Below are 57,671 nucleotides of genomic sequence, written 5' to 3' on the forward strand. Positions count from 1 at the left end.
ACTGGATAGACCTGACGCGCGATTGTGTTGCAGATGTCGAAAACTTCGTAATCATATTCGGTCGGGTCAACGCCTAAGGCCTTATGGAACACAGGCCGAGCGTGATCGCGCACGTACATTGTAGCGTAGACCGACAAGAGGAAGAACCGGATCCAAAGCTTGTTGTGGCCTTCAAGCAATTTGGGGTCTGCGCGCATCAGCATGGCAAAGGCTTCACCATGGCGGAATTCATCATTGCACCATTCCTCAAACCAATCGAAGATTGGGTGGAACTTGTTCTCTGGATGCTTTTCGAGGTGTCGGTAAATCGTGATGTAGCGCGCATATCCGATCTTCTCCGACAGATAGACCGCATACCAAATGAACTTCGGTCGGAAGTATGTGTACTTCTTTGTCTTGGTGAGGAAGCCCAGATCAACTCCGATGCCAGCATCTTTGAGGCTTTCATTGATGAAGCCAGCATGCCGGCTTTCATCACGCGCAAGCAGTTTGAAAAGCTGCTTCACGTCCGGGTTTTTGGTGCGCTTGGCAATTTCGGCATAGAGCACACAGCCGGAAAATTCAGAGGTCATCGAACTTACGAGGAAATCAGTGAACTCGGCACGCAACTCCGGCTCGAGCCCTTCAATAATGCCCGCAAAATCGTCCTTGTGACGGAAATGGGTCTTGTTCGGATCGCCGACCATATCGGCGATTAGTTGGTCCCATTCTTCGCGAACAAGGCTCACATCTATGGCATCAAGAGCGTCAAAATCGGTGGTGTAGAAACGCGGGGTCAGCACGGTGTCCTGTGTCGCAAGCGCCATCGCTTCATCGCTGGTCATCATCTTTTGGTTCGGATCTGCTTTGACTTCGGTTTGCGCGTTCATTTGATCCTCCCGGCGTTAAAGCTGACTTCGTAGAGCTCGGCCAAGTCGAAATAGGCGGCGACTTTGGTGAGCACGCGCTTCACCGGCCCTGCACGGGTCACCGTGGCTGTGCGTTCGAACACTTCACGGCTGCCAAAGGGTATGGAGATCGGGTCGCCATGCACACGCACTTTGTCGCCCGGCTCCATCAGAACACTTTCGGGCATTTCCACATGGGCATGGAAATGAAGTGAGCTTTGTTCGACGGTAATGATGCACGGCGCGTCAAACACGCGCGCATCCGGCGGCGTAAAGCCGTTAATATCAGTCGATCCCGAGACTGCTATTGTCGCCATCAATTGCTCCTGTTTTCCAAGAAGTTGGCGAAGGTGGTGCGATTGCCTTTTCCGAATGAGCCGAGCTCAACGCTTTCGCCCGTCGTAGTGTCACGCAAGGTGAGCATGTTGTTGTCCCATTCGATGAGCTCAAACGGCACCGAGCGGCCAATACCGTTGACCCGCCGTTGATAGACCAGACTGCGGACTGTTGTGCGAACGAAGCCGCCTGTGCCGGGACCAAAGCGCGCGATCTCCTCCCGGCTGGCGGCATCCTCGACCCGCACGGTACCATCGCGCTCATCGAAGAAAAGGAGCGAGCGTGTTGCCGTCGCTGTAGCGCCAGAGGCCGCTCGCGCTTCGCTGGGGATGGCTTGCCGTTCAAAGAAGCCAAAGCTCACAGCCGATGTCAGCGCGAGAGTTATCGCGATGAGCCCGCCCATGAGGAGCAGCGGAAAGCGGTGGACGGTGATCTCGTCCTCTTCATACTCGCGTACAATCACGTAAGCGCTCCTCTCATTTCGGCATCGGTGAGGACGCTATCTGCGACCCCATCCTGCGCTTCATTGATCTGCATCAAATTTTGCTCGACAGGCACGTGCTTGGCGCAGGCCTCCGCCAGAATGCGCGCAACCTTCTCCGCCTCGGGCACAGCGCGCAGCATTGGCTCTGGGCTGGCATAGCGCCAAGGCCGGGCGTGCGGCCAAAGCAGGGCGTAACCGAGCAACCGCTCACCGCCGAGCATCAGAGCAATATCGCCATGGCTCTCGCCGCGTGCTTTCAAGTTCGCCGATTGCACATGTCTTAAAGGCAGATTGACCCGGGTCTCTATCGCCATGCCGATGCGCATGATCAGCCGTGCATCGGTCAAGATATAAAGTGTGGTGCGCGCGCTCAGCCACGCAAGACCATAGAGAATAGCAACTGCCAGAACGCCAAGCACTGCGCACACAATCGCAGTGCCCATATTGCCAAGCGCCATCGAGATCACGACGAGCGCGGCAAAATAGAGCCCGACGGTGCGGGTGTGAAAGGCCGTGCGGGCAAAAACCGGCAAATCGGGCCGCCCCTTCCACAAGACTTTCTCTTCGTGGCTTGGCGTGCCCATGGGATCACCATGGGCGGCCGGGCCTGCCTCTTCGAGCTCTTGTGCTGTCTTAGACAACGTGCGTTCTGGCGTGGTGCTTAGATCCATGGCTCTGATCGCTCCGGCAATGCATGGAGATAGCCACCGCCGTAATAGGCCTGGATCTTGTCTTCCTCGAGACGAGTGATCTGGCCAGCTTTGGCAATGGCAGGAACGCTATCGAACTGGTCGGAGCGGATCGCTTCGATGTCGATGAGCGCGGTTTGATCGTCAACAATCGGCAAGAGTCCACCAAGACCGCCGAGCCATTTGGTGCCTTGCACCGCGGCATAGGCCATCGGCGCGAGCACTTTCTTGCCCGAATTGGTGGTGATTTCGAGATAGCGGATCATGTGCTCGGCCTGATCGACCCAGACATCGCTCACTTCGCCTGCCATCTTTTTATCGGCGCCATAAACGGCAAGTCCGACGGGGTTTTGGTCCTGCTCGGCGATTTCAATCCCGTGCACCGCATCACCAATGGGAACAATACGAGGGTGCCCATCCACGGTGAGATCAGGATAATCCTCGCGCTGAGCGTAGGCGGCGGTGCCAAGACCATCGGCCATCGCGTCGCCCTCTGGAACCCAGGGGGCACCCGTACCGCCCCAAGCTTGCTTGGCGGGAATGTTCTCGACTTTGGAAAGCTCATCACGAGGCGCATCTTCTGGCGTGTAACTTCCGCGGCCGTGCGGCAAATCGAATGTCTTCTTGCCGCCATCAGACAATGGCAATCCGCGATCAATTAGCCCGCTTTGCTCGTGCTCAAGCGGGTAACCTTCGCGTCGACTCTCGCGATTGAGATAGATTACCAGTCCGACAAAGAAGACGAAAAACAAAATGACGCTCAGCTCGGCTACGTCAAAAAGCCCGGCAATGTATACGTTACCCATGGTACTTTCCTTTGGTTTTTGAAGGAGCCTCTGCAGTGGCTCCCCGACGTGTGGACCGCTCTATCCCGAGCAAGCGATCATGTTGGGAACTCGCGTAGGCCGAACGGCTGGTCTGCGCTATTCCGTGATTGGATGGACGATATGCGAGAGTGTCCGACAAGCGGACCAATCGCGGCGAGGCCTGCGATAAGTAGCAGAATTTCAATGACGTAGACGGAGGTGTAACCGCTCGCACGGGTGGCTATCGTGGCCGTGGCGTCGGCTGCAGCTAACCAGGCGACAAGGTCGCGAACAAGTCCGCCAAGCGCAATACCGCCGCCAGCACAAGTTGCCTGAACCGCGCCCCACGCGCCAAGCGCGAGCCCTGCAGTTTCAGATTTGGCGAGCGCCATGGCTTCGATCAGAGTGCCAACAGAAAAGAGGCCGAGGCCAAGGCCGATCAGCAGTGCGCCAGCATAGAGCATCAAAGCGGATTCAAACGGTCCTGCGAATAGCACGAGCAAAAAAGCATTCACCCCGATCACAAGGCCAAGCCCTGCGAGCCTGAGTGGGTCAGCCCCCATCGACATTCTGCGGCCGGAATAGATGAAACCCAACAATGCGCCCAAGGCCCATGCCCCGGTGAGACCGGTGGTCGCGCCTACCGAAAGGCCAAGGATCTCTCCGCCAAACGGCTCGAGCAGAGCATCCTGCATGGCAAAGCCTGCCGCACCGATTCCAATGGCGGTCAGAAGGCGCGCATTGCGGCCATCGCGCACAAAGGCGTTCCAAAGTTCGCCGAAACTCGGCGCGTCCGGGTCCGCTTTGGTGCGCTCTGGGGCGCGGGCCTCTTGCTTCCACAGCGCAACAAGATTGAGCACCATTGTGAAAACGGCAGCGCCCTGGATAACCTGGACAAGCCGCGTAGGGCTGAAGTCGATGAGCAATCCGCCAATGACGAAAGCCGACAGCATCATGCCGACCAGCAGCATGACATAAAGCAGCGCAACGGCGCGCGGTCGCTTATCTTCAGGGGCGAGATCAGTCGCCAGCGCAAGACCAGCAGTCTGTGTCACATGGAAACCAAGACCTGTCAGCAGGAAGGCGACCGCGGCAGCTACAAGGCCGATTTCAAAGCGCCCTTCAAGCTCCAGCAGCAGCAGGGCGAATGGCATGACTGCTAGCCCTCCAAACTGCATCATCGTCCCAAACCAGATGTAAGGCACACGCCTCCATCCAAGAGCCGAGACGTGTCGGTCAGACTTGTGACCGATCAGAGCGCGGAACGGCGCAACTAGCAGTGGCACGGCGATCAAAGTTGCAATCAGCCATGTCGGCGTGCCCAGCTCCACGACCATCACGCGGTTGAGCGTGCCGCTTAGCAAAACCATCGCCATACCAACGCTCACCTGAAACAGCGACAAGCGTAGGAGCCGCGAGAGTGGCAGCTCTTTGCTTGCCGCATCGGCAAACGGCATCAGATCCGCCATCATACGGGCAAATTGATAGGAAGGGCGCTTGGGCTGGCTCATCCGGTCTTCACCAACTCCAAGGCTTGGCTTTTATAGAAGCCAGATGAAATCCGCTCAGTGCGACCAATGCTCCACCCATCAAGACGTGCGAGCCGCGCGCAAAGATCATCTTCGGCGACTGGCACGATGGCAGGTGAGCGATCACTTTTGGGAAAGACTTTGCCTACTGAATGCATTGCACCCAGAAGGGGCGTGTGCGGGGCAAAGGTGAAGAGGATCGAACCAGTGGTGCGCGTGCTGAGTTCCTCAAGCGCATCGACGAGATTGTCGGGTGAATAGTGAATGAGCGAATCCATCGCCACCACATGCGCAAATCCGCCATGGTCAGGGTCAAGCATATCGCCTGCCTTCCAGCGCACCTTGCCATGACCACAAAAGCCGGTTGCGCGTGACTTAGCCACTTCGACGAGGCCGCCTGCCACATCGACTGCGGTCACATCGGCCCCGAGACAAGCAGCTTCGATTGCAAGGGCTCCTGTCCCGCAACCTGCATCAAGGAGGCGCGTGCGTCGCAGATCCCGAGGAAGCCAGCTCACCAACGTGCGCCGCATTTGCTCGCGTCCTGCGCGAACAGTTGCGCGAATGCCGCTTACCTTGGCGTCGGAGGTGAGGTCGATCCACGCCTGTTTGGCGGTGGAATCGAAATATGTCGCCAGCGCCTCGCGCCGCTCGACGTATCGGGGTGCGGTGTAAGGGGCGTTGAGGCCGGGACGTTCAGGAGCGTGCGTAGCCATCACTCAAACCCTAAGAAGTCGAAGATGTCGCGGTCTTTCATCGGCGCGGCGATCGAGGGCTCCACACCTGCCCACAGCATGGCGGCAAGCCGCATATATTCGTCCTGCGCCTGAATAACCTCGGGGCTATCGGGCATTTCAAACAGGGTGCATTTCTTCAGCCGCGATCTGCGGATTTCATCGACATCGCGGAAGTGCGCAAGGCGTGGCATGCCCACCGCATCGCAGAAGCGGTCGATCTCATCGGTTGCACGGCTGCGATTGGCGACGACGCCTGCAAGACGCACGTCATAGTTCTTTGATTTCGCACCGATGGCCTGAACAATCCGGTTCATCGCGAAAATGCTGTCAAAGTCGTTCGCGGCAACCACAACGGCGCGCTCTGCATGCTGCAAAGGCGCAGCAAACCCGCCGCACACAACGTCGCCAAGCACGTCAAAGATCACCACATCGGTGTCTTCAAGCAGGTGGTGCTGTTTTAAGAGCTTTACCGTCTGCCCCACGACATAACCGCCGCACCCTGTGCCAGCAGGTGGCCCGCCAGCCTCCACGCACATGACGCCGTTGTAGCCTTCGAACATGTAATCTTCGGGCCGGAGCTCTTCGGAGTGGAATTCGACCGTTTCGAGCACATCAATCACCGTCGGCATCAGCTTCTTGGTGAGTGTAAACGTGCTGTCGTGCTTTGGATCACAGCCGATTTGCAGGACTCGGTGACCAAGCTTTGAAAACGCGGCAGACAGGTTCGAAGAGGTCGTGGATTTGCCGATCCCGCCCTTGCCATAAACGGCAAAAACCTTCGCGCCTTTGATCTTGTCGGCGGGGTCCAATTGCACTTGGACCGAGCCTTCTCCGTCAGCGCGGCGGAAGCCTTTATTGGGTGTGTGAAGGTTCATCTGATCTGTGTCCCTATCCCTTAATTTTCCGCCACATAGACACCTTCGAGGCGGTCTTCGAGTTCGTCATTGGCCTCGCGAAGCGCTTCCAGTGTCGCTTCATCGGGCTCCCACAATTGCCGGTCGCATGCTTCCAACAGACGGCCTGCAACGCGCGCGCTCGCCTTTGGATTGAGCTTGGCCAAACGCCGGCGCATTTCTTCATCGAGAACGAAAGTCTCGGAAATTTTCTGGTAGACCCACGGCTGGACCTGACCTGTGGTGGCCGACCAGCCGAAGGTTGAGTTCACATGACCTTCGATCGCGCGCACCCCCTCAAAACCGTGGTCGAGCATGCCTTCAAACCACTTAGGATTGAGCGTGCGTGTGCGGGCTTCGAGGTCGATTTGTTCAGACAGCGTGCGGACTTTGGCTTTGCCGCGTGTTGCATCAAGGATGTAGACCGGCGCGTCTTTGCCCTTGGCCTTGGAAACCGAGCGGCTGACCCCGCCAAGTCCGTCGACATATTGGTCAACATCGTTGATGCCGAGCTCTACGCTCTCTAGGTTCTGATACGTGAAATCGACGCTTGCGAGGTGGCTTTGCAACAGCTCGCGCTTTTGCACCGGCTTGCCGCCGACACCGTAGGCAAAGCCTTTGTTCACTTCGAACGCATTTGCGAGCTCGTCCGGGTCTGCCCAAACGCCGCCTTCGATCATCTGATTGACGTTCGCGCCATATGCGCCCTCGGCATTGGAGAAAACGCGCAAAGCTGCGGTTTCAATGTCGCAGCCGTGGGCGTTTTGTTGGGCAAGGGAGTGCTTGCGAACAAAGTTCTGCTCCAGAGGCTCGTCCGCTTGGCTTGCCAAAAGCGCGGCCTCAGCCAGCATCCGCGTTTGCAGCGGCAGAAGGTCGCGGAAGATGCCCGATAGGGTCATCACAACATCGATGCGCGGCCGGCCTAATTCCTTGAGTGGGATCAACTCGGCACCTGCTAGGCGTCCATAGGAATCACGACGCGGCCGCGCTCCGAGGAGAGTCATTGCTTGTGCAATCTGAACCCCCTCGGTTTTCATATTGTCTGTGCCCCAAAGCACCATCGCGATGCTTTCAGGGAATGGCTCTCCATTCGCGACATGGCGCGCGATGAGTTTTTCCGCCTGATCTTCGCCCTGCATGCAGGCGTAGGCGGATGGGATGCGGAACGGGTCAAAGCCGTGAATGTTGCGGCCTGTAGGTAGGACCTCGGGGTTGGCAACAATATCGCCGCCGGGTGCAGGTTGGACGTAGCCGCCATCAAGCGCGTGGATTAGCGAGCGCAGTTCATCGCATTCGTCTATTTTGGCGTTGAGTGCCGCGCGGTCTGTATCATCACTTGCTTCCATCATGGCATTGAGCATATCCTTGCGCTGCTCGCCTTGCGGGTTGCTTCCGAGCACATGAAGACCATGCGGGATGAGTGTCTGCTCAAGCTCATACAAACGCCCCGAAAGCTCGCCGATTTCACCCATTTCGATGTCGAGCGCATCGCATTGGTCCGCGATGAGTTCGGCGAGGTCGGCGCGTTCCGCTTCGTCTGCGCCCATGCGCCAGCGTTCGACGCTCGCCTTGAGTTCGGTGAGGTCTTTGTAGAGGCCAGCCTGCGACAAAGGCGGCGTCATATAACTGATGAGCGTTGCGGCAGACCGACGCTTGGCCAGCATCCCCTCGGAAGGGTTGTTCGCCGCGTAGAGATAGAAATTGGGCAGATCGCCAATCAGGCGCTCAGGCCAACAATGGCCGCTCATGCCCGCTTGTTTGCCGGGCATAAACTCAAGCGCGCCGTGGGTACCGAAATGAAGCACCGAATGTGCGCCGAAGTCTTCACGGATCCAGCGATAGAAAGCGCTAAAAGCGTGAGTGGGGGCAAATCCGCCTTCGAACAGCAGGCGCATCGGATCGCCTTCATAGCCAAAGGCAGGCTGCACGCCGACAAACACATTGCCGAAATGCGCTCCGTAGATGTGGATGTTTGAACCGTCGCTTTGCGCTTTGCCGGGGGCTGGCCCCCATGCAGCTTCGATTTCGGAGAGATAGGTTTCTTGGCGCACATGCGTGTCGGCTGGTACGCGCGCTGCGACATTGGCGTCGGAGCCGAAGCGGTCCGCATTGCCTTTCAGGATGGCGTCTTGGAGTGCCTCAAGGCTTTCTGGAACGTCAACGGAATAGCCTTCATCCGCGAGCCTCCGCAGTGTCGCATAGAGCGATTGGAACACCGAAAGAAAAGCGGCTGACCCTGTTGCGCCCGCATTGGGCGGGAAATTGAAAAGAACGATTGCAAGCTTACGGCTCACCCGTTCTGCGCGGCGCAGCGCGACCAATTTGACCACGCGGGCCGCCAAAGCTTCGGCGCGTTCGGGGCAGCCTTGCATGGGGCGAACTTGATCGGAGGTGGCGCGTTCACAGTGACGGTCGCAGCCGTTGCAGACGTTTCCTGTTTCGCCAAAGCGTCCGCCAAAGACACTGGGCACCGTCGAACCGTCGAGCTCGGGCAGGGCGACCATCATTGTCTGCTCAAGCGGCAAGAGCCCTTGCTCGCGTTTTTGCCATTCCTCGATGGATTGGAACTCAATTGCGTGCGCTGCGAGATAGGGCACGTCGAGATCGCCCAGAACTTCGCGCGCGGCTTCATTGTCGTTGTAGGCGGGGCCTCCCACGAGGCTGAACCCAGTGAGATTTACGATCGCATCAACTGTCGGTCTGCCGCGCTCAACAAAGAATTTTTCAATCGCAGGGCGCGCATCGAGCCCGCTTGCGAAGACCGGTACGACTTTGAGCCCAGCCGCCTCAAACGCCGCAATCACGCCGTCGTAATGCCCTGCATCGCGGCCAAGGAGATAGGAGCGCAAGAGGACGAGACCTACGGTCCCATTCTTGCCGTCGCGATCCCGCGCGCGGGCCTTTGGCAGGATACGAAGGCTCTCCGAAATCCGCTGCTCAGCGCCGGGGTGATAGACACCCGTTTCGGGGTACTCGACCGGAGCCTCTGCCGCCGTCTCACCGCGGCGATCTTCGCGTTCGCCTGCCGCATAACGGTCGATCAGAGCGCGCACCATCGCGATCACATTCTCATCCGAACCCGACAGCCAATATTGGAGCGTTAGGAAATAGGCGCGCACGTCTTGCGCGGTGCCGGGAATAAATTTGAGAATTTTGGGAAGACGCCGCAACATCTTCATCTGGCCCGCGCCGGAGCTTGCGCCCTTTTTTGGAGAGCCGCGCAGTTTCTTAAGCAGCGCCAACGGCCCTTTTGCGGGCGCGTCCATGCGGTAGCCGCCCATGCGGGTGAGCTTCACAATTTCGCCCGTTGACATAAGGCAGACCATGGCGTCGCACTCTTCGCGGCGCGCTTCGAGCGCTGGCAAGATCGCGCGCATATGGTCATCAAGGAAGATCATCGTCGTGATGACGATGTGCGCTTCGGCAATCGCGTCTTCGCACTTTACAAGCTCAGCCGGGTTCGCGCCCCACTCAGATGCCGCGTGAAGTGTGAGACAGATATTGTCGCGGGCTAGAACTTGATTGGCGCGCTCAACCGCGCCTTTGAGATGATTGTCGAGGGTGACGATCACCACGTTGACCGGAGCCTTCGCCCGGCTTGCAGAGGTGTCCGCCCTACCGTGCATAATGCGCCTTGGCATCGTAGAGCGTGTCGAGATTGATCTCACCCCGCCCAAATTCGGCGGCGAAGGCCTCTGTGTTGCGCTTAGCTTTGCCGCGCACAAAGAAGGGGATTTTCTTAAGTTCCTTCTCTGCCTCGCTCGTCCAAAGCGGGCTGTCGAGCTCGGATACTTCGGGCTCGGGCGGGAGCTCTTCCTCCGGCACAGTCTGAGGTGTCGCCGCCATCTTGGGCGAGTGCGCTGCGTGGTGCGATGCGCCGGCTTCGTCGGAGAATTCAAAGTCCTCACGGAACATGGTGAGAAGATGCTCTTCAAGGCCCATAACCAGCGGGTGGACCCAAGTGTCGAAGATGACATTTGCGCCTTCAAAACCCATTTGGGGCGAGTGGCGTGCTGGGAAGTCCTGAACGTGCACGGGCGATGAAATAACCGCGCATGGCAGACCCAAGCGCTTGGCAATATGCCGCTCCATCTGCGTCCCTAAAACCATTTCGGGCGCCGCCTTGGCGATGGCTTCTTCGACTTCGAGGTGGTCGTCGGTGATAAGCGGTTCGACCCCATGATCCTTTGCCGCTTCGCGCACATCGCGCGCAAATTCGCGGTTATAGCAACCAAGGCCGCAAACCTCGAAGCCAAGTTCGTCGCGCGCAATCCGCGCCGCTGCCACCGCGTGGGTCGCGTCACCGAAGATGAAGACGCGCTTACCCGTGAGGTAAGTCGAGTCCACGCTGCGGCTCCACCAAGGGAGCCGGGAATTGGTGTCGCCGAGGGCAGGCGTGGGATCTGCACCCACCAGCTCGGCGACTTCGGATATGAATGCACGAGTGGCGCTCACACCGAATGGGATTGAGCGAACCCGGGGCTGCTTGAACGTGCGTTCGAGCCAGCGGGCCGCTTCATCTGCTATTTCTGGGTAGAGGACGATGTTGAAGTCGGCATTGCCAATGCGAGCAATGTCCGATGGCCGCGCATTCAACGGCGCGACGAGGTTCACTTCAACGTCCAATTGTTCAAGGATCTTGCGGACCTCGATAAGGTCATCGCGGTGTCGGAAACCCAATGCTGTGGGCCCGAGGATATTCGCGCGCGCTTTGCGATCCTCACGCGGGCCGGGCGTCACTGACGAATCAGCCAGATGCCGCACGATTTGATAAAAGGTCTCTGCCGCGCCCCAGTTCTCTTTGCGCTGATAGCTGGGAAGCTCGAGCGGGATCGCGGGGCAGGGCAGGTCCATTGCCTCAGTCAAGCCGCCGGGATCATCCTGAATAAGCTCAGCGGTGCAAGAAGCGCCGACAATGATGGCTTCGGGATTGAAGCGCTCAATCGCGTCCATTGCTGCGTCTTGGAAAAGCTGTGCTGTATCCTTGCCAAGGTCGCGTGCTTCGAAAGTCGTATACGTTACCGGCGGACGGTGATTGCGGCGCTCAATCATCGTGAAGAGCAGGTCCGCATAGGTGTCCCCTTGCGGCGCATGGAGCACGTAATGCAGCCCCTTCATCGCCGTTGCAACGCGCATGGCCCCCACATGGGGCGGGCCTTCATATGTCCAGACCGAAAGCTGCATCGCTACACCTCCAGCCTGTCGCGCCGGCGCATGGGCCGGGCGAAGAGTTCGGCAAGGTCTCCTGCTTGGTCGAACCCGTGGATGGGGGAGAAAACGAGCTCAATCGCCCATTTGGTTGTGAGCCCTTCGGCCTCTAGCGGGTTGGCAAGCCCAAGGCCGCAAACGGTGAGGTCAGGTTTATCCTGGCGCACGCGGTCCAGCTGATTGTCGACGTGTTGGCCTTCACTAATGCGAGTGATTTCCGGCAGAAGCGCCAGATCACCTGCGCAGTGCGAGCGATGAAGATAGGGCGTGCCCACCTCAATCGGCTCCATGCCAAGCTCTGTGTGGAGGAAACGTGCAAGCGGCACTTCCAATTGCGAGTCCGGCAGGAAGCTGATCCGTTTGCCTTCGAGAGCGGCACGGCTGTGTTCGATCGCGCGCTTGGCACGTTCTCGTCCCGGTGCAATCACCGCTTCGACTTGGGTTGTGTCCACGCCGAATTCGCGGCCGATGGCGCGCAGCCAATCGCTTGTCCCTTCGACGCCAAATGGGAATAGCGCATCAATCCGTGTCGCCCCGCGGTCCTCTAGAGCCATAGCGGTGTCAGAAAGGAATGGCTGAGCCAAAATGTAGCGTGTGTTCGACCCCACAGCCGGCAAATCGCGGGCATTGCGCGCGGGCAAAATGCCTACATTCTCGATGCCCAGCTGGCTGAAGAGCCGCAGGAACTGGTCTTCCACGATGTCGGGAAGGGCACCCACCATCAACAATTGCTTAGGAGCGTTTGCATCTTGCGCGGGCATCTCCGGAACCAGCGCTGCAAGGCAAGCATCCTCGCCCTGGGTAAAGGTGGTCTCAATCCCGCTGCCTGAATAGTTCAGGATCCGGACCTTGGGCATATGTTGCACACCAAGCCGCTCAGCCGCTTTCGCCAAATCGAGCTTGATCACCTCAGAAGGGCACGAGCCCACGAGGAACAGCGTTTTGATATCGGGACGGCGATCAAGGAGCCGCTGAACCACTCGGTCAAGCTCATCCTGCGCATCGACCATGCCTGCAAGGTCGCGCTCTTCCATGATGGCAGTCGCAAAGCGTGGTTCTGCAAAGATCATTACACCCGCTGCTGATTGCAGGAGGTGGGCACAAGTGCGTGAGCCCACCACAAGGAAGAAGGCATCCTGCATCTTGCGGTGAAGCCAGATAATGCCCGTAAGCCCGCAAAAAACCTCGCGCTGCCCGCGTTCGCGCAGAACGGTGCGTGTTGCCGTGTCGGTTTTTGGAGCATCGCAGCCGGTTAGGGTCGTCGCAACATTCATGCCGGCACCGCCTCAGAGGGGGCGCCTTGCAACCGAGCCATCCGTAGCTTCCACAGAAACTGGCCCGCGTTAATCACATAAGCAGCATAAGCTGCCAGAGCCACGCCGAGCCTTTGTTCAACCGTGCCGACTGCGCCGAACAGCATCACCAGATAGGCGGAGTGCAATGCGAGGACGAGCATAGAAAAGACGTCTTCCCAGAAGAAGGCTGGGGCAAACAGCCATTTGTCAAACACGACCTTTTCCCAGATCGATCCGGTCACCATAATCGTGTATAAAATCAACGTTTTGATGATGATCGAAATGTCGGCGGCGAAGGCACCTTCTCCGGTCATAAGCGTCCGAACAACAAGAACGAGACTGACGGCAAAAACGAGAAACTGCAGCGGGGCCAGGACACCTTGGACCAAAGTCCAGACCGATTCGTCCCGCCGCCGCCGTTCCTCTGCGGAGTACAGCGACCCATCGTTCCTTCGGTCATTCCGCCCCTGCGTGCCCTGTCTGAATCTCTCAGGCGGGGCTCCCTGCAGCTGGGGTGATACGGCCGGGGATGCGTGCGTGGTGCGAGTCATCCTCGTATTTTGCCCTCTGTGTCCGATCCGGAGACTAGGCCTATCAATCCACTAGTGTCAAATTATTTGGACGTAAAAATAACTAGACAGTAAGGGTGGTCCAGAGTGGTGCAGTCTGCGATCTCATTGCAAATCGACCCTCGTTCGAGTATTCCCCTGTTGCTGACGGATCATGAGTCGAAATCCATTTGACCTCGTTAGCCTCGACGCGGGTGCGCGCCATTCTCGGAGACTATCAGCCGGGAGCTCGGAGCGTTGGCATGTCTTTTTCGAAGATGCCTAGGAAGGGGAATCCAAAGCGATCAGCTATGCGCGACGCTGCGAATGGTTCTTTGCGCCCTGCAAAACCGTACAATAAGGCTCAAGAGCCTATGCCTATTTCGTCGGCCGAAGCGCGACGATTTGCGCAGCTTCCTTTGAATATGGAGGCAGACGGCCTACTTGCTGAAGTCGATGATTTTTTGATTAAGGGCGTGCCGATCAACACAATCTACCTTGATCTGCTTGCCCCTGCTGCTCGCCGACTGGGTAAGTTGTGGGAAGAGGACCAGTGCGATTTCGTTGACGTCACAATGGGGCTATGGCGTTTGCAGGAAGTTCTTTACGAGATTTCGGCTCGCGCCCCAGCGCCTCCTAAACCTCTCTTTGCCAGTTCAAGGCGTGCCCTATTTTTGCCCATGCCGGGTGACCAACATTTCATGGGGCCACAGGTGCTTGGGGACATCTTCACGCGTGAAGGCTGGGACGTTCTTGTCATGACCAAGCCTCAACGCAAAGAAGTTCTCAATCTTTTATCTCGTGAAAGCTTCGACGTCGTAGGATTGACGCTCTCTCGCGATTGTCCTAGCGCCGCTTTAAGAAACATCATCAGAGCAATGCGCAGCGTTTCACGCAATGAACATCTCTCAATTCTCGTCGGTGGTCGAATGATCAACCAAAATCCAGCAATAGTTGCCGAAGTGGGAGCCGATGGGACCGGCGCCGACGCTCGAGCCGCCTTAAAATTGGCAGAGCGATTGGTCCAGTCCGCCGAGGTGCGTGCACAAACCTTAAGATAGGCAGGCACCCGCATGCTGACGCGCAAGCATTCCATCGAGGGTAAAAACCCCTTCGGCAAGGCTGCAGAATTATTCAATTCACTGGATGCCGATGCGGCGATGAAACTTGCTATGGTAGCAGGCGACATCACTCTGGTGCTGGATGATACGGGTCTGATCGTCGATACAGCGTTCGACCCCAAGGAATTCCCTGGTTTTGAAGGGTGGGAAGGCACCAATTGGCTCGATACCGTAACGGTTGAAAGCCGGCCTAAGGTTATGGAAATGCTGGCCGCGGCACGCCGCGGTGAGGTGCAGCATTGGCGTCAAGTCAACCACCCAACCAGAGATGGCGATGTGCCGATCCGTTATGCGGTTCTGACTGTCAATGGCGGCGAACATCGCATCGCTTTTGGCCGTGATTTGCGCGAAGCCGGGCGAATGCAGCAACGGTTGTTGCAAGTGCAACAATCGCTTGAGCGCGATTATTTGCGGATGCGCCAATTGGACGCGCGTTACCGGATGCTGTTCGAAAATTCGGGCGAGCCGATGCTATTGGTCGAAGCGGCAAGCCTTAAGATTCGCGAAGCCAATACCATGGCGTATGGCTTGCTGGGTGCGCGCGCTGGGAGCTTGCCGGGCAAGAAACTGGCCGCGTTTATGGATAAGCCTTCGCGGGATGCTCTGCAATCGCTTGTCGGTGCGGCCTTGGCCTCGGACTCCGCTTCGCCTGAGCAGATTACTCTCTCCAAGGGGTCTCGAACGGTCGCCGCTTACGCCAATGGCTTTATTCAGGACCGCGCACAGCATTTGGTGATCCGTTTCGCGAGCCTTGAGGATGATTCTGCGGTCGCGATGGCTCCTGTGTTGGAACTGGTTGATGAGATGCCGGATGGTTTCGTCATTACCGATGCCAATCTTGATATAGTCAGCGCGAATACCGCCTTTGTCGAGATGGTGCAGGCGGCCAGTATCGATCCGCTGTTTGGCCGCAATCTGTCCAATTGGATCGGGCGACCGGGGATCGATTTGGAGTTGATCGAAGGTCAGGTCGATCAACATGGCAGCGCGCGCAATGTGAGCACAGTGCTACGCACAAATGATGATCTTGAAGGCGAGCAGATCGAATTGTCAGCGGTGCGCACCGATGGTGACGATGCCCACTATGCTTTTGTAATTCGACAGATTGGCCGCCGGCTTCGCGATTTGCCGCCGGGGCCGCAAGATCTTCCGCGCTCAGTCGAACAGCTGACCGATCTAGTGGGCCGCATGTCCTTGAAAGAGATCGTGCGCGAGAGCACCGATTTGATCGAGCGACTGTGTATTGAGGCGGCTCTGCAATACACGTCGGACAATCGCGCATCCGCCGCGGAGATTCTTGGCCTTTCGCGCCAGAGCCTCTACTCAAAGCTCCACCGACACGGACTTGGTAATCTGACTGGCGACGACGCAGAGTAAGTTGGCCAGGGTCAAGTGCCAGGCGAGATTGATCGCCTCTCCGCAGCTTTAGATTGTCCATTTCAATTGGGCGCAACTATTCGCCTCTTGACGGCATATCTGTTGCGAGGTTGACGCTGTGCAATGGCTTTTTGAGGCATCCCCCCGACTCGTAAAATAGCGATTCAGGCTGAAAATGGTGGCCTAAATTGGGATTCAGGGTTCAAGAGTGTCAAAATTATTTGACGCTTAGGCCTGTCAGGCATAGCCTCGTTCTCTATGGAGAGGTCTGCAGTCTCGACTCGCACATCCCCGCTCCCCACCGGGCGGCCTGAGGTCGAGCGACCAGAAGCCACAATCACGAACAAGACAACTCACCGAACACAGGTTCGCGACGTCGTTGAACTCTTCAAACCCATCACCTGGTTTCCGCCTATGTGGGCTTTCATGTGCGGCGCGGTATCTTCGGGCACGGGGCTTGATGGACGGTGGCTGTTTGTTGCAGGTGGAGTGCTGCTTGCAGGGCCTTTGGTTTGCGGAACCAGCCAGGCGGTGAACGATTGGTTTGACCGCCACGTCGATGCCATCAACGAGCCCGATCGTCCCATTCCATCGGGGCGCATTCCTGGTCGTATGGGGCTTTGGATTGCGCTCATCGCGACCGTGCTTTCGGCGTTTGTAGCTTGGGGGCTGGGGCCGCTGGTTTTTGCCGCTGCTCTCGTCGGCTTGACGCTTGCCTGGGGCTACAGTGCGCCGCCATTTCGTTTCAAAACAAGCGGGTGGACCGGACCGGCTGTGGTGGGGCTGACCTATGAGGGGTTAAGCTGGTTCACTGGTGCAGCGGTTATGCTGGGTGCGATGCCTCGTGCCGAAGTGCTCATTACTCTGGTGCTCTACAGCGTTGGTGCACACGGCATCATGACACTGAATGATTTCAAGGCGGTTGAGGGCGATCGCGCGATGGGCCTAAATTCGCTTCCGGTGACATTGGGTGTTGGCAATGCCGCAGGGCTTGCGTGTGCTGTCATGGCCTTGGCGCAGATTGCCGTGATCACACTGCTTGCGATTTGGGGAAATACAGTTTCAGCTCTTGCAGTGGGGACGGTGCTGATCGCCCAATTCGCGGCGATGCCGCGCCTCCTGAGCAATCCCAAGAAGTTCGCGCCATGGTACAATGGCGTGGGAGTCACCCTTTATGTGCTGGGTATGCTTGCCGCAGCCTTGGGCCTTGGAGGGTACATCTGATGCACGCTCCCACCACTCCTCAAATGACAAAGTCACGCGGTCTGACGTGGTTCGCGATCATCCGGATCGGGCTAGTACAGGCCTCCATAGGCGCAATGGTGATGTTGACCACAACGGTGCTCAACCGCCTTATGGTGGTCGAATATGCGCTTGCTGCCGCAATCCCGGCTGGGCTCGTAGGCTGGCATTACGCGGTGCAACTGTGCCGTCCTTTGTGGGGGCATGGCTCGGATAAAGGCGGAAGCCGTGCGGTCTGGATTATGGGCGGCCTTGCCGTCCTTGCGTTGGGCGCTCTGCTCGCAGTCCAGGTCACCTTGATGACTGCCGTCAGCATGTCGCTCGGCATTGCACTGGGTGTGCTCGCCTATGCGCTCATCGGCGTGGGCGTAGGAGCAAGCGGGACCTCAGCATTAGCTCTGCTTGCCTCAGGCGTTACGCCAGAGCGCCGCGCTGCCGCTGCTGCGGTCACATGGATTATGATGATCGCCGGGATCGTAGTATCCGCCATAACCGTTAGCCAGTTGATCGACCCCTTCTCGCCTCAGCGCCTTTGGTGGGTTGCAAGTGGGCTCTTGGTCGCTTGTCTTTTGGTTGCGGCATTCGCCACATTTCGGCTTGAGCCGCGCGAAGCATTCGACTTCTTGGAAACCGCGAAAGATACTGAGCCCCCGAGTTTCAAGGACGCTTTGTCCGAAATTTTCGCCGAGAAAGCGGCGCGCCGCTTCACCCTGTTTATCTTCGCCTCGATGATGGCGTTCAATATGCAGGACCTGATCCTTGAGCCCTTTGCAGGGCTTGTTTTCGGCATGACTCCCGGCGAGTCCACAGGGCTGGGCGGATTACAATCGGGGGGCGTTCTGATTGGCATGATCGTCGCCGGTATCGGAGGCAGTGCCTTTGCGGGACGCATGCTTGTTGAACTGAGACATTGGATCGTTTTTGGCTGTCTTGGTTCGGCTCTTGCTCTTTGCGGACTGGCGATAGGGGCCGTGGTTGGCTCCGGCTGGCCGATCCATATCAATGTCTTCGCTCTGGGATTTTGCAACGGGCTTTTCGCGGTCGCAGCGATTGGCGCGATGATGGGGCTCGCTGGGTCCGGAGAGCGCACGCGTGAAGGCGTTCGCATGGGCGTGTGGGGCGCGGCGCAGGCGATAGCGTTTGGGCTCGGCGGGCTCGTGGGTGCGCTGGGCGTGGATTTTGCCAGAGCCGCTTATGGCGCGGACGGTCCCGCGTTTCAGCTGATCTTTGCGATCGAGGGGGCGCTGTTCGTTGTCGCAGCATGGTTGGCTCTGCGTGCGACGCAAAAGGGGATTTCACCCAAGAAGGCCGCGAAATCGGCTCTTAACAACGAAGAGAGGCAGGGAGCATTCGCATGAGTGATCAGATTTATGATGCCGTCGTGGTCGGCGGGGGACCTGCCGGAGCAACCGCCGCAACAGAGCTAGCGCTTGAGGGCCATTCTGTTCTGCTGATGGAACGCGGTGGGCGGATTAAACCCTGTGGCGGTGCTGTCCCACCGCGCCTGCTAGAAGATTTTAATGTTCCGCAAAGCCTGCTTGTCGCGAGAGCGCGGTCGGCTCGTATGATCGCGCCATCAGGCCGTGCGGTCGATATGCCCGTTGGAGAGACCGGTTATGTTGGCATGGTGGATCGAGAGGATTTTGACGAATGGCTCCGTGTGCGTGCGGTCGAAAGCGGTGCTGAGCGATTAGCGGCCACCTTTGAAAAGATTGAGCGCGATGATGAAGCACACCCGCTTGTGACCTTCCGGCGCGAGCGTGGCGGGCCGATTGAAAAGGTGCGCACACGCATGATCGTAGGCGCAGACGGTGCGCGTTCGGCGGTTGCCAAACAGGCGCTCCCCAATGCTGAGCGGATCAAATGTGTGTTCGCCTATCACGAGATTATCGCCTCGCCCGAGGAGTTCGGTGATGCCTTCGATGGCGACCGCTGTGATGTGTTTTATCAAGGCAAGCTTTCACCCGATTTCTACGCTTGGGTCTTCCCGCATGGAGACACCGCGAGCGTCGGGGTGGGAAGTGCGAACAAAGGCTTTTCCTTGCGCGGGGCGGTTGCAGAAATGCGCTCCGACCTAGATCTTACCCGTTGCGAGACAATTCGCCGCGAGGGCGCGCCAATTCCACTCAAGCCGCTCAAGCGGTGGGACAACGGTGCAGATGTGATTGTCGCTGGCGATGCCGCGGGAATTGTTGCGCCAGCCTCAGGCGAGGGTATCTATTACGCTATGGTCGGCGGGCGCTACTCCGCTCAGGCTGCGAGCGAGGCATTGAAGTCGGGTGAGACCAAGGCTCTCAAGTTGGCTCGTAAGCACTTTATGAAGGAGCACGGACGCGTGTTCTGGATCCTCGGGATGATGCAATACTTCTGGTATTCAAGCGACAATCGCCGCGAGCGTTTCGTCGATATGTGTGACGACAAGGATGTCCAACAGCTCACGTGGCAGGCGTATATGCACAAGAAGCTGGTGCGTAAAAAGCCGCTGGCGCACTTCAAAATCTTCCTGAAAGACACTGCCCACCTGCTGGGCATGGGGCCTGAAAATTCTGAGGCACGTTCGTAAACTGCAAATGGAGAGGGATCGACATGAGCGCTAGTACACATATGCACATTGGGGTGAGCAAGACTTGGGTTTTGCCTGCTATTGTAGCTGCGGTTGCGGCGGCGGTGGTCGCGGCACTAGGGGCAACAATCACCGATTTGGGACCATGGTATCAGGCGCTTGAGAAACCCGGCTGGAACCCGCCCGATGTGGCCTTCCCCGTGGGTTGGACCATCATTTACGCGCTCAACACCGCTGCGATCGTCTCCGCTTGGAGGGCCGCACCCACGCCTAAGGTATCAGACACGATCGTAGGCCTTTTTGCGTTGAACGCATTTCTGAACATCGGGTGGTCGCTGCTGTTTTTCCGTATGGAGCGGCCGGACTGGGCGTTTGTCGAAGTCCTGTTTCTACTTGGTTCAATCGTCTCGCTGATCGTCTATTGCGGGCGATATTCGAGGAATTCTGCGCTGCTGTTCTTTCCGTATCTGATCTGGGTCAGCTTCGCTGCGGTCTTGAATTGGGCAGTGGTGGACTTGAACGGGCCCTTTGGCTGAGACTTGCCGATTGCACTCCTGTGATTGAGAGCTTTTTTGCAAACGGCCATGCCGCCGATCTGGTGTTGGCTGTGCTGGCGCTGGAGGCTGCATGGCTGAAGGTGCGCGGGTGGAGCATCGCCAAGATTATCGGCCTTGTGGGGCCCGCAGTTTTCATCGTGCTAGCCCTTCGCGCAGCTCTGGTAGGCGCGGGCTGGGAATGGGTTGCGATATTGCTCGCATTGTCCTTTCCGCTCCACCTGTTGGATTTGCGTGAGAGGCTTGCTGATAAAGACTGATCGGCATCGAGCGTGTCCTTCAGCTTTGACAGCACGTCAGCCAAAGTTCTGACGGTCGATAATCGACCCAGAATCAGCCGCTCGCCACATTTCAAATTGACTTACCAATGAGTCTCATTATTGTATACAGTATGCAAATTACATCTGATAATATTAGCGATCAGGCGGCAGATGCGATCCGAGAGATGATCGTTGATGGCACGCTGACTGATGGTGATCGCATCAACGAAGTCCGCCTGGCTGCGACCTTGGGGGTCAGTCGGACACCGCTGCGAGAGGGCCTGGCGCGCTTGGTTGCGCAAGGCGCTGTAACCACAGAACCAAGACGCGGATTCTTTGTGGCACCGCTCACCTTGACCGAATTTGAACAGGTCTATGGCATTCGCCCCATTCTCGATCCAGAAGCCCTGCGGCTCGCCGGCATCCCATCGCAAGAAAGCTTGGCTCGGCTGGAGAAATTGAACCGCAATTTGCTCTCCACCAAAACACCCGCAGCGGCGATCGACATTGATAATGCCTGGCATATGGAACTGCTGGCGGGGTGCCCGAACAAGGTACTTATTGGGCTAATTCAGCAAATGATTGATCGGACACGACGCTACGAGCACGCCCTATTCCGTGAAACCGAAAACCTATGGGTCGCGGGCAACGAGCATGATCTCATTATGACAGCTCTACGAGACAATGATTTGGCGACGGCATGCGCAATGCTGAAGCAGAACATGGAAAGCGGCATAGAGCCAATTGTGGACTGGCTGGCACAGCGTGCGGCCTGAGAGGAAGTTATGATATGAGAGCCCTTGGTGTAAAAGTGTTGTCTGCCTGCTCGGTTGCGGTATGTGGTGTGGCTCAAGGTAATCTGGCGGCTCAGACGGAAAGACAGGCCGAGGCACCAGTTGATTGGGAAGGCATTTGGGTTGCCGAGCGGAGTTTTGGTCCCGACCTGAAAGGGCCTGTGGTCTTGCAGAGCTCAGGAGATGGCTGGGCCGCTCGGATTCAGGGCGAGAGTGTCCCGGTAGAACAAACCACTCAGGAAGATGGCACGCGGCGCTGGGCCTTTTCTGTTCTGGGTCAGGGTTATTTCATCGGCCACCAGTCAGCCGCTGGCGAAGCTATCACGGGACATTGGTATCAGCCACCTGGCAAGGTACAAAACTATCCATTCGCCTCCCCTGTGCGTATAATGCCCGCAGGCAATGACGCGTTCTCGGGCACAATCAGACCATTTCCGCAAACTCTTTCGCTGAACATTCCACTGATGCCAGAGAGCGGCGATTCAGGTGATGACCCAACGCGTTATCGCACCTTTCTGCGCAATCCTGAGCGCAACATTGGGGTCTTCTTTCGCGTCGTGACCGCAACGGTCGACGGTGATGAGATCCAGTTTAAGAATACCGATGGAGATGTGCGGTTCACTGGAAACAGTGTTGTACCAGGACGGCAATTCAGTCTCCGGCTCCGGAGAGGGGGCGATGTATTCGATTTCACACGTCGATCGCGAAGAGGGGCCGTTGGTTTCTATCCGAGACGTTCTCCCGAGGCTCCGCCCGCTTTGTTGCAGCCTGTGCAAACAGATGATGGTTGGCGCACGGCCTCGCCGGCAGAGACTGGGCTTAATGTGGAATTGCTTTCGGATATGGTCAGCGGGCTTGCCACGTTTGAGCCGACAGGGCTCCGAAAACCCTACATCCATGGGCTGTTGATTGCTCACCGCGGAAAGCTGGTCGTGGAAGAGTACTTTCATGGTTTCGATAGAGACACGCCGCACGACTCTCGCTCGGCGGGAAAATCCATAGCGTCCGCCTTACTGGGTGTTGCGCTGGAGCGTGGGCTGGTCTCAAGCATTGACGAGCCAGTGTATTCCTTTTTCGGCGGTGTCGAAGCCTTCGCCAACCCTGATCCGCGCAAGGAACAAATGACCCTTCGCCATCTTGTGACCATGTCGCCAGGGTTTGAATGCGATGACGGTAACTCCGAAACGCGGGGCAATGAGGACACAATGCAAAGCCAGTCCGAGCAACCGGATTGGTATCGCTACACACTTGATTTGCCGATGGTGGCGGAACCGGGAGCCAAAGACGCATACTGTACAGCAGGCATCAATCTGATCGGCGGTGCCCTAAAAGCAAAAACCGGTATGAGCCTTCCGCGCTTCTTTCATGAGAGCTTTGCCGAGCCGCTTGATATTGACCACTATTACATGAATCTTTCGCCGAAGTATGAGGGTTACATGGGCGGCGGCATTCGCCTGCGCCCTCGCGACTTCATGAAGCTTGGACAGCTCTATCTTGACGGGGGTGTATGGAACGGCAAGCGACTTGTGTCGGAAGACTGGGTTAACGCATCCGCTGCGCCGCATTCCTCTTTGAACACAGAAGACGATTACGGCTTTGCTTGGTGGCGACAGGAGTATGAGGTCAATGGGAAGATCATCGATACGTACTTTGCGAGTGGCAATGGAGGACAAATGACATTCGTCGTGCCTGAGCTCGAACTCGTCGTTCAGTTCAACGCAGGTAATTACAGCGATGGACGCACTCGCGGCCGGTGGCGGGATCGGCTGATGGGAGAGTTCATACTGCCTGCAGCTGTCAACTGATCAGGAGTGTCCTAGATACACTCCAAAATAGCCTCTTAACAAGAGATCATTGTCGCCCGAAAAAGATGAGTCTTGCAGCGGTGCAAATCTCAACGTGTCCGACCCCCACCCGCAATTCCGATCATTAACTGATCGATCAGAAGCTCCTAATTGCGGCCGCTCTAACCCGAACAAAAAAGCCCGGCCGCGTTTCTTACGCGGCCGGGCTTTTTTCGACCTACGGGTGGTTGGCCTCGCTTGAGACCAAGGGCTTCGCCTGAAACCCTATTGTGGAGCGTAGTGGTGCTCTTGTGCCCATAGGAACCAATTGTCGACCACGGTGCCTGACAAGAGGATACCAATGCCGCCTGTTAGCGTCGTCAACACGGCGAACCACCATGCCCAGCGGTGGATTGACTCCATTGTGGCGTTAAAGCCCATGGTCCAGCGCCAGAACAGCGCACCGCGCTCAGAGGCTGTGCCTCGGTCAGTGATTTGCTCGATTTCACGCTCACCGCCATAACGGCCAAGCGCCAGGATCGTCGCTCCGTGCATCGCGAACAGAACTGCCGACCCGTAAAGGAAGGCAATCGAGAGCGCGTGGAACGGATTGTAGAACAAGTTCCCGTGAATGAGCGAGAAGTTGTTGGTCCAATCCAGATGGCTGAAGACCCCGTAAGGCACCGCTTCTGCCCAGCTGCCCATTAGCATCGGGCGGATAAAGCCCAGCACCAGGAACAACCAAATGGCCGATGCAAAGGCCCAGGGGATATGCATCCCCATACCCAATGCCTTGGCGCGTTGGTAGGTGCGCGCCCACCAGCACAGGATTGAGATGGTCAGGAACGCACCGGTCATAATGAACCAGCCACCCTCATTGAGAGGCACGAAGGGACTAAAGCCATATTCAGGACCCGGAGGATCAAGCGAGAGCCAGAACAGTTCGCGCATGAAAGTCTGCGGGTCCCATCCAGCCTGTGCCCAGAAATTCAGTCCGATGATCATGAACGCTGCCAGACCAAAGGTCAGCGAGATCATGCCAAGCAGGCCGAGGTAGACAGGGCCAATCTGCGCTTGGCCGATCTTGCCCATCCAATAGGAATAGCCGGTTGCATTGATCCGTGGCTCACTGCCATCGGTCAGAGGAACCCCCATTTCGGGCGCAGCCTTAACCTGGATCTGGGTGAAGATGTTTTGATAGTTAGCCATATCAAGCTGCTCCCTCAGACCAGATCGGGATCACACGCCACCAATCCCACCATTCAACCCAACTGCCCGTCATAAGCGTGCCGGAAATCACGATGCAGATCGCGCTCCAGAACGCTGCGTTCAGCGCCAGGAACAGGCCAACACGGTGAATGCCCAGCGTGCCAACGGAATAGCCGATGAAATCGCGGAAATAGGTGTCCTCATATTCAGGTGAGCGCACTTCATTTCCCTTGCCGACATTGACCGCCGACAAGACCAGACCCCCGTGCAGCGCAAGCGCCAGACAGTTGGTAAAGAAGAAGGTGATCGCCAACATATGCACCGGATTGTAGTGGAAGTTCACATAGTTATATCCGGTGTAGGAAACCCAATCCAAGTGGGTCCAAATGCCATAGGGGAAAGCGTGTCCCCATGCGCCCATCCAAAACGGGCGGATGACATTCAAAGTGACAAAGGCAAAAACAGCGAAACCAAAAGCGATCGGCACATGATAGCTCATGCCCAGCTTTCGGGAGATTTCTGCCTGCCTCAACGCCCAAGACGAAAAGGCTATCACCGCACATAATGTGATGACTTGGTGGTAACCCCCTTCTGCCAGGGGTGCGAATGCAAGCCCTGCTTCAATTGGCGGTGGCTGAATATCGATTAGCCAGGGGTTGAGTGTCGGTCCAGCGGCAGCGGCGGCAAAAATCAGCATCGTGCCAAGGGCCGCGCTGATTGCCACCAATACTCCGAAGAATCCGACATAAAACGGCCCGACCCAAAAGTCGAAAAGGTCGCCGCCGATTAATGTACCACCGCGAACGCGGTATTTCCGCTCGAAACTAAGGAGCGCCATAGGTCCATCCTTCCCGCGGGTTTCGCGGGTGTTATCGTTTCTCGTCGTTCGGTTTGTGGGAGGCAGGCAGGCGAACCTGCCCCCTCACAAGGATTTGCCTGTTCAGCTGTCAAATACAGCCAGCAGGCTCAGTGTTAGCTGAGCCAGCCGTATGTTTCGGTGCTGAGCAGGATGAAGTGGATCGTAAACGCCAACACTGCGAGCCCCACATGGAGCGCGACAAGAGTGCGGCGAATATCGAAATGATGCCAAATCTTGTACATGTTTGTTTCCTTATTCCATTTGCTTGGATTGCCAGCGGTCACCCCGAAACGAGGTGTTCAAAGGCAAGTCAGGCAGATTGGATTATCAGAGGGGGAGCCACGGCTTGTTGACCCACAAAAGGATGTGAGCGACAACCGCGATTCCGACATAGAGCCCAAAGGTACCCATGAACGCGCCATGGATTTCCTTTGCTTCCTCGTCGGTTAGATACGTCCCCACGTTGGGGCGATCACCATCGGCCATTGTAGTATCTCCATTTATTTACATTGGAGCGAGGACGGGATTGTCCTCGACGGTATCCGCGCGTGATCCCCCACGTGGATTGCGGATGCCCGATACGATCAGGCAAAACTTGTGATCCCTCAAAAGTTTCGTTGGTGAGTGAGAAGCAGGTCATACAGCTTCTCCCTCGAGCAATGCCTCTTGGAGGCAATCTTTGGTAACGGTGTCAGCGCCTTTCGCGCGCGCGGCTGCTTCTGCGGCATCGCGAAGGCGCTTGGCGACAGAAATTCGGATGAGAACGGGCTGCTCTTCGACCAGCTCATCGAGGCGGGCTTTCGCCTCGGTATCCCATGTAACTTCGTGCGTGGGCGCGCCGTTGGACCCGCCTTGCATAGGTGTGTCAGCTCCGCGTGCCAAGGTTGCTTGACCTTTGTCCATGTCTGAGCCCAGTGGCAGGATATGGAACAACGCATCGAAGAGCGCATTGCACACTTCCTGCACCAAATAGGTTGCGCCCGAATAGCCCATGAATGGCGTGCCGGTGTGACGGCGGATAGCTGCGCCTGGAAAGCTTGCTGGGATGAATTTCCCGCGCGCACCGACCTCGGCCATATACATGCGCTCATTATACGATCCGAACATCACTAGTGGCGGCGTGCAATGGATTGCTGCGCGCACTTCGTCATTTTTGGGCTTTACGCCAGCTTCGCGTGAATGGGCAAAGGCACAAGGCAGTCCCATATCCTCTTCCAAGAAGTGGCGGATGCCGCGGGCATAAGTGCCATTGGCGACAATGCCGAAATTGGCGGTCGCAAAGAAGTCTTGCGTGACCGAGCGCCACAGGTCCCACAAAGGCTTGATCGTGGTGTGTTTTTCGCGCTCAATAAATGGCTCAGGGTCTAGGCCAAGTTCTGCGCCCAATGCGCGCAAGAATTTTGTCGTGCTTGAAAGGCCTACGGGCGCCTGGAAGTAGGGCCTTTCAAGCGTTTCACAAAGGTTTCGGCCAAACTCGCGATACATACAGACATTGGCGTCCGCTGTCCCGAGTTTGCGAATATCGGCAAGGTGACATCCCAGCGGGAAGACCACACCAACTTCTGCGCCGATCCCTTCGACCAACCGCCGGATTTCAGCGAGGTCTGAGGGCATATTGAACATGCCATAGGATGGACCGATGATATTGACGACCGGCTTCTCGCCCTCTTTTCGCGCCTTCACTTGAGGCATCTTTTTGGGACCAAATTCGGTCCACAGCCAGGTCAGCGCGCGGTCGGCGCTCTGCCATTGATCTTCGTCGATTGTGCGTGGCAAGAAGCGCTTGATATTGGTGCCCTCTGGCGTGACGCCCCCGCCGATCATCTCGGCGATTGAGCCAGTCACAACCACGGCAGGAAGCTCAGGGTCGAGCGTTTGCCAAGCGCGTTTCATAGCGCCTTCGGTGCCGGTTTTGCCCAGCTCTTCCTCGCCCAGCCCCGTCACCACAATCGGCAATTCATGCGGGGGGAGGGCATCGGTGTAGTGGAGCACAGATGTGACCGGCAGGTTTTCGCAGCCGACAGGTCCATCGATGATGACTTGTAGGCCTTTGACCGCCGTAAAGACGTAAGTGGCGCCCCAATATCCGCCGGCCCTGTCGTGATCGAGAACTAAGGTCATACCTTCCCTCCCGTGCGACAAGAGATCGCTACGAATGCAGCAAAGCCGTGGTCCAAAACAAGCGTCATGTGCCCACCGCCTCAGACGCTTTGCGCGCCGCTTCGTTCAAGGCTGCATATTTCTTGCGAAATTTGGGGCGATCCACCGGAGTGTCTTCCCAAACGCCGGTGGCATGTCCATCACCAACACCTTCAAAGAAGTCGCGCATCGTATTGAAGCGCTCTTTATTGCCCATCGCCGCATTGATGACCTGCGCGAGGCTGCCAGCGCCTGCAGGTCCCATCAGTGGGCGGGCGGAAATGAGGTTAGTAAAGTAAAGGGCCGGAATAGCCTTCGCCTTGGCGTGCTGGACCACTGGCGTTGTGCCGATTGCAAGGTCGGGACGGAATTCCTCGACGGCTGCGATGTCGTCCTCAAGACTTGCGCGGAGGTTGATCCGGACGCCCTTGGCCTCAAGCCATTCGCGGTCGGCGTCCGACCACTTGGTCTTGGGACAAGCGCTACCGACATAAGGCACGTCCGCACCGCTTTCGATCAGGAGCCGCGCGACCAAAAGCTCCGAACCCTCATAGCCGGAAACAGTGACGCGGCCTTTGATAGGAGAGCCTGCCAAAGCGCCTTTGCATGCGCCAATCATAGCGTTTTTGACGCCAGCGACTTTGTCAGTGGGAAGCCCCATCACATCGCCAAGGCTGTCGAGCCAGGCAGCGGTGCCGTCTGCGCCCACAGGGGCAGAGCCAATCACAGGACGACCAGCGCTTTCAAATTCGCGAATGCTGGCGGTGTAGAAAGGGTGGATGGCAGCGGCAACCGAGCAATCGAGCGCTGAATAAAGCTCACGCCATTCGCGCGTTGGAACCACCGGCCCCGCCGCCAAGCCCAAGGGCTCAAGCATCTGCCCGATCACCACCGGATCGGCCGGGAACATTTCGCCAAGCAGCGCAACTGTGGGCTTGTCAGAGCGCTTCTCAGGTGTCGCCACCGGGCCTTCCATCGCCTCATTGCGCGCATAAGCGAGCATTGCGCCAGCCAGCACATCCTTCGCCTCTGCGTGCGTTGGAATGCCAAAGCCGGGCACGTCGATGCCGATAATGCGCACACCGTTGATCTGATCAGGCAGCAGTCTCAAAGGCACGCCGCTCGCCGTTGGAACGCACAGATTTGTGACGACAATCGCGTCGTAATTATCAGGGTCGGCCAGATCCTCTACCGCTTCCTTGATGTCCTCAAACAGCTTGCCGGTGACCAGCGTTTCGGAGGAAAACGGCACATAGCCAACCGTGCGCCGCGCACCGTAGAAGTGTGAGGTAAACGTCAGACCGTATACACAGCACGCCGAGCCCGACAGCACGGTCGCGGTGCGCTTCATCCGAAGGCCCACCCGGAGCGACCCGAAGGCTGGGCACATGGATTGTGGTTGATCGTGCGGCCCTTTTGCAGGGTCCACAGGATAGTCGCTGGCGTATTGGTCGAGAATGTCCGACTTGCCCGCCGCGCGTGCCGCATCGCGCATAGTATCCTTGCTCGAACATGCGCCGGCTGACCCATCGCTCATATCGAGCGTGTCTGGGGTGCGTTTCGCATCAGGGATATGGGCGTCGCTCAGATCACACCTCGTCGTAGATCACTTCAAGTGATGGTTTTTCTTCAAATATGCCGCCGCGCATATCGGCCTGGGTGGCTGGGATCAGTTCGACATTTCCGCCTGTTTCTTCAGGCGAAAAGAGATCGAGGAGACCATCCTGGTCCACTGGAGAGGGTTGGCGCGGCGGGGCCTCAGCGACGTTGATTGCGAGCTCTTCAAAGAGACTTGCCCACTCGCCGCCAGGCTTACCGATAATCTGATAGTTGGCGCTTTTGCGCCTGATGTCTTCATCCGCAGGGATGGCGGTGAGAACCGGGATGTCGACCGCATCGGCAAATGCCTGCGCCTCACCCGTTCCATCATCCTTGTTCACGATCATGCCAGCAACACCGACATTGCCGCCCATTTTGCGGAAGTATTCCACCGCATGGCAAACATTGTTGGCGACATAGAGTGATTGGAGGTCGTTTGAGCCGACCACGATCACTTTTTGACACATATCGCGGGCAATCGGCAGGCCAAAGCCGCCGCACACCACGTCGCCAAGAAAATCGAGGAGGACGTAGTCGAAGCCCCACTCGTGGAAGCCCAATTTCTCAAGCAGCTCAAAGCCGTGAATGATTCCGCGGCCGCCACAGCCACGACCCACTTCCGGCCCGCCTAGCTCCATGGCGAAAACGCCATCACGCTGGAAGCAGACGTCTTCGATTGTGACTTCTTCGCCGGAGAGCTTCTTCTTTGAAGAGGTTTCGATGATGGTGGGACAGCTCTTGCCGCCGAACAGCAGGCTGGTCGTATCCGACTTCGGATCGCAGCCGATCAGCAGCACGCGCTTGCCCTGCTGCGCCATCATGTAAGACAAATTGGAAAGCGCGAAGCTCTTGCCCGAGCCGCCTTTCCCATAAATCGCGATGACCTGCGTTTCCTTGGTCACTTCGCCTGTGTGCACGGGATCGGGTTCATGCGAAGCTTCGTCGCGTAAAGCTTGATCTTGGGCTTCCAACATCGTCATTGAACTTCACTCCAATCCAAGACCATTTTGAGGCAATTCGGGTCACTGAACGCCTTCGGATAGGCTTCCTCAGCGCGCTCGGCAGGTGCGCGATCGGTAATCAGCCCGCTGAGGCCGAGTGCCCCTGTTTCGATCAAGCCAATTGTCTGCGTAATGTCTTCCGCTTGCCATTCGGCAGCGACGCGGAAACGCGCTTCCTTCATGAAGGCTGGCGCGAAATTGAAACCGATGCGGTTTTTGTAGAAGCCAGCCAGAGTGATTTCGCCGCCTTTAGCGAGCCGACCGATTAGAGTGTCGACAAGATCAGCATCGCCGCTGGCATCGTAAATCGAGCCATAATCTCGACACTGATCGTCATCCGGGCTGACAACTGGGTATCCCTTAGCACCGTTCTGGCGGTTGGCATTGATTTCCCAAACGGTGGGTGCCTCGCCACCTAGCGCTATTGTCAGGCGGGCCAGTAAGCGACCAAGAACGCCGTGACCAACGATCAGATCGGGAAGGGTGCCTGAATTGATGGCATGAAGCGCCGTCGCTGCAAGCGCGCAGAGCACGCCGCTTTCGCCCAATCCTTCAGGGATCGCCAATACGCGCGCCGATGGCAGTGCCACCCGGCTAGCCGTGCCACCGAATAGGCCAAGCGCGCCATCGTAACAATTCGCGCCAGGCACAAAGACCCACTCGCCGATACGTGCTTTCGCGTCATGTCCCGCATCTACAATCCGCCCGATCGATTCATATCCAGGGACCAGTGGATAGCCCATGCCCGGAAAGTCCGGCATCTGCCCGTTAAATAGAAGTTTCTCGGTGCCGGAGCTAATCCCGCTCCAGGCAATCTCAACGAGGACGTCGCTTGCCCCTACCGGATTTAGCTCAAGCGACTGAAGCGCAACGCGCTCTGGCCTTTCAAGAATCACAGCAAGACTTTGCATAAGCGGACTCGCTTCCCCGGGTTCTCGTTTGCCCCTCCATCCGCTTGGTCGCATCGATGATACGACTCGGCGAATGTCCCAGGAAGGACTACCTCTCCTCAACTTGCTACGCTTTACACATTAAAGTGTCAACCAAAGCAGACAGTTCATGATGAATGAGATGGCTCACGCATAAGCGATAAGGATGCTGGCGTTGACGGGTTGAGCAGTGGGGATGGTCTTCGTGCGGAGAAACCCTGCTTCCTCAGCCATTTGTGCGATTTCTTTGGGGCTTCGCGCACGGCCGGAGCCCATGGCCCACAGATACATTCCAAAAAATGCCTCTCCCATCCCTTCGGCACCTTCGACGCGCGCCATCGGTTCTGCGATGAGCAGCTGTGCTCCAGGTGCTAGGCTGGCGCGGATATTGGTGAGCAATTGAAGGGCGGGGCCATCGTCATGATCATGCAGGATCCGCACCAGCGAGATGACATTGTAGCCTTGCGGGATTGGGTCTGAGAAGAAATTGCCCGGATGGGCGCTTACGCGGGATTTACCGAAGCGCGCGGCCAACTTGGCTGCACCTGCTTCGGCAACTTCGGGCAGGTCGAAAAGGCCGAGATGCAGGTCCTCATCGGCCGCGCCCATATGGCTGAGGAAAGCTCCATGCCCGCCACCAACGTCAAGAAGTCGCGCATTGCTGGGGAAGCGATAGGCACCAAGAACCTGGTCAGCGACGAAGTGCTGCGATGTGGCCATGAGCTCGGAATATTCCCCCGTTGCTGTGCCGCGCTCCGCCGCACCGTGTAGTGCGCCCGCGTAAGACCAGAAGCGTGAGAGATCAGTGGGCTCCTGGCGATCTCTGCGCAAGAGTTCAACTGGATCAGCGAGGTCGCGGTAAAGGATCCGGTGGTGCCGGATCATTGCCTGTGCGCCTTTGTCAGCCGCAAGCACTGCTCCTGCCTCGCCAAGCATCCAGCCGTCGCCCATCGGTTCTTCCGAGAGTTTGAGCGCCCGGCCAGCGCGAAGCAGGGTAAGCGCAGCTTCTTCGCTTAGGTTCAACTCAGAGGCGACATGCTTGTGGCCTATGGGCCCGCTCTCAAGGAGGTCAAACAATCCGGTTTCGACATAGCTGCGCAAGATCTGACTGTAGGTGAAGCCCGCGACCAGATCGAATGCTTCACTCGCGCGCGCTCTGGCGATCCTATTTACCAGCGGTAGCTTGGCGCACCAATATTGAAAGCGGGGGTTGGCGAACACCGCATTGCGCCTTGCCACCCAGCGCACTCTGAGTGGGGGCCTTCGGGATGACGCTTTTGATGATCCCTGCGCCATTAATGCTATTCAACCTGACACATCATTTGTCTAAAAGATTGGACACATGCTACAGTCAGGTCAACCAGAATGTCGCATTGGACCGGTTTGCGAAGCCGGCTGGAGGGGTGTTGGAGACGTCAGTCGTCATCATTGGTGCAGGAATAGGCGGGCTTAGTGCAGCTGCCCGGCTTGCAGCGCGCGGTATGTCAGTCACACTCGTGGAAAAGAGCGATGAGGTGGGCGGAAAGGCTCGCCGGGTGGAAGTCGATGACAAGCTTATCGATGGCGGTCCGACCGTCTTCACCATGCGCGATGTGTTTGACGAGATCTTCGATGAATGCGGATCGCGACTCGAGGATTTCGTAACCGTCAAACAGGCCGAAGTGCTCGCGCGGCATGCCTGGGACGACACCGAAACTCTCGATCTGTTCGCTGATCCAGAGCGCAGTGACGAGGCTATCGGAGACTTTGCCGGCGTTGAGGCTGCGCGCGGTTATCGCCGCTTCTGCCACGAAACGCGGCGCATGTATGATGTCCTCAATAAGCCTATGATGCGCGGCGACAATGTGTCGAGCCCGCTGCCGCTGCTTTGGCGGATTGGTCCAACAAGATTTGGCGATTTTGCCGCGATGCGTCCGCACAAGTCGATGTGGAAGGCATTGCGCGATTTCTTCCCAGATCCGCGGCTCCAGCAATTGTTTGGGCGCTATTCCACCTATTGCGGTTCTTCGCCTTTCAAGGCGCCTGCGACCCTGATGCTGATCGCTCATGTAGAGGCGATGGGCGTGTGGCAGATTGAGGGCGGGATCAACGCGCTTGCTAAAGCCCTGCAGCAATTGGCGGAAAGCAAGGGCGCGCGTTTCCGCATGGGTGAGAACGTTGCCGAGATACTCACCGATGGAAGCGGACGGGCGCGCGGTGTGCGGTTGGCGAGCGGTGAGGAAATCTTGGCCAGCGCGGTGATCTGTAACGGAGATCCCAACGCGATTGCCACCGGCCATTTTAGCGGACGCGTTTCACAGGCGGTCAAGCCGCTAGCGTCGCACAAACGCTCGCTATCGGCTCTGGTTTGGTACGCCCATAGCGAGACCAGCGGGTTTGATCTCACCCATCACAACGTGTTCTTCTCATGCGACTACAAGCGCGAGTTTGACGAGATCGCCAGCGGGCGCAGCCCGAGCGATCCGACCGCTTACATCTGCGCGCTTGACCGCAGCGCTAACGCATCAGGCCGCGCAGAACTCAAAGGCCGCGAACGCCTGCAAATCATCGTGAACGCATCCGCCAATGGCGACACCCATTCCTATGATCCCGAGGAGACCCGACAATGCACAAGCGAAATGAGAGCGACGCTCCAACGCTGCGGCCTGATGCTGGAAGAGGATATGCCTCACCACGTCGCGACACCGGCGGAGTGGGAGAGGCTGTTCCCGGCAACCGGGGGGGCTCTCTATGGCAGAGCGTCGCACGGCTCGGCGGCCTCTTTCCTGAGGCAGGGGCCGCGAACGCGAATCAGGAGACTTTACTGCGCTGGGGGCGCGACGCACCCTTCAGCCGGCGTGCCGATGGCCGCCTTATCCGGGCTGCTTGCGGCGAAAAAGGTCGAACAGGACCTCGCTTCGACGAAGACGTTCCACCGGGCGGCTACACATGGTGGTACATCGATGCCATCAGCCAAGATGGGTGCCACGCCCTCACGATAATCGCCTTTATGGGCAGTGTTTTCTCGCCTTATTACAAGGCATCAGGGCGCAGGCGGCCGATTAATCACAGCTCATTGAATGTCGCGCTTTACGGGCCTCAGCACCGCTGGGTCATGCATGAACGGCCCGAGGAGGATGTGCGGCGCGATGCGCGCAATCTGGAAATCGGGCACAGCGCCATGCGCTGGGCTGGCGATCATCTGGAGATTGAAGTCGAGGAACGCGACACGAGGCTCTTCAACCCGATCCATCGGCGGGTTGCGGGCAAGGTGCGCGTATACCCTGAAGCGCTCAATCGGACGAGCTTCGCGCTCGATCCGGCTGAAAATCACATCTGGCATTGCATGGCCCCGCGGGCGCGCATTGAGGTGGAGATGGAAGAGCCGGGGCTTTCCTGGTCGGGCACCGGCTATTTCGACCACAACCGCGGGAGCGAACCGCTCGAAAGCGGGTTCAACATGTGGCATTGGTCCAGAGCGCATCTCAAAGAGGGCGCAGTGGTTTGCTACGAAGGCGAACGCGGCAATGGTTCGCTTTTCGCAAGCGCCATTCGTTTCGACCGGCATGCTGAGGCGAGCCATGTCGAGCTGCCTGCGATAGCCCCATTGCCCAAGAGCAAGTGGTGGGTCGATCGCCGCACACGGTCGGAGATTGGGGGCGCTGAAGTGCGCAAGACTTGGGAAGATACGCCCTTCTATGCACGCTCAGAATTGGACTCCAAACTGTTTGGAGAAGAAGTCGCCACTGTGCAGGAAAGTCTTGATATGAAGCGCTTTGCCTCAGGTGTGGTGCAATTCATGTTGCCTTTCAGGATGCCCAGAAAACCAGCTTAGGCAAACCGGCCTAACCCTCAGGTTTCTCCCCTTTGTCTTCGGCTTCCTCGCGGGCCGCTTCGTCCGCCTCTTGCGCCTCCCTTTCGGCGCGCATTTCGCGCACTTCGCGGCGCATCTTCCACCATTGCCAAAAGCAGACGCCAATCGCGATGGAGTAGAAGAACGCGATCTCCAGCCAGCCGAAATTCTCGGTGATGTTCTTGGTGTAGTCTTCCATTATGCGGGTGTTCCCAAGGTCTCTTTCGCGAAATCTACGATCCATTTGGACGCAAGTTCCGGGGCCTCTTCATGGGCGAGATGACCAAGACCTTTGAGCACCTCAAACCGCGATTTGGGTAGCCATGTGTGTGCTTCTTTCGCCCAATCCAGCGGGATCGCCGCGTCGCTGTCCGAATGCACCATCAGTATGGGGTTGGTGAGCTCTCCCATGCGAGTGCGCAGAGTGGGCAAGTCCCAATTGGCCATCATCGAAAGAGCGCCTTTGGTGTGGCGAGAGTTTTTGATGAGCGCAGAATAGCAATCGAGCCCTTGCTGATCGAGGCGCGAATGGGTGGAGCGGTAGATAAACCGTTCAGCCTCGCCACCAAAGCTTGCCATTTTTGAAAAGATGCGCGGCACAAGGGGGTTTACGAACAGCACCTTCGCAATGGCTGGGAATATCTCAGCTGCGGGGCCGGGGAAGGGGCGCAGGGCGGAATTGAGACCCACAATGGGGCCATCGAAACCGTGATCCAGTGCGCCCTGCAATGCCAATGCCGCGCCTGCCGAATGGCCGACCAGCATGTCGGGGGCGAACCGAGTGTGCGCCAGCAGTTCGGATATGGCGCGCGCCATGCCGACGAGTGAGGTCTGCTCTGGAGCGTGGCCGCTTGTAAATGCATGGCGGGGCAAATCAGGAGCCAAAATCTCGAAATTCTCGGCCAAAATCGGCGCGAGCCCTCGCCATGAATGGACCGATCCACCCGTACCATGCAGCAAGAGAATACGTGGGTTTCCCGACGTTCCAAAGCGCTGCACATGCCATCTGACGGGACCCTGCTGCAGGAATTCTGAGTGTTCGCGGTGTGGCCAAATCTGCCCCTCGCGCTCCCACAGGAGCGGCGTGCTCATGCGGGCTCTCTGTTCGAAATTGCGGCGTGCAGGGTTTTCGCATCTGCGCGCGGCAGGGCGAGGTAGCGGGCTTGCATGGCCTCGGCGAGTGTTCGACCCTCGCGGCTGGCGCGGGAGGAGATATCGACCACTAGTGAATCGACCCCTTCGCGCGCGATCACCTTAGCGGCAGCCTCCGCATCCTCGCTCGCTTGCGTGCGCCCCGGCTGACCTAAAGCATCAATATTGGCACGCCCATCGGTGAGCACGATCAGGCTGGGTGTGCGGCCGCGTGATCGGACGTTTTGAGCCATTTCGCGTGCGGCGTTGAGGCCTATCGCAAGCGGAGTGCCCCCGCCGCCGGGTAATTCTGCCAGCGCCCGCCGCGCCCGCGTGAGTGAGCGTGTCGGTGGGAGCAGCAACCCCGCTGTTTCGCCGCGAAAGGCGATGAGGGCGACCTCGCTGCGGGTGACATAGGCCTGGGCTAGCATCAATTCGACTGCGCCCTTGGCTTCTGCAAGGCGCGCAGCGGCGGCAGACCCACTGGCATCCACGGCAAATATGGTGACGCGTGCGGCTTTCTCTTCAAAGCGTCTCACACGAAGGTCATCTTTGCGCAGCAGGAGTGCGCTTCCACTATCTGCCCCAGCCTCATGTCTACGCACAGCCTGCCAGGGGACCGCCGCGCGCAGCGTGTCGATCATGGCAAGCCGCGCACCGCCTCGCGGCATACCCGGCCGCGCGTCCAAAGGTTTGCCGCGAAGGCCTTTTTTGCGTCTTTGCCCCGAGCCACTCCCACCAGCTTGTCGCGGAGCAAGGCCCTTGGCGAGCTGGGCGAGGAGGTCCGCTGGGATTGCGGCTGTTGCCGCCTCGACGACTTTATCTTCGAGCTTTTGATCGGCTGATTGCTGGTTGTTCTCCTCTGACGTTTCAGCTTGTTCTGGCGGTGGTGCATCGTCGCTTTCGGGTTCGTCGGGCGGAGGGGGAAGCTGCGTTGCACGCGGGGCCAGAACAAGGCGCGCGGCGGCTTCGAGGTCAGCCTGCTCGGGGGCACCTCGCCCGGCAAGTCCGGCGTGCGCCCGTGCCGTCTCGCTTGTCTGGATCAGCGCGCGGAGTGAATGGACACCCAAGGCCGAGCCCGTGACGGCAATGGCGCTGAGTGCATCGTCATCGAGGGGAGCCGCTTCGCCCGCTGCTGAGCCTGCAAGCGCTGCCTCACGCTCCCTCGAATGGGTCAGGTCGCAATGGAATGCCAATCGCTCCATCATAGCCAGCGGTGGGCCATCGTCGACCTCACAGGCATCATCCAGCAGGATCAGCGCGACGCGCCGTTCATCAAGCGCTTGTGCAAGCCGACCTGCAAGCGCCCCTCCCATGCGCTCCGCCATTGGCACTATCAGAGCCCCGCCTTCCGCTTCGGCAAGCAGCCCGGACGCCTCAATCGGTTTGCCAGCGGCAAGGCTCGCCGCAATATCGATTCCGCCAAGTAGGCGCTCGTCATCGACATGGCTGGGCAAGCGGCGACAAGGAAGCTTCTCGGCAATTGCCTCTACCAGAGCGTCGCGAGCTGGCGAGCTTCCGCGCAGCACCATACCGCCAAAGCCAAGAGGGTTTTGGGTGAAAAGGGTCGCGGCGAGCTTTGCGTCGTGAATTGGGTCGGCGCCTGTTTGGTCTCTGGGGGCGCTCATGGCGCTCACCCGAACAGTTCGTCAATCGCGCGACTGATGCGCGCCGTTGAGCCCGTTTCATCGAGCACATCGCGCCGCAAACGGTGGCGCAACGCAGATGGTGCAACCGCAATCAAATGCTCCCGTTTGACCTTGCGTGCGCCCTTTAGTGCAGCAAGCGCACGCGCCGCCCGCATCAAGGTGAGCTCTCCGCGTAGGCCATCAGCGCCCACCGCCATGCACAAATGCGCAGCACCGGTGAGCAGGTCATCGGAGGGTTCAAGCTTTGCAAGCTTGGCTTTTCCGCGAGCGATCTGCTTGAGGGTCTTTTCATCCTCCTCAGCCCATTGCTCGGCAAAACCAGAAGGATCGCGCTCATTGGCGGCGACCAGGCGCATTATCTCGACGCGCGTTTCGATTGCCTCTGGTGTGCGGACTTCGACCGACAGGCCAAAGCGATCAAGCAGTTGCGGGCGCAGTTCGCCTTCTTCCGGATTGCCGCTGCCGATCAGAACAAACTTGGCCGGATGGCGCACCGACAGCCCCTCGCGCTCAACCACATTCTCACCTGAGGCGGCGACATCGAGCAGCAGGTCGACCAGATGGTCCTCGAGCAGGTTGATTTCATCAATATAGAGAAATCCCCGGTGGGCCTTAGCCAAGAGCCCAGGTTCAAACCCCTTCTCACCGGAACGAAGCGCCTTTTCTAAGTCGAGCGAGCCGATCACACGGTCTTCGGTCGCCCCCAAGGGGAGGTCGACGAAGGGCACTGGCCGCTTTCGCAAAGGCCCGCCGCCGCAGACTTCGGGATAGCGTTCCGCGTCCTCTTTCGATCCACCATAGGGGCAGTTTGCGTGTCCTGTGATCGGCGGCAAAAGGCTTGCAAGTGCACGCGCGGCGGTGCTTTTGCCGGTGCCGCGGTCGCCAAACACCATCACCCCGCCAAGCGAGCCATCCACGGCCGCGATCAGCAGCGCCTGCTTCATTTCGTCTTGTCCGACGATGGCGGAGAATGGAAACTTTGCCATTAGACCAGCACTTTGAACGCTTATGCAGCATTCGACAAGTCCAGTTTACACTGCCTGTGACAATCTGTCCTTACATGCCGGGGGTTAGCGCTTTCCTGTCCGTGTCAGCAGCAAAACAGGCAGCAGCCCTGCCGCCAGCAAGATCAGCGCAGGTATCGAGGCCTCAACCAGCCGCTCATCGCTCGCCAAGCGATAGGTGCGGGTGGCGAGCGTTTCGAGATTGAAGGGGCGCAGGATCAGCGTAGCGGGCAGTTCACGTACCGCGTCGATAAAGACGAGCGCCGCCGCCGCCGCAAGGCTTGGACTCAGAAGCGGCGCATAAATCCGGGTGAGAACCCGCGAAGGACCAGCCCCCAATGACCGCGCCGCTGCTTCAAGCGAGGGTGGGATCTTACTCATCCCGCCATCGACGCTGTTATAAGCAACTGTGAGGAACCGCACCGACAGTGCATAAATCAAGATCGCACCGGTTCCCGTCAGCACCAACCCGCCGGTGTACCCAAATACGTCGCGCGCAAAGCGACTGATGGTGATGTCAACTGCCCCCAAAGGCGCGAGCAAACCCACTGCGAGTAGCGCTCCGGGCAGAGCGTAGCCGAGAGTGGACACGCGGATCGAGGCTTTGACCACGGGGCTTTGCGAGCGCGTCTTTGCAAAAGCCAGCAGGAGAGCCGCGACCACGCAGACAATCGCCGCGCCAAGACCCAACCATAGGCTCCCGCTGGCATAAGACCACAATTCTCCGGCGGCATTTATGGCTGTATCGCTCACCGACATGGAAAGCAGATATCCAGCTGGAATGATGAAGCCCAAAAACAGCGGGAGCGAGCAAGCCAGGCTCGCCAAACCCTTGCCTAAGGGTGAGAGTTGGATCAGCGAATCATCGTCAGCGCGCGCGTCTTTGCTTACCGCCCGGCCTTGCCTCGTACTGGCCTCCAAAACGATCAGAGCCATGACGAATAACAGCATCATTGCCGCCAGTTTGAGCGCCGCTTGCTTGTCCCCCATGGCGAGCCAGCTCCGAAAAATGCCGGTAGAGAAGGTGGGGATCGCGAAATACTCTGCGACCCCGAAATCCGCGAGCACTTCCATCAGGACCAGCGCTAGTCCACCGGCAATGGCGGGGCGTGCGGCAGGCAGGGCCACTTTCCAGAAAGCGCGAGATGGCCCAGCGCCAAGGCTGCGTGCCGCGCGAAACTGGGACACGCTTTGTGCTGCGAAGGCCGCACGGGCGAGAAGGTAGACGTAGGGATAGAGCACGATCCCCAGAACAAACGCACCACCCGGAAGCGAGCGGATCTGTGGGAACCAGTATTCCCCAACTCCAAGACCAGTGGCGCTGCGCAATACACTTTGCACGGGCCCGGTGAAGTCGAGCATATCTCCGTACAGGTAGGCTGCGATGTAAGCGGGGAGGGCGAGCGGCAGGACCAGTGCCCAAGCGAAGATCGACCGCCCTGGAAAACGCGCGGCACTCACCAACCATGCGCAGCCTGTGCCCACGACAAGCGCCAGCATGCCCGCCAGAGCCATCAGGGCCAAAGTGTTCAGCATGTAGCTTGCGAGAACGGTGCGCACGAGGTGAGCAAGCGCTTCCATCCCGCCGCTTGGAGCCGAGATAAGGATCGTAACAATCGGTACTGCAGCTAGCGCCGCAAGCACCAGCGCACCCACGCTCAAGCCATCGAGCCGCGGCGGTTTCACCACAAGCCCACTTGCCGGAACGGTAGCCGATTGCCTAAGGCTCATCGCTGCTTAACTCGCACTCTTTGCTAGCATCGGACAATTCCTTGAGTCTTGAATTTCGACATATTGCCCATGCTTACATCGGTCGAGCCGGGCGGGTTGAGGCGCTTTCAGACATTGCCTTTACAGCGCCTTCCGGAAAAATCACCTGCCTGCTTGGCTCGTCTGGCTCGGGCAAGTCAACTTTGCTCAATCTCGCGGCCGGGCTTCTGCCGGTGCAGGCCGGAAGCATTCTGGCCGGTGATCGCGAGATGGCGGCGCCGGGTTTGAACCCGCCACCAGAAGCACGGCCGATTGGCCTTGTCTTTCAGGACGGCGCGCTCTTTCCGCATATGACGATTGCGAAGAATATTGCCTTTGGTCTTTCTGGCGGAGGAACAGATGCGGAAATCGAGGAATGGCTTGAACGCGTGGGGCTTGCAGGGTTGGGCCAACGTTTCCCGCATGAACTTTCTGGGGGTCAGCAACAACGTGCTGCGCTCGCCCGTGCCATGGCTCCCGAGCCACAAGTGCTCTTGATGGATGAACCCTTCGCCAGCGTCGATATTGTCTTGCGTCGCCGCCTTCGCCGCGATTGCCGAAGGCTCCTTCGCGAGGCTGGAACGACAACCATATTGGTGACGCATGACCCGGAAGAAGCGCTCGATATTGCCGATCACATTGCGGTGATGGAAGGAGGGCGTATCATTCAATTTGGGACACCAGAGGACCTGCATGAGCGTCCAGCTTCGTCATCTGTCGGGGCGATTTTCGGCGGCGCACAAGTGGTGGCGGCGAAACTTCAGGATGAGGCTCTTAAGACCTCTCTTGGAGATTGGCCGCTTTCATGTATCGCTGGTGATCTGCCAGATGCAGGTGAAATAGACCTGCTCGTCCATGCAGAATCGCTTGAATGTGTCAGAGATGACAGTGGGCTGGTCGTTGTCGATGTGCATCCGTTAGGCGTTGCCAGCCGATTGGCATTGCGGACCGGCTCTGGCGAAGAGATTACAGTGCAATCCACTGCTCCAGTCGAAGAGGGCTCACGCTACCGCGTCGTGCCTCGGGAAGGGAGCGTCAGGGCGTTCTCACGAAACTAACGCTTGCAATATTGAAGTTACTATTGCAACGCATTCGCAAATAGACAGGAAGGGCAAGTCCATGAAGAAACCGATTCTCGCCGCTGCGTCGCTCGCACTTGGGGCGCTCGCCATTACGGCGTGCGCCGAAAGCGAAGGGGTTGGCGATAATGGTGAGGTGAATATCTATTCTTCACGCCACTACGACACCGATCTCGCGCTCTACGATAATTTTACTGAGCAGACGGGCATCACTGTCAATCGGATCGAGGCTGATGCTGATGCATTGATCGAGCGGATTCAAAGTGAGGGCGAGTTTTCTCCGGCTGACCTTCTGATCACTGTAGACGCAGGTCGCCTCTGGCGCGCTGAAGAAGCGGGCGTTTTCTCTGCCGTTGATTCCGACGTATTGGCCGAGCGCCTGCCCGATCACCTACGTCACCCTGACGGCTTGTGGTTCGGCCTTTCAACCCGTGCACGGGTTATCATCTATAATAAAGAAGCTGGGGTTCCCCAGGGGCTCGATACTTATGCCGACCTAGCGGACCCCGCGTGGAGAGGCGACATTTGTATTCGCTCTTCCTCCAACATTTACAACATCTCGCTCCTCTCCAGCATTATCGCCAATGACGGGGCTGAAGCAGCCGAAAACTGGGCACGCGGCGTGGTCGCAAACTTTGCCCGCGATCCACAAGGTAATGACACCGCGCAGATCGAGAGCGTTGCGGCGGGCGAGTGCCGGATTGGTGTTGTGAACTCCTACTACCTTGGTCGCTTTGCCGGCGGCGAAGGTGAAGAGCGTGCGGTGTTCGACAAGCTGGGGGTCATCTTCCCCAACCAGGAAGAGGGCAATCGCGGTACGCATGTGAATGTTAGCGGTGCTGGTGTCACGGTGAATGCGCCCAACCGCGCAAACGCGATCGCCTTCCTCGAATATCTCACCAGTGAGAGCGCCCAGCGCTACTTCGCCGATGGCAATAACGAATATCCGGCGGTCACGGGCCTCGCGGGCAATTCCGCCTTGGAAGAGATGGGCGGCTTTCGCGCCGATACGTTGAACGCGGCCACTATTGGCTCAGGCCAAACCGAAGCGGTTCAGATTTTTGACCGCGCGGGCTGGAACTAAGGACAAAGTCCAGTTGCGAACTTGGGGGGGCATTGTGAAGGCGTACTTTGTCCCCCAATCGCTAATCTAACTTGATGAATGCGTCCGAAAGCGCCATTTGCGCGCACATTAACGGCGCGACTTTCACGTGCCCGCACAAGTTTTGAGGCCGATTTTGACCGATACAGCTGTTACCTCCCCGATCCCTCCGCGTGAGGCTTTTGCCGAAAGCGGTGCTGTCACGATTGAGACGATCACGGATGTCCATCATTGGAACGAGGAGTTGTTCTCACTGAAGATGACGCGTCCGGCCAGCTTCCGCTTCCGCTCGGGCGAGTTTGTGATGATCGGCCTTCCCAAGGAAGACGGCAAGCCGCTTTTGCGCGCCTATTCGGTTGCCTCGCCCAGCTATGATGAGGAACTCGAATTCCTGTCGATCAAGGTGCAGGACGGCCCGCTGACCTCGCGGCTCCAGCACATCAAAGAAGGCGACCCGATTTACCTCGGCAAGAAGCCCACCGGAACACTTGTCACCGACGCGCTGCTTCCGGGTAAGCGGCTGTTTATGCTCTCAACCGGTACAGGTCTCGCTCCATTTATGAGCCTCGCCCGCGATCCGGAAGTCTATGCCATGTATGACGAGGTGATCGTTGTGCATTCGGTCCGGCGGGTCGCCGATCTTGCCTATCGCGAACTGCTCGAAAGCAAGCTCGAAGGCGATCCTCTGCTGGAAGATGAAGACCGTGAGCGGTTCATCTACGTGCCCACCGTAACGCGTGAAAGCTTCCGCATGCAGGGCCGCATCCAAACGCTGATCGACGACGGACGGCTGTTCGAGCAGAGCAAAGGCCCGCAGCGCTTCGACCCTGAAAACGACCGCGTGATGCTGTGCGGGTCAATGGCAATGATCAAGGATCACGCCGCAGACTTGGAAGGACGCGGCTTTGAAGAGGGCGCGAACAACAAGCCCGGCTCTTTCGTGATCGAACGCGCCTTTGTAGGCTAAGGCGCATATCGGCCGCTCGCCGATTGCTTTGATCGGCAGCACGTGTACCCATTGAGCGACGCGCTCATGATGCGCACAGATTGGGGGACGGGTGGACTTTCAGACATTGCAGCGAGCTGCTGGGCCTGGGTTGGTTTTTGCTGGCGCTGCAATCGGAGTTTCGCACCTTGTCCAATCGACGCGGGCAGGCGCGATGTATGGCGCTGGGCTCATCGCCGTCATCATCTTGTTTAACTTGTTCAAATACCCGGCCTTTCGCTTCGGGCTCGATTATGCACACGCCACCGGCAAAACGCTGATCGGCGGCTACCGCGAGCTCTCGCCATGGCTGGTGGTGTTGCTTGCCGTGATGAGCATGATGCTGGCGCCGATCGGTCTTGCTGCAGTCAGCATCACTACGGCCGCCATCCTAGCCGCCGTAACTGGAATGCAGTTTTCCATCCTCACCCTTGTACTGATCGCTCTCGCAGCGACCCTCACCCTTTTGCTGGTCGGGGGATATGGCTGGCTCGAAGGACTGAGTAAGGCCTTGCTGGTGTTCCTGACCTTGGCAACGGTATGCGCAGCTGCACTGGCCTTACCGCAAGTGCAATGGGCGAGCGCGTTCAATATGGATTGGGCAATGGACCCGATGGGCCTGCTGTTTGTGGTGGCGTTAGCGGGCTTCATGCCGACCTCCATGGGGCAGTCGGTAGATATCTCCTTATGGACGCTCAAAAGCCAGGAGGAGGCAGGACCGAGCCAAAAACCGTCCATTAAGGCATCGCGAAAAGGGTTTCTTGCAGCCTATCTGCTGACCAGCTTCTTGGCGTTGTGCTTCTGCATCCTTGGCGCAGGCGTGATGCATGCAGGCGGGATCACCGCCGAAAGTGGAGCTGCTGAACTCGCCGCGCAGATCATCGGGCTTTATCGCGATACGCTCGGGCCGATCCCCGCATTCTTCGCGGGTGTTGCCGCCCTTTGCATTATGGCGACTACGTTGGCTGCATCTTTTGATGGAGCTGCGCGCGGATTTGGAGCGATGTATCAGGAGTATCGCGGCAATGTTGGAGCGATGCCGAACCGCGCCACCTACGCGTTTTTCCTAACCCTCCTTGGTGTGCTGAGCTACGGGTTCTTGAGCCTGATGCTGGCTAGCTTCACCACCTTTATCGATCTGGTTACCTCGATATTCTTTGTGGTCACTCCGGCGACCGCTCTGGTCAATCACCTTGTTGTTACACGCTGCGAGATGCCGGACGGGCATCGACCCAGCCCTGTCATCCGCATGTTGAGCATGGCGGCGATTGTGATCATGACAGCTTTGTCGGTGGTGTTCTTTGTGCTGAAATCGACAGTCTGACCATCGCCGCAGGGCTATTCTCGCAAAAAACGCACTTTACTTGGCTCCTTCTCTTGGGTCAGTTGCCGCCCGCAACTTGAATCACAATTGAGAGATCCCGACCCATGCTCGAAGTCGCCAACCGCTCGGCCTATAATGAAGATCACGAAGCCTTTCGGGAGACTGTCCGCAAAGTCTTTGGCGAACATATGGAGCCTCACCTCGACCAGCATGAGGAAGAGGGCATCGTGCCGCGCTCTGCGTGGAAGGCCTTGGGCGAAGCGGGCATGCTCTGCCCCACGGTGTCGGAAGAGAACGGTGGGCTGGGCCTCGATTTCGGCTTTAACTGCGTCCTCACTGAAGAGCTTGCCTATTTGGGCTCGGCGGCTGGCTTCACTCTGCAAAACGACATCACCGTCAATTACTTTGAGCGGCTCGGCTCACCGGAGCAGAAGGAAAAATACATCCCCGGCATGATTTCGGGCGATGTGATCACCGCGATTGCGATGACCGAACCGGGCGCAGGCTCCGACCTTCAAGGCATTCGCACAACGGCGGTTGAGGATGGCAATCACCTGGTTATCAATGGCTCCAAAACCTACATTACCAATGGCCAAAACGCTGATGTGGTGATTGTGGTGGCCAAGACCGACCCCAATGCAGGCGCGAAGGGCACCTCGCTGATATTGGTCGATGCCGACACACCCGGCTTCGCGCGCGGGCGCAATCTCGACAAGATAGGGCAGCATTCCGCCGATACATCAGAGCTTTTCTTCGAAGACGTGCGTGTTCCCAAGACCAATATTCTGGGCGGTGAGAACCGTGGTTTTATCCACCTGATGGAAGAGCTTCCGCAAGAGCGCCTGTCCATCGCGGTCAGCGCCATGGGCGGGGCTCAGCGCGCGTTCGACGAAGCGGTCAAATTCACCAAAGAGCGCAAAGCCTTTGGCAGGACAGTGTTTGAATTTCAGAATTCCAAGTTCGCCCTCGCGGACCTTTCGGCAAAGCTGCAAGTGGGCTGGGCGCATCTCGATTGGGCAATTGCGCGCCATTTGAAAGGCGAACTGACCACGGGTGAGGCTTCTGCTGCGAAACTCTGGCACAGCGAAATGCAATGGGAGATGGTTGATGCTTGCCTCCAACTGCATGGCGGGGCTGGTTATATGAATGAATATCCCATTGCGCGGCTGTGGCGCGATGCGCGGGTTCAGCGCATCTACGGCGGCACATCTGAGATTATGAAGGAAGTGGTCAGCCGCGAGATTTAGGGGAAGCCTTGGCACCACCTAGGCAAGGCGGCATTATTCCAAATCAGTGCAAAAGCAGACTGACAGCTTACGACCCCCTAGCGGACATTCTAATAGATGGCGCAGTTCACTCCTTTCCAGTTGACCTATCCTGAGCTGCGCGGACGCGGCTGATGAATTCGATAAAGAAGGCTGTCGCTAAACTGAAAAGGATAAGACCGTTTGCCGCGATCAAGCCTGAGAGCAATCGCCATTCTTGATCCAACACAAGGTCGCCATAGCCGAGCGTCGTGATGGACACTGCAGAGAAATAGAGCGCCTCTTCCAGATGCTGAAACTGATCCAGCGCAAGGAACGCCGCTGCCCAAATCCATACGCCGACACTGATCGCAGCCACCATCCAAAGAACGACGCCGAGCAGGCTCAGAACGAATTTGATCATCAATCGGCCCGATGTGAGCCAATCACCAAATCGTGTGAGTACAGATGAGGCCAGCGCAACAAACACCACCTCCACGAGCAGTGTGAGAGCGATTAGGGCTGTGCCCAAAACTAACTGAATTGCCATCTGTCATAAGCCTCTAGGACATCGGTCTAAATTTACGGTCGAAAGTCATGAAAAGACTATCGTCTATCTGGATTCAATGGCAACCTTCAGCGGTCTAGGAGGGGATCGCCTGACATGATTGGTGGAATTGTTGAGAGAAGTTGGCGCAATATTGCGCTCGCGGCATGCGTATTTGTCGCAGGATGCGGCGGCGCAAATGTAGATGAGCCAGAGATTGTTCGTCCGGCGAAACTTTTGGTCATTGAACCTGCCGGAGAGCGACTTGATGTCAGTTTTCCAGCCATCGTCGAGGCGCGCAATTCCTCAACGCTCACGTTTCAAGTCGGCGGACTCCTTACAGACTTTCCGGTTTCAGAATCGCAGTTTGTCCGGCGCGGACAAGTCCTAGCAAGGCTGGATCAGCGGCGCTATTCAAATGCTGTTGCGTCGGCACAGGCGCAATTTGACGCTGCACAAAGGGATTACGAAAGCGCGGCGGCTCTGCTCGAACAGAACGCGATTGCGGAAATTCAGGTGCGCCAGCGAGAAGCTCAACGGGATGTCGCGGCAGCAAGTCTCGATAGTGCGAAGAAAGACCTGGCCGACACTGTGTTGCGCGCGCCGTTCAGTGGAGTGGTGGCAGAAAAGCTGGCAGTCCGTTTCGAGAACGTGAGCCCTCAGCAGGACGTCGTGACACTGCAATCCACGGGCGCGGCAGAAGCGGTAGTAAATGTTCCCTCCAGTGTGGTTGCCCGCTTTGGTGGACGCCAAGCAACCAGCGAATACATCGTGCTATCATCAGCGCTCGAGATGCAAATCCCGGGTCGCTTTCTTGCCGCGCGCACGCAGGCGGATACGCAGTCTCAGACGTTTCGTGTGAAGTTCGCTTTCACACCGCCGCAAGGTGTCACGGTCCTGCCAGGTATGACCGCAACGGTCTATGTGGGGCGCGATCTGGTGGAAGAAGAACTGGAAGGCGACGGTATAACGGTGCCCCTCGGCGCTGTACTATCTGACGGCAAAGCGCGCTACGTATGGGTCGTTGATCTAAAGACGATGACGGTGTCGAAACGCCAGATCACGGTTGCGCAGAGCATTGGGGATGAGATCGCAGTTTCGGATGGTCTCAAAAAAGGTGAAACGATTGTCGCAGCTGGGGCGGCATACCTACACGACGGGATGAAAATCCGTCCGCACGACAGCTGAGGCCTGACGATGGGAGCAGCTGAATTCTCAATCAAGAACCGCCTGATAATGTTCATCATCATCGCATTGGTGATGGCAGGCGGCCTGTACAGCTATCAAAACATTGCCCGGTTCGAAGACCCCGAGTTCACAATCCGCACCGCACAGGTGATCACGCAATATCCGGGGGCAACGCCAGAAGAGGTGGCGAACGAAGTCACGGAGACGTTGGAAAGCGCCATTCAGCAATTGGGCGAAGTCGATGAGGTCAGGTCAGTATCATCGGCTGGCAAGTCTGAGATTAGCGTAGATATTCTCTACAGCGCCTCGCCGACGAAAGCTGACTTGCAGCTGATCTGGTCCAAGCTTCGCAACAAAGTGAACGATGCGCGCGGCCAGCTGCCTCCAGGGGCCAGCACGCCTTACGTGGCCGACGATTTTGGCGATGTCTATGGCCTGCTCTACCTTGTGACAGGCGACGGCTACTCACCTGCTGAGGTGAATGAATATGTCCGCTCGCTGCGCACCGATCTGCTCGAAGTTGACGACGTTGCAAAGGTCAGCGTTTTCGGCGCGCAGCAGGAAGCGATCTACGTCGAAGTTTCACGCGAGAGAGCCAATGCCTTGGGGCTGTCGGTCGAGCAAATCTATGCCGACTTGGATCAGCAAAATTCAGTTGTTTCCGCCGGAGATATCAAATTCGGAGATAGGCGGAATTTGCTTCAGATCACCGGAGAGGTGGGCTCAGTAGAGGCGATCCGCAACCTGGTCATTTCCACCGCCACAACCGGTAATATCGTCACATTGCGCGATGTTGCTGATGTCACCCGCGATTACATTGATCCTCCGGCGAACATAGTGCGTTGGAATGGCAAACCTGCGATCGCAATCGGTGTCTCTAACGTATCTGGAGCCAATGTCTCAGAGATGGGCGAAGGCATTGATGCAAAGCTCACCGAAACCGAGGCATTGCGCCCGCTTGGTATCGAGATTCACGAGTTCTATCATCAAGGGAAGATAACGACCGAAGCGGTTTCAAACTTTGCCATCAACGTCATCGCAGCGCTGGTGATTGTGCTAGTGACGCTGTTTTTCTTCATGGGCTTGCGCTCCGCAATCATCATCGGGGCGACGCTGGTCATCACTATCGCTGCAACATTGGCAGTAATGTTTGTCTGGGGCATTCCGATGCACCGTATCTCGCTCGGCGCGCTCATAATTGCGCTGGGTATGCTAGTCGACAACGCAATCGTTGTGACCGAGGGAATCCTCGTTGGCACGCAGCAGGGCCGCAAGAAACTGGATATCGCCAAAGAGATCGTTCAGCGAACCAAATGGCCACTTTTGGGTGGAACGCTGGTGGGGATCATCGCCTTCGCGCCTATCGGTTTTGCGCCCGGTTCGACGGCAGAATTCACTGGCGATCTATTCTGGGTGGTGATGATCTCGCTGCTGTTTAGCTGGGTCTTTGCGATAACCGCAGTACCGCTACTAGCCGATATATTGTTCAAAGAAAGCGATGGTCCGGTTGAGGAGAAACCGGAACATCCCTTCTTCGCGCGTTATCGCTCCATCATGCGGCAAGTGCTCGCTAAATCGAGCCTGGCGATCATCGGCGTAGTGGGCATGTTCGTTCTTGCGATTGGCGGCTTCACTATGGTGAAATCGGGTTTCTTCCCACCTTCCACCAGCCCGCAGATCGTCGTCGATTTCTCGATGCCAGAGGGCACCGATATTTCGGTTACCAATGCCAACATGCAGGAGCTTGAAGGTTATTTGTCCGATCTTAATGGGATCGAGGGCATTCAGACGCTCGTAGGCCAAGGCACGCTGCGATACATGCTCGTCTATGCGCCTGAATCTCCGAGTGCAGCTTACGGACAATTTCTGATCAAGACAGAAAGCTACGATGCGATTGCGGGCCTGCTGCCGCAAATTCAAAGCCACATCGACGCAAACTTTCCCGATGCCCAGGCCAAGGTCTGGCAATTCCAGCTGGGTCCGGGCGGCGGCTCAAAAATTGAAGTGGAATTCTCCGGACCCGATCCAACTGTGCTTCGCGATCTTGCCGATAAGGCCAAGACGGTCATGGCCGCAGATGGACGTGCTATCTCGATCAAGGACGATTGGCGTCAACCGGTCAGCGTAGTCGAGGTCAAGTACGACGAAAGCAGCGGGCGTCGACTTGGTATATCCCGAGAAGATTTGGCGAATGCACTCCGCACCAATTTCTCAGGTCGCGACGTCGGCGTCTATCGCGAAGGCGATCAGCTGATCCGCATCATTTCACGTGCGCCAGAGCGCGAGCGGCTGGATGAGGCTTCGCTGCGAGGGGTTCAAATCTTCAGCCAAACATCAGGGCGGGCCGTGCCAATCCTTGAGGTCGTGAGCGGCTTCGAGACGGCTTGGCAGAATGCCAAACTGCGCCGGGTGGATCGTGTGTGGACAATCAATGCGCAGGCTGACCCGATCCCCGGTGATTTGGCATCGACACTGTTCGAGCGGCTTCGTCCGGAAATCGAGAACATTCCTTTGCCCGATGGCTATCAGCTCAAATGGAACGGCGAATTTGGCGACAGTGCGGAGGCGAATGAGAGCCTCGCAAGCACCTTGCCGCTCGGCTTCCTTGCAATGGTTCTCGTTGTGGTTGTGTTGTTCAATGCCCTCAAGCAACCGCTCGTAATCTGGTTGATCGTGCCACTGGCTTTGATCGGGGTCGTGATCGGGTTGCTGGTCACCGACACGGCAATGGAATTCATGGCGATCCTTGGATTGCTGTCACTGTCCGGCCTGCTGATCAAGAATGCCATCGTATTGGTCGATCAAATGGACCTCGAAATCCAAGAGGGCAAACCACGCTTCGATGCGGTGCTAGACTCAGCGGCAAGCCGTGTTCGCCCGGTCATGATGGGTTCGCTCACCACAGTGCTTGGCGTCATACCGCTATTCCTTGATGCATTCTTCAAGTCGATGGCTGTGGTACTGGTGTTCGGCCTGACGTTCGCAACGGTCCTAACCCTGATCATTCTCCCGGTCTTCTATGCCAAGGCGTTCGGGATCACCCCTGATGAGACCGCTGGAACAGATGATCCTTCCGAAGTGGAAGGAGGAGCGGTTACATGAGTAAGCACGCACTCAAATTAACCGCAGCAGTAGCGATGCTCGGGATCATATCGGGCTGCACGACCGTTCGCGCAGTCAATGATGAGCGCGCAGCGACGCTGGCGGCAGAAAGCACACCAATTGCGCCAGATCACTGGACATCTGTGCGCGAGCGGGTTGGCGAAGTCGATGTGGGTTGGATCGCCGCTTTCAATGATCCCACTCTTACGGCGCTGGTTGAGGAAGCGCAGCGGAATAACCGCAACCTTCAGGCGGCGGCAGCCAGTGTCCGCCGGGCGAATGCGCTCGTGCGTCAAGCGGGTGCGCCATTATTGCCAGCCGTTGGTGCATCTGCGGACGCGACACGCACAGAAATTATCGACGGACCGGGAAGCAATTCCCGCTATTCTGTCGGCTTACAGGTCTCTTATGAGGTGGACCTTTGGGGGAGGATTGAAGCGGGCGAAGCCGCAGCAATCGCCAGCGCCCAAGCGGCCCAGGCGGATTACGTATTCGCTCAGTATTCCATCGCTGCCTCCGTCGCGCGAACATACTTCCTCGTCATCGAATCTCGTGAACAAGCAGCTGTTGCCAGCGGTATTGTAGACGCGCTGACCGAGATATTCAGGATCGTTGAGTTGCGGTATCAATACGGCTTTGCATCGGAATTTGATGTTTCGCTTGCCGAGGCTGACCTGCAATCCGCACGTGACAGCCTAGCGACAGCCCAGAACGGAGAGATCGAGGCACTAAGAGCGCTAGAGGCGCTGGTAGGCCGCTATCCAGCGGGTTTGCTGGATACAGCTGAGACGCTTCCCGTACTGCCGACTGCACCGGGCGCAGGGCTGCCATCCGAACTGCTTGAACGTCGTCCCGATGTGATCGCTGCCGAACGCGATGTGGCGGCTGCTCTCAATTCCCTATCGATTGCCCGCGCTGCGCGCTTGCCAAGCCTATCGCTGTCCTCTTCCATTGGCGGGGCTTCTTCGGAGCTCGAAAACGTGCTCGACCCAGCGAACATCGCTTGGACAATTGCCGGGAACCTGCTTGCTCCGATTTTCCAAGGCGGAGCGCTCGACGCGCAAGTCGACATTGCTCAGGCGGACGTCGATGCCACTGTGGCGATCTATGCTGATACGGCGATCAGTGCTTTCACCGAAGTCGAGACTGCTCTTGATCGCGGCGTGTTCCTGCGTACCCGCCGTGAAGCGCTGGAGATAGCAGCTGATCGCTCCCGCAACGCTCTGCGCCTTTCCAATCTGCAATACGGACAAGGTGAGATCGATTTGTTCGATGTGCTTGGCGTGCAGCAGCGCGTGTTCGGCGCGGAGAGTAGTTTGCTGTCGCTTCGCAGGGGACAACTCAATCAGTATATTGAGCTGAGCCTCGCACTCGGCGGCGATTGGCGGACTTCCCGTCAGCTAACTTCAGATACGAGCGAGTAACACCGCGTGGAGATCGTCGACGGCAAAATCCTGCAGATCGATGATTTCGTTACCCTAACGCTTGGGATCATCGTTCTGTTTGTCGGGATCAAAGTTACCGACCGCATCGAGTTCCTCAAGAAATACAACATACCTGAGCCAGTGACTGGTGGGATCGTCGCGTCGCTTCTTGGCCTGCTTGCATACCGCGCATTTGATCTGGAGATCGAGTTCAGCCTCTATGTGCGCGATATCCTGCTCATATACTTCTTCACAACCATCGGCATAAACGCTCGCTTTGCTCAGCTGTTGGCTGGGGGCAAACCGTTATTGATCTTTCTAATGCTGACGCTGGGCTATCTCGCGGTGCAAGACATTGTCGGATACACGGCTGCCGCCGCGATGGGTCAGCCAAGCGGCGTAGGTGTGCTTGTCGGATCGGCTTCGCTTGCAGGCGGGCATGGCACTGCAATTGCCTGGGCACCGACGATTTTGGATGAGCAAGGCGTCGACAATGCTCTTGAGATAGGGGTGGCCGCCGCAACAATCGGCCTTGTGATAGCAAGCCTTCTTGGCGGACCAATCGCGAATCTTCTGCTGTCCCGTTACAAACTGAAATCAGAAACAGATGGCGATCTGCTGGTCGGGATTGAGCGAGACAAGCAGGGCGCGACGTCGATTACCCATCTCAACCTTATGGGTGCCATCCTCGTCATCCATGTCGCGATGATCCTCGGATACATCCTCAACATTGTCATTGCGGAACTGGGTTTGAGGCTCCCGCTTTTCGTCTCCTGCATGATGGTCGCAATTCTGATGACCAACACCATCCCCATGCTGTTCAAGAACATGGCGTGGCCTACAGGTTCGAAAGGCCTGGCCCTGATCTCCGACTTCTCCCTGGGCCTGTTTATTGCGATGTCGCTGATGGGAATGCAGCTTTGGGAAGTGGCTGGCCTTGCCGGGCCACTATTTGGCATCCTGGCTGCTCAGGTCATGGTCGCAGTGCTATTCATACTATTCGTTGTTTTCCCGCTGATGGGACGAAACTATTTCGCTGCCGTTTTGTCAGCGGGCTTCGCCGGCTTCTGCCTTGGCGCAACTCCAACTGCCATTGCGAACATGTCTGCCGTGACGAAATCCCACGGTCCTGCGCCAACCGCTTTCATCATTGTACCGCTCGTCGGCGCGTTCTTTGTGGATGTGGCGAACGCGTTTCTAATCCAGTTTTTCTTATCGCTTTAGCTCGGTCAATTAGGAGACCTATCATGAAGACAATGTCGATATTTATTGCCGGAACTGCGCTTGCACTTTCGGCCTGTGCAACGACTGGAAATATCACCACCGATTTCGATCAGGCGCAGGATTTCTCCAGCTACAAGACTTTCGCGTGGGCTAGTGAGCGGCCTATGCTGGCATTTGGTGACCGCCTCATTCCCGCAGCTATCCAATCTGAGGTCGCAGATTCGATAAAAGAGGATTTTGCGGCAAAAGGCTATAGTTTCACCGAGGATCTGGCTGCGGCAGACTTTGCGGTCTCCTTCACTATTGGAACGAGGGACAGCATCGAATTTCGCGAACCGCTTGGCGCTTTTTGGGAGAATAGCGCGAGCTGGCGCTGGGGCGGCCGTTTCTGGCCCTCTGTTAGTACACCGACGATTTCTCGCATGGAGTTTCGCGAATATACAGAGGGAACGCTTTCGGTCGATGTCTACGATGTGAGCCGCAAGTCGCCCGTTTGGCATGGCGTTGGTAGCCGCAATCTGTCACGCTCTGAAATCCGTGGACGAACCAACACCGCCGCCGAGGACGTGAAAACGATTTTGGCAGGATTCCCACCCAGCTGAGGTTTGTAAGAAAATGTCAGAAGCAGGCTCAAGAGAAGAGACATTTGCGCTGCTCAAGGACAGCCTTGATGAAGCGCAAGTGTCCGTGCGCGCATACGACACCAAGGCGCAAATTGTGGGTGTCGGCTATATCTTTGCGCTGAACGTCATTGGCGACATCGCGCAGCTTTCGCCAGACTCAAGCACAGGTGGTTTCGCCACGATCATCGTCGCTTGGGTGCTGGTCATCGTTCCGATCGCCCTGTTCGGATATGTCCTCTATCCCGTTCGCAAATCCAAGGCAGACGAGACCGATGACGGCCGCAAGCACATCTTTTTCCTGCATCCAGAACGATATTTGTCGGCAGAGCAGCTAATCTCGGCAGCACGGGACTGTAACCCCGTCGATGAAATTGCAAATGAGTTGATCGAAATCTCATTGCTGCGAGAAAGCAAGCGCAAGCGCTTCGTAACGGCATTGGCCGCCGCCGGGGTAACGTTCGCGCTACTCTTCGCCAGTCAAATCGCTATGAGCCTGGATGCAGTCTAGTCTCGAATATGCGTTTTCAAGACGTCGAGCACCAGACCGTCAGGCTTATCGACGCACTCCAACATTGTGTTGACCACTGCAACCTGAAGAGTTCTCGGGGTCAGTTTCGATTGCCCTGCAACGCCCTTTGCATAGCCATACAGTAACACCATCACGAAGGCTCGGTCATCCTCATTCAAGGTCGTCACGTCCCAGCATTTGAGCGCGGTTAGCTCGACCGGCTCATCAGAGCTGAGCGCAGTGTAATCGTCTGCTCGATTTTCAGCGTCTTCCTGTGCCACTGCAACGGGGAGTGATCCTAATGACAATCCACCCGCAACAACGAATGTAAGGGCCATCTTCGACTTCAGCAAAACAGACATCAAAATCCTCCCGCACGCATACATGCATCCAATTCAAGCCGGTAAGTGCGGGCACGGCGTTGCTCTTTCCGCTTTTCCGCACCGTCAGCGAGAGCACCTATGATCCCGCCGATTATCGCACCTCTGCGCCTGCGCTCGCGGCGCTCACGGCGATCTTCGCCGCGTATAAATCCCTCTATGGTTCCTCCGGCTGCTCCACGAGCCGCGCCCTCAAGCGCACGATTGCGGCGATTGTACCTGCCGGGCACACGGCCATTATAGCCGGAGAAATCTCGAGCCCGCTGGTCACAATAACGATAGTAGTCGCGTTCTTCGTAGCGCTCGTCGCGATCCTGCGAGACAGCAGGGGAAACCGTAAAAGTGGTAGCTATGGCCACCAGTAAAAAACTCGCGCCTAAACGCGTAACCCCTCGCGACATAACGGCCTCCCACTACATTAAGTGTATGGCTATCTAACAGGATCGAGCTGGAATGAATGTCCTACAACTTTCCGACAAAAAGTTGAATTTGGGCCTATAAGGGCATGATGAGCAACAGCCGAACACCTGCGAGATCACGCCCCGACGAGTTGCTCAACGATTTCAAAATTGCTGTCTTCGCTTGCCGTAAGATCGCGCATCTCAATCTCCTTTGTTTGAGATTTGCATCGCGTATTGGTGCCAATGCAATCGCATATCATCACTTGCCCTCTATCGGATCGAGCGAACCAATTGGCCTCAACGTCATTTGCGTGGGGTTTCCCGCTGACTTAGTCAGCCATTTTGAGGGCAATCGGCTCGTCCAAATTGACCCAACAATTCAAGAGGTTCTTTCTGGCGGGAAGGCGCTCTGGTGGGACGACACTGCCACCCCAAAAAAAATGAGCAAAGCAGAACGCGAATATCTCGAGTTTGCTGCAAGCAAAGTCGGTGCAGGTCTGCACCTTCCAGCATATGGTCCGAATGGCCGCCAAGGTTACGTATCGATGGGCTTTGGGGCACAGAAACCTGACTTTAGTGAAGCAGAGATGGCGAATATCCAGCTTTGCGGCCAGGTGGCCCACCAGCAGTATTGTCAGCTCTTGGAGGAACCCCTGAATTCCAATGTGCGACTCTCACCGCGTGAACGCGAAGTTCTCTCTTGGGTAGCAGAAGGCAAGAGCAATGGTGTGATCGCAGACATTTTGCAGGTCAGCGAGACTAGCATCATCACTTACTTGGAGCGTGCGTTTAGAAAGCTTGATGTCGACAATAGAGTGACCGCAGCATTGCGAGCGTCCTCGCTAGGCGAATTGCGGCATCGGTGACGGGCACGGACATTGGTCTATGAGATGAGGTATCTCATATCTACGTCCGCTTCCACCCCCAGTCCGGGACATTGAGCGATGGCAAGACGTGGGTCGGGAGCAGACGGTCCGGTTTGGGTGGCCAACCCGCCGGACCCGTAAGTTCGCAATCGGCAGACGTGCTCGGGTAAAGATAAGGCAGCTCATGTTAGATGAAAACTGATGAAAAAGGGTCTGCGAATTTTGCGTTTCGCGTCTATCTCGCTGCAAGGTGGGGTAGCTTTCATTCCTTCGAATAATGCGCCGGAAGCGCTTTTCGAACTAGGTCTATCCGCGAGCGAGCAACCGGCAAAGCCACACCGGACTTTAATATCAGAGAGTGCTTTCCACCGGCGCTAGCAGCAGCCGCTACGCCGTTTTCGGCGACCCACCAAGAACGGTGTGCTTGTACCCCTTGAACTGGTCCAAGCTCCTCCAAGGCATCAAGCAGTCGCATCAATATCAGCTCGTCGCCCAGATCGGTATGAACGCGCAGGTAATGATCTTCAGCCGACACAGCATACAATTCTGCTTCCCGGAATTTGGGCGCGAGACGCCTAAGAAATTTCCGTGCGCCGAGCGTACTGTCGCCGGTATCGAGCCCGCTTTCCGCCTTGGGCCCGTTAAGGTTTCGCAACACAAAATAAGCAGCAGCCACAATGATAATCGAAAGTGTGAAACTCATGCCATATTGCTGGGCCCAATTGGCAATAGGCCAACCAGTTTGAAATCCAGTATCGAAGCTCATCAGTACCAGCGGTACGGGAAGAGAGCTGAGCGCTGCGATAGTAAGCAATTGGACTGGAGGCGCTCTCAGTCGCAGCGGACCGTTCATCACCCATGGCACCACAAGAGTCGCAGCGATCAACCCGGTTCCGATTGTTGAAAGCCAGAACACAAAGCGCGCTTGAAACGGCATCCTATCAGAATCATAAATTGCCAAAAAGGTAAACAGCGCTGCCAGCAAAACGGCGACAATGGCTCCTACTACCGTATGTTTCCATGTAACTCGCATTTGATTCCCAACAGCTCGCGCTTCGCGAAATGCAGCTATCACAATTGGCGAAGAATTCTACTCACTTGGCGTAAGTTCGGTAGTACATACGTTCGACTTTCCTCACCTTGTCTAGCCAGACTTCGCCTGCACGCCAGGACTACAAGAGGAATATTCAGTGCTTCGCTATATGCTAATAACCAAGGTTATAGCTCTCATGCTCGCAATCTTGCCAGCGCAAGTTCTCGCTCAAAACGAGCGATCCGCAGTCACTTCATTTGACGAGATTGATGCATTGGCTCTCATGGGACTAGAGCAGCTAAATGCTCCTGGAGCTGCTATAGCCATTTTTGAAAACGGCGCAATTGTACACCAGAAAGGCTTTGGGCGAAGTGGCGATATCGGAAGCAAGGTGACACCGCAAACACCATTCCAGATCGCTTCTCTAACCAAA

Annotated in this window: 54 protein-coding genes (2 of these 54 cut by a window edge); 24 read left to right on the top strand and 30 right to left on the bottom strand. The window is 57.4% G+C overall.

Features of this window, described 5'->3' with window-relative positions; all coding sequences use genetic code 11:
* The 12 genes from acsF to bchF all read right to left on the bottom strand — a co-directional run.
* Positions 1-869, bottom strand: the 5' portion of a protein-coding gene (acsF, locus tag Q0778_RS12930; RefSeq protein WP_298336613.1) for a magnesium-protoporphyrin IX monomethyl ester (oxidative) cyclase. Its footprint begins 220 nt before the window's first position; only the first 869 of its 1,089 coding nucleotides appear in the window; the start codon lies at positions 867-869; the stop codon falls past the left edge of the window.
* On the bottom strand, positions 866-1,204 hold the full coding sequence (locus Q0778_RS12935) for a hypothetical protein (RefSeq protein ID WP_298336615.1): 339 nt from the start codon (positions 1,202-1,204) through the stop codon (positions 866-868). The genes acsF and Q0778_RS12935 overlap by 4 nt, the downstream gene beginning before the upstream one ends.
* A complete protein-coding gene (gene puhC, locus Q0778_RS12940; protein ID WP_298336617.1) occupies positions 1,204-1,686 on the bottom strand; it encodes a photosynthetic complex assembly protein PuhC in 483 nt (160 codons plus the stop codon). The genes Q0778_RS12935 and puhC overlap by 1 nt, the downstream gene beginning before the upstream one ends.
* Entirely contained in the window at positions 1,683-2,378 is a 696-nt protein-coding gene (puhB, locus tag Q0778_RS12945) for a photosynthetic complex putative assembly protein PuhB (protein WP_298336619.1), read from the bottom strand. The genes puhC and puhB overlap by 4 nt, the downstream gene beginning before the upstream one ends.
* On the bottom strand, positions 2,369-3,202 hold the full coding sequence (puhA, locus tag Q0778_RS12950; protein ID WP_298301217.1) for a photosynthetic reaction center subunit H: 834 nt from the start codon (positions 3,200-3,202) through the stop codon (positions 2,369-2,371). Before puhA ends, puhB begins: the two co-directional genes overlap by 10 nt.
* A gap of 77 nt (positions 3,203-3,279) precedes the next feature.
* On the bottom strand, positions 3,280-4,713 hold the full coding sequence (locus Q0778_RS12955) for an MFS transporter (protein WP_298336621.1): 1,434 nt from the start codon (positions 4,711-4,713) through the stop codon (positions 3,280-3,282).
* Positions 4,710-5,447, bottom strand: coding sequence for a magnesium protoporphyrin IX methyltransferase (bchM, locus tag Q0778_RS12960; RefSeq protein ID WP_298336623.1), 738 nt, complete (start codon positions 5,445-5,447; stop codon positions 4,710-4,712). The genes Q0778_RS12955 and bchM overlap by 4 nt, the downstream gene beginning before the upstream one ends.
* The gene (gene bchL, locus Q0778_RS12965; protein WP_298301224.1) at positions 5,447-6,343 is read right to left on the bottom strand and encodes a ferredoxin:protochlorophyllide reductase (ATP-dependent) iron-sulfur ATP-binding protein; all 897 of its coding nucleotides are present in this window, start codon (positions 6,341-6,343) and stop codon (positions 5,447-5,449) included. The genes bchM and bchL overlap by 1 nt, the downstream gene beginning before the upstream one ends.
* A 20-nt stretch (positions 6,344-6,363) precedes the next feature.
* Entirely contained in the window at positions 6,364-9,987 is a 3,624-nt protein-coding gene (locus Q0778_RS12970; protein ID WP_298336625.1) for a magnesium chelatase subunit H, read from the bottom strand.
* Complete coding sequence (bchB, locus tag Q0778_RS12975; protein WP_298336627.1) at positions 9,977-11,545, bottom strand: ferredoxin:protochlorophyllide reductase (ATP-dependent) subunit B; 1,569 nt, start codon at positions 11,543-11,545, stop codon at positions 9,977-9,979. Before bchB ends, Q0778_RS12970 begins: the two co-directional genes overlap by 11 nt.
* Positions 11,546-11,547: 2 nt before the next feature.
* Positions 11,548-12,843 (bottom strand): ferredoxin:protochlorophyllide reductase (ATP-dependent) subunit N, encoded by a 1,296-nt coding sequence (locus tag Q0778_RS12980; RefSeq protein WP_298336629.1) that lies wholly within the window; start codon positions 12,841-12,843, stop codon positions 11,548-11,550.
* Positions 12,840-13,301, bottom strand: a complete 462-nt coding sequence (gene bchF, locus Q0778_RS12985; RefSeq protein ID WP_298337670.1) for a 2-vinyl bacteriochlorophyllide hydratase — start codon at positions 13,299-13,301, stop codon at positions 12,840-12,842. Before bchF ends, Q0778_RS12980 begins: the two co-directional genes overlap by 4 nt.
* A 485-nt stretch (positions 13,302-13,786) precedes the next feature.
* Between bchF and Q0778_RS12990 the strand changes: the two genes are divergently transcribed.
* The 9 genes from Q0778_RS12990 to Q0778_RS13030 all read left to right on the top strand — a co-directional run bounded on the left by Q0778_RS12990 (position 13,787) and on the right by Q0778_RS13030 (position 23,128).
* Positions 13,787-14,473 carry a cobalamin-dependent protein gene (locus tag Q0778_RS12990; protein ID WP_298336630.1) on the top strand — a complete coding sequence of 229 codons (687 nt, stop codon included), beginning with the start codon at positions 13,787-13,789 and terminating at the stop codon, positions 14,471-14,473.
* A gap of 12 nt (positions 14,474-14,485) precedes the next feature.
* Positions 14,486-15,910 carry a transcriptional regulator PpsR gene (gene ppsR, locus Q0778_RS12995; protein WP_298301236.1) on the top strand — a complete coding sequence of 475 codons (1,425 nt, stop codon included), beginning with the start codon at positions 14,486-14,488 and terminating at the stop codon, positions 15,908-15,910.
* A 258-nt stretch (positions 15,911-16,168) separates the two neighbouring features.
* Positions 16,169-17,134 carry a chlorophyll synthase ChlG gene (gene chlG / locus Q0778_RS13000; protein WP_298336632.1) on the top strand — a complete coding sequence of 322 codons (966 nt, stop codon included), beginning with the start codon at positions 16,169-16,171 and terminating at the stop codon, positions 17,132-17,134.
* Positions 17,135-17,157: 23 nt separating this feature from the next.
* Entirely contained in the window at positions 17,158-18,510 is a 1,353-nt protein-coding gene (locus Q0778_RS13005; RefSeq protein WP_298336634.1) for a BCD family MFS transporter, read from the top strand.
* Positions 18,507-19,715: a geranylgeranyl diphosphate reductase gene (locus tag Q0778_RS13010; protein ID WP_298336636.1), complete on the top strand. Its 1,209-nt coding sequence runs from the start codon at positions 18,507-18,509 to the stop codon at positions 19,713-19,715. The genes Q0778_RS13005 and Q0778_RS13010 overlap by 4 nt, the downstream gene beginning before the upstream one ends.
* Before the next feature lie 23 nt (positions 19,716-19,738).
* Positions 19,739-20,251, top strand: coding sequence for a TspO/MBR family protein (locus Q0778_RS13015; RefSeq protein ID WP_298336638.1), 513 nt, complete (start codon positions 19,739-19,741; stop codon positions 20,249-20,251).
* Positions 20,252-20,271: 20 nt separating this feature from the next.
* Positions 20,272-20,529, top strand: a complete 258-nt coding sequence (locus Q0778_RS13020; protein ID WP_298301247.1) for a hypothetical protein — start codon at positions 20,272-20,274, stop codon at positions 20,527-20,529.
* Between the two features lie 131 nt (positions 20,530-20,660).
* Positions 20,661-21,305, top strand: a complete 645-nt coding sequence (locus Q0778_RS13025) for a GntR family transcriptional regulator (protein ID WP_298336640.1) — start codon at positions 20,661-20,663, stop codon at positions 21,303-21,305.
* A gap of 14 nt (positions 21,306-21,319) precedes the next feature.
* A complete protein-coding gene (locus Q0778_RS13030) occupies positions 21,320-23,128 on the top strand; it encodes a serine hydrolase (protein WP_298336642.1) in 1,809 nt (602 codons plus the stop codon).
* Positions 23,129-23,392: 264 nt separating this feature from the next.
* On the opposite strand, the gene pufM is transcribed toward Q0778_RS13030, so the two are convergent.
* The 9 genes from pufM to Q0778_RS13075 all read right to left on the bottom strand — a co-directional run bounded on the left by pufM (position 23,393) and on the right by Q0778_RS13075 (position 32,064).
* Positions 23,393-24,316, bottom strand: coding sequence for a photosynthetic reaction center subunit M (gene pufM / locus Q0778_RS13035; protein ID WP_298301253.1), 924 nt, complete (start codon positions 24,314-24,316; stop codon positions 23,393-23,395).
* Position 24,317: 1 nt separating this feature from the next.
* A complete protein-coding gene (gene pufL, locus Q0778_RS13040; protein WP_298301255.1) occupies positions 24,318-25,154 on the bottom strand; it encodes a photosynthetic reaction center subunit L in 837 nt (278 codons plus the stop codon).
* A gap of 134 nt (positions 25,155-25,288) precedes the next feature.
* Entirely contained in the window at positions 25,289-25,417 is a 129-nt protein-coding gene (pufA, locus tag Q0778_RS13045; protein WP_298301257.1) for a light-harvesting antenna LH1, alpha subunit, read from the bottom strand.
* Positions 25,418-25,502: 85 nt separating this feature from the next.
* Complete coding sequence (gene pufB, locus Q0778_RS13050) at positions 25,503-25,661, bottom strand: light-harvesting antenna LH1, beta subunit (protein WP_298301260.1); 159 nt, start codon at positions 25,659-25,661, stop codon at positions 25,503-25,505.
* A gap of 150 nt (positions 25,662-25,811) precedes the next feature.
* The gene (gene bchZ / locus Q0778_RS13055; RefSeq protein WP_298336644.1) at positions 25,812-27,296 is read right to left on the bottom strand and encodes a chlorophyllide a reductase subunit Z; all 1,485 of its coding nucleotides are present in this window, start codon (positions 27,294-27,296) and stop codon (positions 25,812-25,814) included.
* 64 nt (positions 27,297-27,360) lie between these two features.
* Entirely contained in the window at positions 27,361-28,851 is a 1,491-nt protein-coding gene (gene bchY / locus Q0778_RS13060; protein WP_298336646.1) for a chlorophyllide a reductase subunit Y, read from the bottom strand.
* Between the two features lie 52 nt (positions 28,852-28,903).
* The gene (locus Q0778_RS13065; RefSeq protein WP_298301266.1) at positions 28,904-29,893 is read right to left on the bottom strand and encodes a chlorophyllide a reductase iron protein subunit X; all 990 of its coding nucleotides are present in this window, start codon (positions 29,891-29,893) and stop codon (positions 28,904-28,906) included.
* Positions 29,890-30,825, bottom strand: a complete 936-nt coding sequence (gene bchC, locus Q0778_RS13070) for a chlorophyll synthesis pathway protein BchC (RefSeq protein WP_298336648.1) — start codon at positions 30,823-30,825, stop codon at positions 29,890-29,892. The genes Q0778_RS13065 and bchC overlap by 4 nt, the downstream gene beginning before the upstream one ends.
* Before the next feature lie 165 nt (positions 30,826-30,990).
* Complete coding sequence (locus tag Q0778_RS13075) at positions 30,991-32,064, bottom strand: methyltransferase (RefSeq protein WP_298336650.1); 1,074 nt, start codon at positions 32,062-32,064, stop codon at positions 30,991-30,993.
* Between the two features lie 101 nt (positions 32,065-32,165).
* Between Q0778_RS13075 and crtD the strand changes: the two genes are divergently transcribed.
* Entirely contained in the window at positions 32,166-33,824 is a 1,659-nt protein-coding gene (gene crtD / locus Q0778_RS13080; protein ID WP_298336652.1) for a 1-hydroxycarotenoid 3,4-desaturase CrtD, read from the top strand.
* Between the two features lie 113 nt (positions 33,825-33,937).
* Positions 33,938-34,657 (top strand): hydroxyneurosporene dehydrogenase, encoded by a 720-nt coding sequence (locus Q0778_RS13085; RefSeq protein WP_298336654.1) that lies wholly within the window; start codon positions 33,938-33,940, stop codon positions 34,655-34,657.
* A 10-nt stretch (positions 34,658-34,667) separates the two neighbouring features.
* Here Q0778_RS13085 and Q0778_RS13090 read toward each other — a convergent pair whose 3' ends face one another.
* The 5 genes from Q0778_RS13090 to Q0778_RS13110 all read right to left on the bottom strand — a co-directional run bounded on the left by Q0778_RS13090 (position 34,668) and on the right by Q0778_RS13110 (position 40,190).
* The gene (locus Q0778_RS13090) at positions 34,668-34,874 is read right to left on the bottom strand and encodes a hypothetical protein (RefSeq protein ID WP_298336656.1); all 207 of its coding nucleotides are present in this window, start codon (positions 34,872-34,874) and stop codon (positions 34,668-34,670) included.
* Positions 34,874-35,767, bottom strand: a complete 894-nt coding sequence (gene bchO, locus Q0778_RS13095) for an alpha/beta fold hydrolase BchO (protein ID WP_298336657.1) — start codon at positions 35,765-35,767, stop codon at positions 34,874-34,876. Before bchO ends, Q0778_RS13090 begins: the two co-directional genes overlap by 1 nt.
* A complete protein-coding gene (locus Q0778_RS13100; RefSeq protein WP_298336659.1) occupies positions 35,764-37,434 on the bottom strand; it encodes a magnesium chelatase subunit D in 1,671 nt (556 codons plus the stop codon). The genes bchO and Q0778_RS13100 overlap by 4 nt, the downstream gene beginning before the upstream one ends.
* Positions 37,435-37,439: 5 nt before the next feature.
* Positions 37,440-38,441, bottom strand: a complete 1,002-nt coding sequence (locus Q0778_RS13105; RefSeq protein ID WP_298336661.1) for an ATP-binding protein — start codon at positions 38,439-38,441, stop codon at positions 37,440-37,442.
* Between the two features lie 84 nt (positions 38,442-38,525).
* Complete coding sequence (locus Q0778_RS13110) at positions 38,526-40,190, bottom strand: iron ABC transporter permease (RefSeq protein ID WP_298336663.1); 1,665 nt, start codon at positions 40,188-40,190, stop codon at positions 38,526-38,528.
* Between the two features lie 41 nt (positions 40,191-40,231).
* Between Q0778_RS13110 and Q0778_RS13115 the strand changes: the two genes are divergently transcribed.
* The 5 genes from Q0778_RS13115 to Q0778_RS13135 all read left to right on the top strand — a co-directional run bounded on the left by Q0778_RS13115 (position 40,232) and on the right by Q0778_RS13135 (position 45,945).
* The gene (locus Q0778_RS13115; RefSeq protein ID WP_298301284.1) at positions 40,232-41,266 is read left to right on the top strand and encodes an ABC transporter ATP-binding protein; all 1,035 of its coding nucleotides are present in this window, start codon (positions 40,232-40,234) and stop codon (positions 41,264-41,266) included.
* Between the two features lie 61 nt (positions 41,267-41,327).
* Positions 41,328-42,371, top strand: a complete 1,044-nt coding sequence (locus Q0778_RS13120; RefSeq protein ID WP_298336665.1) for a Fe(3+) ABC transporter substrate-binding protein — start codon at positions 41,328-41,330, stop codon at positions 42,369-42,371.
* A gap of 151 nt (positions 42,372-42,522) precedes the next feature.
* On the top strand, positions 42,523-43,356 hold the full coding sequence (locus Q0778_RS13125; protein ID WP_366519557.1) for a ferredoxin--NADP reductase: 834 nt from the start codon (positions 42,523-42,525) through the stop codon (positions 43,354-43,356).
* Between the two features lie 91 nt (positions 43,357-43,447).
* On the top strand, positions 43,448-44,698 hold the full coding sequence (locus Q0778_RS13130) for a hypothetical protein (RefSeq protein ID WP_298336667.1): 1,251 nt from the start codon (positions 43,448-43,450) through the stop codon (positions 44,696-44,698).
* Positions 44,699-44,802: 104 nt separating this feature from the next.
* On the top strand, positions 44,803-45,945 hold the full coding sequence (locus Q0778_RS13135; protein ID WP_298301291.1) for an acyl-CoA dehydrogenase family protein: 1,143 nt from the start codon (positions 44,803-44,805) through the stop codon (positions 45,943-45,945).
* A gap of 106 nt (positions 45,946-46,051) precedes the next feature.
* Here Q0778_RS13135 and Q0778_RS13140 read toward each other — a convergent pair whose 3' ends face one another.
* Positions 46,052-46,492, bottom strand: coding sequence for a potassium channel family protein (locus Q0778_RS13140; RefSeq protein ID WP_298336669.1), 441 nt, complete (start codon positions 46,490-46,492; stop codon positions 46,052-46,054).
* Between the two features lie 114 nt (positions 46,493-46,606).
* Here Q0778_RS13140 and Q0778_RS13145 point away from each other — a divergent pair, with 114 nt between their 5' ends.
* The 6 genes from Q0778_RS13145 to Q0778_RS13170 are packed head-to-tail and all read left to right on the top strand — an operon-like array spanning position 46,607 to position 54,558.
* Entirely contained in the window at positions 46,607-47,677 is a 1,071-nt protein-coding gene (locus Q0778_RS13145; protein WP_298336671.1) for an efflux RND transporter periplasmic adaptor subunit, read from the top strand.
* A 9-nt stretch (positions 47,678-47,686) separates the two neighbouring features.
* Positions 47,687-50,779 carry an efflux RND transporter permease subunit gene (locus Q0778_RS13150; protein WP_298336673.1) on the top strand — a complete coding sequence of 1,031 codons (3,093 nt, stop codon included), beginning with the start codon at positions 47,687-47,689 and terminating at the stop codon, positions 50,777-50,779.
* The gene (locus Q0778_RS13155; protein ID WP_298336675.1) at positions 50,776-52,203 is read left to right on the top strand and encodes an efflux transporter outer membrane subunit; all 1,428 of its coding nucleotides are present in this window, start codon (positions 50,776-50,778) and stop codon (positions 52,201-52,203) included. Before Q0778_RS13150 ends, Q0778_RS13155 begins: the two co-directional genes overlap by 4 nt.
* 6 nt (positions 52,204-52,209) lie before the next feature.
* Complete coding sequence (gene gltS / locus Q0778_RS13160) at positions 52,210-53,427, top strand: sodium/glutamate symporter (RefSeq protein ID WP_298336677.1); 1,218 nt, start codon at positions 52,210-52,212, stop codon at positions 53,425-53,427.
* Between the two features lie 23 nt (positions 53,428-53,450).
* Complete coding sequence (locus tag Q0778_RS13165; protein ID WP_298336679.1) at positions 53,451-54,029, top strand: DUF4136 domain-containing protein; 579 nt, start codon at positions 53,451-53,453, stop codon at positions 54,027-54,029.
* Positions 54,030-54,042: 13 nt separating this feature from the next.
* Entirely contained in the window at positions 54,043-54,558 is a 516-nt protein-coding gene (locus Q0778_RS13170) for a hypothetical protein (protein ID WP_298336681.1), read from the top strand.
* On the opposite strand, the gene Q0778_RS13175 is transcribed toward Q0778_RS13170, so the two are convergent.
* Both Q0778_RS13175 and Q0778_RS13180 read right to left on the bottom strand, forming a co-directional pair.
* Complete coding sequence (locus tag Q0778_RS13175) at positions 54,555-54,920, bottom strand: hypothetical protein (protein WP_298336683.1); 366 nt, start codon at positions 54,918-54,920, stop codon at positions 54,555-54,557. The genes Q0778_RS13170 and Q0778_RS13175 overlap by 4 nt on opposite strands.
* Positions 54,920-55,297 carry a hypothetical protein gene (locus Q0778_RS13180; protein ID WP_298336685.1) on the bottom strand — a complete coding sequence of 126 codons (378 nt, stop codon included), beginning with the start codon at positions 55,295-55,297 and terminating at the stop codon, positions 54,920-54,922. Before Q0778_RS13180 ends, Q0778_RS13175 begins: the two co-directional genes overlap by 1 nt.
* Before the next feature lie 257 nt (positions 55,298-55,554).
* Here Q0778_RS13180 and Q0778_RS13185 point away from each other — a divergent pair, with 257 nt between their 5' ends.
* Positions 55,555-56,205, top strand: a complete 651-nt coding sequence (locus tag Q0778_RS13185; protein WP_298336687.1) for a LuxR family transcriptional regulator — start codon at positions 55,555-55,557, stop codon at positions 56,203-56,205.
* Positions 56,206-56,467: 262 nt separating this feature from the next.
* On the opposite strand, the gene Q0778_RS13190 is transcribed toward Q0778_RS13185, so the two are convergent.
* Positions 56,468-57,238, bottom strand: coding sequence for a LytTR family DNA-binding domain-containing protein (locus Q0778_RS13190; protein ID WP_298336689.1), 771 nt, complete (start codon positions 57,236-57,238; stop codon positions 56,468-56,470).
* Positions 57,239-57,434: 196 nt separating this feature from the next.
* On the opposite strand from Q0778_RS13190, the gene Q0778_RS13195 reads away from it, so the two are divergent.
* A protein-coding gene (locus tag Q0778_RS13195; RefSeq protein ID WP_298336691.1) for a serine hydrolase domain-containing protein crosses the window boundary here: on the top strand, positions 57,435-57,671 show its start. The gene runs 1,215 nt beyond the window's last position; 237 of the gene's 1,452 nt are visible here — the first part of the coding sequence; it begins with the start codon at positions 57,435-57,437; the stop codon falls past the right edge of the window.

Source organism: uncultured Erythrobacter sp. (assembly GCF_947502395.1).
Taxonomy (GTDB): Bacteria; Pseudomonadota; Alphaproteobacteria; order Sphingomonadales; family Sphingomonadaceae; genus Erythrobacter.

What these genes read in the sequence shown, in the direction of transcription:
- bchC (WP_298336648.1), bottom strand. Translation starts at nt 30,825, where the DNA reads ATGCAAAGTCTTGCTGTGATTCTTGAAAGGCCAGAGCGCGTTGCGCTT.
- Q0778_RS13145 (WP_298336671.1), top strand. Translation starts at nt 46,607, where the DNA reads ATGATTGGTGGAATTGTTGAGAGAAGTTGGCGCAATATTGCGCTCGCG.
- pufM (WP_298301253.1), bottom strand. Translation starts at nt 24,316, where the DNA reads ATGGCTAACTATCAAAACATCTTCACCCAGATCCAGGTTAAGGCTGCG.
- puhB (WP_298336619.1), bottom strand. Translation starts at nt 2,378, where the DNA reads ATGGATCTAAGCACCACGCCAGAACGCACGTTGTCTAAGACAGCACAA.
- Q0778_RS13005 (WP_298336634.1), top strand. Translation starts at nt 17,158, where the DNA reads ATGACAAAGTCACGCGGTCTGACGTGGTTCGCGATCATCCGGATCGGG.
- pufA (WP_298301257.1), bottom strand. Translation starts at nt 25,417, where the DNA reads ATGTACAAGATTTGGCATCATTTCGATATTCGCCGCACTCTTGTCGCG.
- Q0778_RS13165 (WP_298336679.1), top strand. Translation starts at nt 53,451, where the DNA reads ATGAAGACAATGTCGATATTTATTGCCGGAACTGCGCTTGCACTTTCG.
- Q0778_RS13150 (WP_298336673.1), top strand. Translation starts at nt 47,687, where the DNA reads ATGGGAGCAGCTGAATTCTCAATCAAGAACCGCCTGATAATGTTCATC.
- Q0778_RS13190 (WP_298336689.1), bottom strand. Translation starts at nt 57,238, where the DNA reads ATGCGAGTTACATGGAAACATACGGTAGTAGGAGCCATTGTCGCCGTT.
- bchY (WP_298336646.1), bottom strand. Translation starts at nt 28,851, where the DNA reads ATGAGCGATGGGTCAGCCGGCGCATGTTCGAGCAAGGATACTATGCGC.
- Q0778_RS12970 (WP_298336625.1), bottom strand. Translation starts at nt 9,987, where the DNA reads ATGCACGGTAGGGCGGACACCTCTGCAAGCCGGGCGAAGGCTCCGGTC.
- Q0778_RS13100 (WP_298336659.1), bottom strand. Translation starts at nt 37,434, where the DNA reads ATGAGCGCCCCCAGAGACCAAACAGGCGCCGACCCAATTCACGACGCA.
- Q0778_RS12935 (WP_298336615.1), bottom strand. Translation starts at nt 1,204, where the DNA reads ATGGCGACAATAGCAGTCTCGGGATCGACTGATATTAACGGCTTTACG.
- Q0778_RS12955 (WP_298336621.1), bottom strand. Translation starts at nt 4,713, where the DNA reads ATGAGCCAGCCCAAGCGCCCTTCCTATCAATTTGCCCGTATGATGGCG.
- Q0778_RS13065 (WP_298301266.1), bottom strand. Translation starts at nt 29,893, where the DNA reads ATGACGATGTTGGAAGCCCAAGATCAAGCTTTACGCGACGAAGCTTCG.
- bchL (WP_298301224.1), bottom strand. Translation starts at nt 6,343, where the DNA reads ATGAACCTTCACACACCCAATAAAGGCTTCCGCCGCGCTGACGGAGAA.
- Q0778_RS13025 (WP_298336640.1), top strand. Translation starts at nt 20,661, where the DNA reads ATGCAAATTACATCTGATAATATTAGCGATCAGGCGGCAGATGCGATC.
- ppsR (WP_298301236.1), top strand. Translation starts at nt 14,486, where the DNA reads ATGCTGACGCGCAAGCATTCCATCGAGGGTAAAAACCCCTTCGGCAAG.
- Q0778_RS13175 (WP_298336683.1), bottom strand. Translation starts at nt 54,920, where the DNA reads ATGTCTGTTTTGCTGAAGTCGAAGATGGCCCTTACATTCGTTGTTGCG.
- Q0778_RS13140 (WP_298336669.1), bottom strand. Translation starts at nt 46,492, where the DNA reads ATGGCAATTCAGTTAGTTTTGGGCACAGCCCTAATCGCTCTCACACTG.
- bchM (WP_298336623.1), bottom strand. Translation starts at nt 5,447, where the DNA reads ATGGCTACGCACGCTCCTGAACGTCCCGGCCTCAACGCCCCTTACACC.
- Q0778_RS13105 (WP_298336661.1), bottom strand. Translation starts at nt 38,441, where the DNA reads ATGGCAAAGTTTCCATTCTCCGCCATCGTCGGACAAGACGAAATGAAG.
- Q0778_RS13110 (WP_298336663.1), bottom strand. Translation starts at nt 40,190, where the DNA reads ATGAGCCTTAGGCAATCGGCTACCGTTCCGGCAAGTGGGCTTGTGGTG.
- puhA (WP_298301217.1), bottom strand. Translation starts at nt 3,202, where the DNA reads ATGGGTAACGTATACATTGCCGGGCTTTTTGACGTAGCCGAGCTGAGC.
- bchB (WP_298336627.1), bottom strand. Translation starts at nt 11,545, where the DNA reads ATGCAGCTTTCGGTCTGGACATATGAAGGCCCGCCCCATGTGGGGGCC.
- bchO (WP_298336657.1), bottom strand. Translation starts at nt 35,767, where the DNA reads ATGAGCACGCCGCTCCTGTGGGAGCGCGAGGGGCAGATTTGGCCACAC.
- Q0778_RS13170 (WP_298336681.1), top strand. Translation starts at nt 54,043, where the DNA reads ATGTCAGAAGCAGGCTCAAGAGAAGAGACATTTGCGCTGCTCAAGGAC.
- bchZ (WP_298336644.1), bottom strand. Translation starts at nt 27,296, where the DNA reads ATGACCTTAGTTCTCGATCACGACAGGGCCGGCGGATATTGGGGCGCC.
- Q0778_RS13120 (WP_298336665.1), top strand. Translation starts at nt 41,328, where the DNA reads ATGAAGAAACCGATTCTCGCCGCTGCGTCGCTCGCACTTGGGGCGCTC.
- Q0778_RS13030 (WP_298336642.1), top strand. Translation starts at nt 21,320, where the DNA reads ATGAGAGCCCTTGGTGTAAAAGTGTTGTCTGCCTGCTCGGTTGCGGTA.
- Q0778_RS13085 (WP_298336654.1), top strand. Translation starts at nt 33,938, where the DNA reads ATGCATGAACGGCCCGAGGAGGATGTGCGGCGCGATGCGCGCAATCTG.
- Q0778_RS12980 (WP_298336629.1), bottom strand. Translation starts at nt 12,843, where the DNA reads ATGAATGTTGCGACGACCCTAACCGGCTGCGATGCTCCAAAAACCGAC.
- pufB (WP_298301260.1), bottom strand. Translation starts at nt 25,661, where the DNA reads ATGGCCGATGGTGATCGCCCCAACGTGGGGACGTATCTAACCGACGAG.
- Q0778_RS13155 (WP_298336675.1), top strand. Translation starts at nt 50,776, where the DNA reads ATGAGTAAGCACGCACTCAAATTAACCGCAGCAGTAGCGATGCTCGGG.
- Q0778_RS13015 (WP_298336638.1), top strand. Translation starts at nt 19,739, where the DNA reads ATGAGCGCTAGTACACATATGCACATTGGGGTGAGCAAGACTTGGGTT.
- pufL (WP_298301255.1), bottom strand. Translation starts at nt 25,154, where the DNA reads ATGGCGCTCCTTAGTTTCGAGCGGAAATACCGCGTTCGCGGTGGTACA.
- Q0778_RS13135 (WP_298301291.1), top strand. Translation starts at nt 44,803, where the DNA reads ATGCTCGAAGTCGCCAACCGCTCGGCCTATAATGAAGATCACGAAGCC.
- Q0778_RS13010 (WP_298336636.1), top strand. Translation starts at nt 18,507, where the DNA reads ATGAGTGATCAGATTTATGATGCCGTCGTGGTCGGCGGGGGACCTGCC.
- chlG (WP_298336632.1), top strand. Translation starts at nt 16,169, where the DNA reads ATGGAGAGGTCTGCAGTCTCGACTCGCACATCCCCGCTCCCCACCGGG.
- Q0778_RS13090 (WP_298336656.1), bottom strand. Translation starts at nt 34,874, where the DNA reads ATGGAAGACTACACCAAGAACATCACCGAGAATTTCGGCTGGCTGGAG.
- Q0778_RS12990 (WP_298336630.1), top strand. Translation starts at nt 13,787, where the DNA reads ATGCCTATTTCGTCGGCCGAAGCGCGACGATTTGCGCAGCTTCCTTTG.